Origin of the sequence: Arthrobacter sp. Marseille-P9274 (assembly GCF_946892675.1) — a bacterium.
In the GTDB taxonomy this organism is placed as follows: Bacteria; Actinomycetota; Actinomycetes; order Actinomycetales; family Micrococcaceae; genus Crystallibacter.
Window position 1 is genome coordinate 515872 of record NZ_CAMPOV010000003.1, and the last position, 57087, is coordinate 572958.

At 69.0% G+C, this 57087-nt stretch carries 47 protein-coding genes, 1 tRNA gene, 1 other RNA gene, 1 pseudogene and 2 riboswitches (2 of these 52 cut by a window edge); of the genes and pseudogenes, 25 read left to right on the plus strand and 25 right to left on the minus strand.

Translation table 11 applies throughout. The features are described from left to right. Positions 1 to 1619 carry the 5' portion of a multicopper oxidase domain-containing protein gene (locus OC550_RS19655; RefSeq protein WP_262107625.1) on the minus strand. It extends 46 nt beyond the left edge of the window, so 1619 of the gene's 1665 nt are visible here — the first part of the coding sequence; it begins with the start codon at positions 1617 to 1619; the stop codon falls past the left edge of the window. Beyond that, complete coding sequence (locus OC550_RS19660) at positions 1612 to 2175, minus strand: hypothetical protein (protein WP_262107626.1); 564 nt, start codon at positions 2173 to 2175, stop codon at positions 1612 to 1614. Before OC550_RS19660 ends, OC550_RS19655 begins: the two co-directional genes overlap by 8 nt. 211 nt (positions 2176 to 2386) lie before the next feature. Between OC550_RS19660 and OC550_RS19665 the strand changes: the two genes are divergently transcribed. From OC550_RS19665 to OC550_RS19675, 3 genes are all read left to right on the plus strand, one after another. Then, a complete protein-coding gene (locus OC550_RS19665) occupies positions 2387 to 3298 on the plus strand; it encodes a hypothetical protein (protein WP_262107627.1) in 912 nt (303 codons plus the stop codon). Positions 3299 to 3410: 112 nt separating this feature from the next. Beyond that, on the plus strand, positions 3411 to 4439 hold the full coding sequence (locus OC550_RS19670) for an isopenicillin N synthase family oxygenase (RefSeq protein WP_262107628.1): 1029 nt from the start codon (positions 3411 to 3413) through the stop codon (positions 4437 to 4439). Positions 4440 to 4578: 139 nt separating this feature from the next. Continuing rightward, complete coding sequence (locus OC550_RS19675; protein ID WP_262107629.1) at positions 4579 to 5478, plus strand: oxygenase MpaB family protein; 900 nt, start codon at positions 4579 to 4581, stop codon at positions 5476 to 5478. On the opposite strand, the gene OC550_RS19680 is transcribed toward OC550_RS19675, so the two are convergent. From OC550_RS19680 to OC550_RS19700, 5 genes are all read right to left on the minus strand, one after another. Next, positions 5475 to 6293: a CoA ester lyase gene (locus tag OC550_RS19680; RefSeq protein WP_262107630.1), complete on the minus strand. Its 819-nt coding sequence runs from the start codon at positions 6291 to 6293 to the stop codon at positions 5475 to 5477. The two genes, OC550_RS19675 and OC550_RS19680, sit on opposite strands and share 4 nt — an antisense overlap. Further along, positions 6290 to 8398, minus strand: a complete 2109-nt coding sequence (locus tag OC550_RS19685; RefSeq protein WP_262107779.1) for a biotin carboxylase N-terminal domain-containing protein — start codon at positions 8396 to 8398, stop codon at positions 6290 to 6292. The genes OC550_RS19680 and OC550_RS19685 overlap by 4 nt, the downstream gene beginning before the upstream one ends. Positions 8399 to 8414: 16 nt before the next feature. After that, positions 8415 to 10025 (minus strand): carboxyl transferase domain-containing protein, encoded by a 1611-nt coding sequence (locus tag OC550_RS19690; protein WP_262107631.1) that lies wholly within the window; start codon positions 10023 to 10025, stop codon positions 8415 to 8417. A 49-nt stretch (positions 10026 to 10074) separates the two neighbouring features. Continuing rightward, positions 10075 to 10734, minus strand: a complete 660-nt coding sequence (locus OC550_RS19695) for a TetR/AcrR family transcriptional regulator (RefSeq protein ID WP_262107632.1) — start codon at positions 10732 to 10734, stop codon at positions 10075 to 10077. A 203-nt stretch (positions 10735 to 10937) separates the two neighbouring features. After that, the gene (locus tag OC550_RS19700) at positions 10938 to 11465 is read right to left on the minus strand and encodes a DUF4188 domain-containing protein (protein WP_262107780.1); all 528 of its coding nucleotides are present in this window, start codon (positions 11463 to 11465) and stop codon (positions 10938 to 10940) included. Between the two features lie 151 nt (positions 11466 to 11616). Here OC550_RS19700 and OC550_RS19705 point away from each other — a divergent pair, with 151 nt between their 5' ends. Then, a complete protein-coding gene (locus tag OC550_RS19705) occupies positions 11617 to 12351 on the plus strand; it encodes a TetR-like C-terminal domain-containing protein (RefSeq protein WP_262107633.1) in 735 nt (244 codons plus the stop codon). A 350-nt stretch (positions 12352 to 12701) separates the two neighbouring features. Here the strand turns inward: OC550_RS19705 and OC550_RS19710 are convergent. Beyond that, positions 12702 to 12789: transfer RNA gene (locus OC550_RS19710), tRNA-Ser, on the minus strand. Positions 12790 to 12980: 191 nt separating this feature from the next. Between OC550_RS19710 and OC550_RS19715 the strand changes: the two genes are divergently transcribed. The 5 genes from OC550_RS19715 to OC550_RS19735 all read left to right on the plus strand — a co-directional run bounded on the left by OC550_RS19715 (position 12981) and on the right by OC550_RS19735 (position 19620). Continuing rightward, positions 12981 to 13358, plus strand: a complete 378-nt coding sequence (locus OC550_RS19715; RefSeq protein ID WP_306556947.1) for a hypothetical protein — start codon at positions 12981 to 12983, stop codon at positions 13356 to 13358. 39 nt (positions 13359 to 13397) lie between these two features. Continuing rightward, an RNA gene (ffs, locus tag OC550_RS19720) (signal recognition particle sRNA small type) lies at positions 13398 to 13493 on the plus strand. 63 nt (positions 13494 to 13556) lie between these two features. After that, a complete protein-coding gene (locus OC550_RS19725; RefSeq protein ID WP_262107634.1) occupies positions 13557 to 17510 on the plus strand; it encodes a DNA polymerase III subunit gamma and tau in 3954 nt (1317 codons plus the stop codon). A 24-nt stretch (positions 17511 to 17534) separates the two neighbouring features. Beyond that, on the plus strand, positions 17535 to 18131 hold the full coding sequence (gene recR, locus OC550_RS19730; protein ID WP_262107635.1) for a recombination mediator RecR: 597 nt from the start codon (positions 17535 to 17537) through the stop codon (positions 18129 to 18131). Positions 18132 to 18333: 202 nt separating this feature from the next. After that, positions 18334 to 19620, plus strand: a complete 1287-nt coding sequence (locus OC550_RS19735; RefSeq protein ID WP_262107636.1) for an aspartate kinase — start codon at positions 18334 to 18336, stop codon at positions 19618 to 19620. 370 nt (positions 19621 to 19990) lie between these two features. On the opposite strand, the gene OC550_RS19745 is transcribed toward OC550_RS19735, so the two are convergent. Further along, the gene (locus OC550_RS19745; protein ID WP_262107638.1) at positions 19991 to 20200 is read right to left on the minus strand and encodes a hypothetical protein; all 210 of its coding nucleotides are present in this window, start codon (positions 20198 to 20200) and stop codon (positions 19991 to 19993) included. 101 nt (positions 20201 to 20301) lie between these two features. On the opposite strand from OC550_RS19745, the pseudogene OC550_RS19750 reads away from it, so the two are divergent. Beyond that, positions 20302 to 20753: pseudogene (locus OC550_RS19750) on the plus strand (MarR family winged helix-turn-helix transcriptional regulator). A gap of 850 nt (positions 20754 to 21603) precedes the next feature. On the opposite strand, the gene OC550_RS19755 reads toward OC550_RS19750, so the two are convergent. Beyond that, positions 21604 to 24663 (minus strand): S8 family serine peptidase, encoded by a 3060-nt coding sequence (locus OC550_RS19755; RefSeq protein WP_262107639.1) that lies wholly within the window; start codon positions 24661 to 24663, stop codon positions 21604 to 21606. Positions 24664 to 24977: 314 nt separating this feature from the next. On the opposite strand from OC550_RS19755, the gene OC550_RS19760 reads away from it, so the two are divergent. Both OC550_RS19760 and OC550_RS19765 read left to right on the plus strand, forming a co-directional pair. Beyond that, the gene (locus OC550_RS19760) at positions 24978 to 25898 is read left to right on the plus strand and encodes a 3-methyladenine DNA glycosylase (RefSeq protein ID WP_262107640.1); all 921 of its coding nucleotides are present in this window, start codon (positions 24978 to 24980) and stop codon (positions 25896 to 25898) included. 4 nt (positions 25899 to 25902) lie between these two features. Next, the gene (locus OC550_RS19765; protein WP_262107641.1) at positions 25903 to 26445 is read left to right on the plus strand and encodes a subtilase-type protease inhibitor; all 543 of its coding nucleotides are present in this window, start codon (positions 25903 to 25905) and stop codon (positions 26443 to 26445) included. 49 nt (positions 26446 to 26494) lie between these two features. On the opposite strand, the gene OC550_RS19770 is transcribed toward OC550_RS19765, so the two are convergent. Further along, a complete protein-coding gene (locus OC550_RS19770; protein ID WP_262107642.1) occupies positions 26495 to 26665 on the minus strand; it encodes a hypothetical protein in 171 nt (56 codons plus the stop codon). 189 nt (positions 26666 to 26854) lie between these two features. On the opposite strand from OC550_RS19770, the gene purS reads away from it, so the two are divergent. The 4 genes from purS (at position 26855) to OC550_RS19790 (ending at position 30843) form a co-directional block, all read left to right on the plus strand. Next, positions 26855 to 27127: a phosphoribosylformylglycinamidine synthase subunit PurS gene (gene purS, locus OC550_RS19775; RefSeq protein WP_262107643.1), complete on the plus strand. Its 273-nt coding sequence runs from the start codon at positions 26855 to 26857 to the stop codon at positions 27125 to 27127. Beyond that, the gene (purQ, locus tag OC550_RS19780; protein WP_262107644.1) at positions 27127 to 27909 is read left to right on the plus strand and encodes a phosphoribosylformylglycinamidine synthase subunit PurQ; all 783 of its coding nucleotides are present in this window, start codon (positions 27127 to 27129) and stop codon (positions 27907 to 27909) included. The genes purS and purQ overlap by 1 nt, the downstream gene beginning before the upstream one ends. Continuing rightward, positions 27910 to 30339, plus strand: a complete 2430-nt coding sequence (gene purL, locus OC550_RS19785) for a phosphoribosylformylglycinamidine synthase subunit PurL (protein ID WP_262107645.1) — start codon at positions 27910 to 27912, stop codon at positions 30337 to 30339. It abuts the gene before it with no gap. A 207-nt stretch (positions 30340 to 30546) separates the two neighbouring features. Further along, positions 30547 to 30843: an antibiotic biosynthesis monooxygenase gene (locus tag OC550_RS19790; protein ID WP_262107646.1), complete on the plus strand. Its 297-nt coding sequence runs from the start codon at positions 30547 to 30549 to the stop codon at positions 30841 to 30843. Between the two features lie 70 nt (positions 30844 to 30913). Here OC550_RS19790 and OC550_RS19795 read toward each other — a convergent pair whose 3' ends face one another. Next, the gene (locus OC550_RS19795) at positions 30914 to 33697 is read right to left on the minus strand and encodes an alpha-amylase family glycosyl hydrolase (RefSeq protein WP_262107647.1); all 2784 of its coding nucleotides are present in this window, start codon (positions 33695 to 33697) and stop codon (positions 30914 to 30916) included. A 241-nt stretch (positions 33698 to 33938) separates the two neighbouring features. On the opposite strand from OC550_RS19795, the gene OC550_RS19800 reads away from it, so the two are divergent. Further along, positions 33939 to 35207 carry a serine hydrolase gene (locus OC550_RS19800; protein ID WP_262107648.1) on the plus strand — a complete coding sequence of 423 codons (1269 nt, stop codon included), beginning with the start codon at positions 33939 to 33941 and terminating at the stop codon, positions 35205 to 35207. Positions 35208 to 35249: 42 nt separating this feature from the next. Here OC550_RS19800 and OC550_RS19805 read toward each other — a convergent pair whose 3' ends face one another. The 4 genes from OC550_RS19805 to OC550_RS19820 all read right to left on the minus strand — a co-directional run bounded on the left by OC550_RS19805 (position 35250) and on the right by OC550_RS19820 (position 37221). Further along, a complete protein-coding gene (locus tag OC550_RS19805; protein WP_262107649.1) occupies positions 35250 to 35570 on the minus strand; it encodes a putative quinol monooxygenase in 321 nt (106 codons plus the stop codon). Between the two features lie 78 nt (positions 35571 to 35648). Then, positions 35649 to 36182, minus strand: a complete 534-nt coding sequence (locus OC550_RS19810) for a DUF1990 family protein (RefSeq protein WP_262107650.1) — start codon at positions 36180 to 36182, stop codon at positions 35649 to 35651. Next, a complete protein-coding gene (locus OC550_RS19815; protein WP_262107651.1) occupies positions 36179 to 36832 on the minus strand; it encodes a hypothetical protein in 654 nt (217 codons plus the stop codon). The genes OC550_RS19810 and OC550_RS19815 overlap by 4 nt, the downstream gene beginning before the upstream one ends. Beyond that, positions 36832 to 37221, minus strand: coding sequence for an MmcQ/YjbR family DNA-binding protein (locus OC550_RS19820; protein WP_262107652.1), 390 nt, complete (start codon positions 37219 to 37221; stop codon positions 36832 to 36834). The genes OC550_RS19815 and OC550_RS19820 overlap by 1 nt, the downstream gene beginning before the upstream one ends. A 165-nt stretch (positions 37222 to 37386) precedes the next feature. Between OC550_RS19820 and OC550_RS19825 the strand changes: the two genes are divergently transcribed. Next, on the plus strand, positions 37387 to 38226 hold the full coding sequence (locus tag OC550_RS19825; protein WP_262107653.1) for a DUF1206 domain-containing protein: 840 nt from the start codon (positions 37387 to 37389) through the stop codon (positions 38224 to 38226). Between the two features lie 49 nt (positions 38227 to 38275). Here the strand turns inward: OC550_RS19825 and OC550_RS19830 are convergent, their stop codons facing one another. Next, positions 38276 to 38908, minus strand: coding sequence for a GntR family transcriptional regulator (locus tag OC550_RS19830; RefSeq protein WP_262107654.1), 633 nt, complete (start codon positions 38906 to 38908; stop codon positions 38276 to 38278). Positions 38909 to 38996: 88 nt separating this feature from the next. On the opposite strand from OC550_RS19830, the gene OC550_RS19835 reads away from it, so the two are divergent. Both OC550_RS19835 and OC550_RS19840 read left to right on the plus strand, forming a co-directional pair. Then, positions 38997 to 40328, plus strand: coding sequence for an MFS transporter (locus tag OC550_RS19835; RefSeq protein WP_262107655.1), 1332 nt, complete (start codon positions 38997 to 38999; stop codon positions 40326 to 40328). Positions 40329 to 40358: 30 nt separating this feature from the next. Beyond that, positions 40359 to 41591, plus strand: coding sequence for an alpha-hydroxy acid oxidase (locus OC550_RS19840; RefSeq protein ID WP_262107656.1), 1233 nt, complete (start codon positions 40359 to 40361; stop codon positions 41589 to 41591). Positions 41592 to 41683: 92 nt separating this feature from the next. Here OC550_RS19840 and OC550_RS19845 read toward each other — a convergent pair whose 3' ends face one another. From OC550_RS19845 to OC550_RS19880, 8 genes are all read right to left on the minus strand, one after another. Then, positions 41684 to 43090, minus strand: a complete 1407-nt coding sequence (locus tag OC550_RS19845; protein ID WP_262107657.1) for an LLM class flavin-dependent oxidoreductase — start codon at positions 43088 to 43090, stop codon at positions 41684 to 41686. A gap of 82 nt (positions 43091 to 43172) precedes the next feature. Next, a riboswitch (SAM riboswitch) is annotated at positions 43173 to 43263 on the minus strand. An 88-nt stretch (positions 43264 to 43351) separates the two neighbouring features. Then, on the minus strand, positions 43352 to 44782 hold the full coding sequence (locus tag OC550_RS19850) for an NtaA/DmoA family FMN-dependent monooxygenase (protein ID WP_262107658.1): 1431 nt from the start codon (positions 44780 to 44782) through the stop codon (positions 43352 to 43354). Then, on the minus strand, positions 44782 to 46032 hold the full coding sequence (locus OC550_RS19855) for an acyl-CoA dehydrogenase family protein (RefSeq protein WP_262107659.1): 1251 nt from the start codon (positions 46030 to 46032) through the stop codon (positions 44782 to 44784). The genes OC550_RS19850 and OC550_RS19855 overlap by 1 nt, the downstream gene beginning before the upstream one ends. An 8-nt stretch (positions 46033 to 46040) precedes the next feature. After that, positions 46041 to 47702, minus strand: a complete 1662-nt coding sequence (locus OC550_RS19860) for an ABC transporter ATP-binding protein (RefSeq protein WP_262107660.1) — start codon at positions 47700 to 47702, stop codon at positions 46041 to 46043. A gap of 8 nt (positions 47703 to 47710) precedes the next feature. Continuing rightward, complete coding sequence (locus OC550_RS19865) at positions 47711 to 48586, minus strand: ABC transporter permease (protein ID WP_262107661.1); 876 nt, start codon at positions 48584 to 48586, stop codon at positions 47711 to 47713. Between the two features lie 17 nt (positions 48587 to 48603). After that, on the minus strand, positions 48604 to 49563 hold the full coding sequence (locus OC550_RS19870) for an ABC transporter permease (protein ID WP_262107662.1): 960 nt from the start codon (positions 49561 to 49563) through the stop codon (positions 48604 to 48606). Between the two features lie 6 nt (positions 49564 to 49569). Further along, complete coding sequence (locus tag OC550_RS19875) at positions 49570 to 51225, minus strand: ABC transporter substrate-binding protein (protein WP_262107663.1); 1656 nt, start codon at positions 51223 to 51225, stop codon at positions 49570 to 49572. Between the two features lie 382 nt (positions 51226 to 51607). After that, positions 51608 to 52024 (minus strand): CoA-binding protein, encoded by a 417-nt coding sequence (locus tag OC550_RS19880; RefSeq protein ID WP_262107664.1) that lies wholly within the window; start codon positions 52022 to 52024, stop codon positions 51608 to 51610. A 140-nt stretch (positions 52025 to 52164) separates the two neighbouring features. Continuing rightward, positions 52165 to 52276: riboswitch (SAM riboswitch) on the plus strand. A 12-nt stretch (positions 52277 to 52288) separates the two neighbouring features. Here OC550_RS19880 and OC550_RS19885 point away from each other — a divergent pair. The 5 genes from OC550_RS19885 to acs all read left to right on the plus strand — a co-directional run. Further along, entirely contained in the window at positions 52289 to 53500 is a 1212-nt protein-coding gene (locus OC550_RS19885) for a cobalamin-independent methionine synthase II family protein (protein ID WP_262107665.1), read from the plus strand. A 282-nt stretch (positions 53501 to 53782) separates the two neighbouring features. Beyond that, complete coding sequence (locus OC550_RS19890; protein ID WP_262107666.1) at positions 53783 to 54625, plus strand: ABC transporter ATP-binding protein; 843 nt, start codon at positions 53783 to 53785, stop codon at positions 54623 to 54625. 110 nt (positions 54626 to 54735) lie between these two features. Beyond that, a complete protein-coding gene (locus OC550_RS19895; RefSeq protein ID WP_262107667.1) occupies positions 54736 to 55785 on the plus strand; it encodes an aliphatic sulfonate ABC transporter substrate-binding protein in 1050 nt (349 codons plus the stop codon). Next, positions 55785 to 56708 (plus strand): ABC transporter permease, encoded by a 924-nt coding sequence (locus OC550_RS19900; protein WP_262107668.1) that lies wholly within the window; start codon positions 55785 to 55787, stop codon positions 56706 to 56708. The genes OC550_RS19895 and OC550_RS19900 overlap by 1 nt, the downstream gene beginning before the upstream one ends. Continuing rightward, positions 56699 to 57087: the 5' portion of an acetate--CoA ligase gene (gene acs / locus OC550_RS19905; protein ID WP_262107782.1), read on the plus strand. The gene runs 1603 nt beyond the window's last position; the window shows 389 of its 1992 coding nt (coding positions 1-389); its start codon is at positions 56699 to 56701; its stop codon lies beyond the right edge, outside the window. The genes OC550_RS19900 and acs overlap by 10 nt, the downstream gene beginning before the upstream one ends.

Genomic DNA, 57087 nt, shown 5'->3' on the forward strand with positions numbered 1-57087 from the left:
GTCAGGCCGCCCGGGTACATGCCGCCCGCGGCCGTCTGCGACGACTCGGAGTGGCAGTGCATGGGATAGCCCCAGTCGGAGTTGCGCTCATTCCACACCGGGTCGATCGCGTCCGGCGGCCGCTTGATCGGGATGATGGATTCCTTCACTTCCATGCCCTTGAGCCGGATGACGTCCTCCCAGTGCTGGAAGCACAGGTACCCGTTCTCGTCGACATGTCCCCTGCTGCGCTCCCAGTTCTCGTTGTCGCAGCGGACCGTCCAGAGGTGGTTGCCGTGGAAGTGCATCTGGTGGAAAACGATCCCGCAGTTGACCATGCGGACCAACTGGCCGCCGCGCAGGGAGCCGGGCTCCGAGCCTTCGCCGAACTGGCGGACGTCGAACTGGCGCGGATAGCCGGAGATCGTGGTCTCCTCGTCGGATGCCTTGTTCAGCTCCTCGTCCCGGGTCATGCCCATGGACTCGTAGCCGCTGCGGCCGTTGAGCGTGAAGTAGCGCGGCACGGCCCGCCGGGTGGCGGGGTCGACGGTGCCGCCCTTGGCTTCGATGTCGGCCCAGACCGGGTCTACCGCGTGCGCCAGCCAGACCCACTGGCGCTCGAACTCCGCCAGGCCCGGCCCAATGGACCAGCGTTCCTTCGAGTCCATCACGACCAGCGCGCCGTACAGCCCCAGCGTCCGTTCGACCGGCTGGTTCCCGGGATCGCTGTAGATGTAGATGCCCGGCTCCGGCGCGTCCAGCTCCAGGAGGGCGTGCTCCCCCGGCGCGATCTTCCCGGTGGTGACGTCCTCGCCGTCGTCCCCTGCCTTGTGGATGGCCAGTTCGTGTTCCTTGGCCAGCCGGTTGTGCACGCGCAGCCGGATGGTGGAACCGGTCTCCGCCACGATCACTCGCTCGGGCATGAAGCTGCCCCAGTACGCGCGGCGGATCAGGTACTGGCCCGGGTTGGACGTGTCCGCGCGCAGCGGCTCCGGGGTGCCGCGCGGCGGTTGCGGCGCCCCCACCGGGTAGACCCGGCTTGCCACCAGGTCCCCGTCCTTGAGGAAAACGCGAGGCTTGATGGCCAGGCTTGGATCGGCGTCGTTCTTGTCCGTGGGACGGTCGCCGAAGCCGCGGTGGTAGACGAGCGAATCGTCCACCATCTTGAGGTAGCCCTCGTTGATGTAGACGTCGAGCACGGGCTTGGAGCTGTGCTGCCCGGTGTCCGACTCGCTCTCGGCTTCGACCGCTTCTTCCGCGGCTTCCTCGGCCTCCTCGACCGCTTCTTCCGCGGCTTCCTCGGCCTCCTCGGCCGCTTCCTCCGCGTCGGCCGAGGTCTGGGCCTCGGCCTCGGTGTCCGTCCCGGCCTCCGCCTCCGCCTCCGGCGACGGGGTTGTCCCGGCTTTGTTGCCCGCCTCGGCCTCGGTCCCCGGCGCGGCCTCGTCCGCCTCCGCCTCCGTCTCCGGCGTCGGCGTTGGCGTCGCCGTCCCCGCATGGGCAGGCTGCTGGCCGCCGGCGAGCGCAAGCGCACCGAGGCCGGCTATCGTGCCGTACTTGACGAAGCTCCACCTGCTGACCGGCGCCTCCGGCGCTTCATTCTCCACGGTTCCCTCATCCAGGTCGTCGTAATGCTCAGCCATGGTCGGCCTCCAGCCAGCCCGGCCGCTGCAGCACTTCCGGCAGTTCCAGGGCCAGCGGGCCGCCGTCCGACCACGGGTCGGTGAACTCGGCAGAGATGTCCTGGACGTCGGACGGGACCAGGAAGCTGATCCAGAAGTGCGAGGTGGAGCCCGGCTCCAGCGCGCCCTTGCCGGTGCCCGGCCCCCGGTTGGTCACCGTGGGACCAACCGCGCCGACCTTCAGCCGCAGCTGCCCCGGCGAGAAGAGCACCTTGCGGTCCAGGCCGTTGTGGACCTCGAGCTCGACCATCATGTGGTCGCCCCAGGTCAGGTTGAACGGCTGTGCCGTTTTGCTGGCGACCGCATGGCCGCCGTGTCCGCCCTGCGCATTCGCTGCTGCATGGTCCGCTCCTGGTACCTGCGGGTTGCGGGCCTGCCGTTCGGCTGCGTTGATCCGGACGCTGCCGAAGGAAGTCCAGACTCCCTCGCCGCGGGAGATCCCGCCGTCGTTATCGGCGTGCTGTCCGGCCGCGATCAGGCTCCCGCCGCCCACAATGCCGGCAATGCCGGCGCCCATCAGTACCCCAAAAACCCGTCGCGTCAGTCCGGTTGGAACCTCTTCCGATTCAACCGCACCCGGCGCGACAGCTTGTTCCCCAACTACTGTCATCATCGTCGTATCCCCAATACGTGTGGATGGTGGTGCATGACAGCTTTGTCCGGGAACCTTGTAAAAACTCAGGGACTCCCTGATCTGCGGTGCACCGGCTGGTGGTGATAATGGAGCTATGACTCTCACCGCGGGGACCGAGCGCCGGCGTGTCCAACCTCCCATCGGCCTGCTGCTGGACGTCGACGGTCCGATCGCCAGCCCGGTGACCCGGACCGTACCGTCGGGCATCATCCACTCGCTGCTCACCATGGCTGCAAACGGCTGGCCGGTGGTCTTCAACACCGGCCGCTCCGACACCTTCATCCGCGAGGAGATCATGGAGCCGCTCCTGGCTGCCGGGATCCCGGGCGGCATCCGGTTCCATGCCGTCTGCGAGAAGGGCGCCGTGTGGTTCAGCTTCGGCGCGGACGGGCCGGGAACCCTGCACGTCGACCGTTCGCTCGCGGTCCCGCAGGACTACGCGGCCGAAGTCCGCAACCTGGTCCAGTCGCGCTACTCCAGCCACATGTTCTTCGACGAGACCAAACGGTCCATGGTCTCCGTAGAGCAGCTCATCGAGGTAGAGAACACGGACTACCTGCAGGAGCGGGAGGCCTTCGACGCGGACGCGCTAAAGCTGATGGCCCGCTTCGACCTGGGCGTCAGCCGGCTGGACCACCACGTGCCCAACAGCGACGACCGGGTGGACTACCGGCTGGACCCGACCATCATCGCCACGGACATCGAGTCCGTCCGGCTGGGCAAGGACCTCGGTGCCCAGCGCGCGCTGGAGATGCTCGCCGCCGAGGGCGTCATCCCGCACGCCTGGCGGACCATGGGAGACTCGCGCACCGATTACGCCATGGCGGACCAGCTTCACCACAGCGGGCACGCCGTCGTGCACGTGGATGTAAGGCCCGACGACGGGGTGCCGCTCAAGCCCTACCCGGTCCTGACTGCCGCGCACCTGGGGCTGCCCAAGGCCATCCACGAGGAGGCCGGAAACGCCTTCCTGCGGACCTGGGCGGCCATCGCCAGGGCCCTTTGACCGCCTGCGGACTGCGCTCCCCGGACCGCTCGCGCAAACCACTAACACGGGCGAAGACACAGGGCGTAATCGACGCGCGCATGTGACGCAGCCCCGGTGCTACTGTGCCTGCATGTCAAACAATCAGGGGACCATACCTGTTCTAGACCTCAGCACCGCGCGGCTTGAAGACGGCACTTTCAACCCCGTCTTCATCGACCAGCTGCGCGACGCCGCACACCGCGTCGGCTTCTTCCAGATCACCGGTTACGGCGCCGGCGAGCACCAGGTTGCCGAGCTCTTCGATGCCATCAAGCGGTTCTTCGACTTGCCCTTGGAGGAGCGGCTCAAGCTGGACAACCGCAACTCCCCGCACTTCCGCGGCTACACCCGGATGGGCACCGAGCGGACCCAGGGCCGCGCCGACGCGCGGGAGCAGCTGGACTACTCGCCGGAGAGCGAGCCGGTCGACGACTACCCCGCGGACCAGCCGTACTGGCTGCTGCGCGGGCCCAACCAGTGGCCCGACGAGGTCCAGCCTGACCTCCGCGAGAAGGCGATGGCCTGGGCGGACCTGATGTCCAAGGTCGGCCAGGAACTGCTCTCCGGCATCGGCGTCGGCCTCGGCCTGCCCGAGAACTACTTCGACGAGCCGTTCCAGGGCACCCCGCACTGGATGGGCAAGCTGGTGCACTACGTCGGCGGCGTCGTCGAGGCGGCCGGCGACCAGGGCGTCGGCATCCACGCCGACTACGGCTTCGTTACCCTGCTGCTGCAGGACATGGTCGGCGGCCTCGAGGTCCAGCCTCCCGGCACCACCGAGTGGCTCCCGGTCGAACCGATCGAGGGCGCCCTCGTGGTCAACCTCGGCGAGATGCTCGAGGTCGCGACCGAAGGCTACGTCACCGCGACCATCCACCGCGTCCAGGCCCCGCCGCCCGGCGTGGACCGCTACTCCGTGCCGTTCTTCTGGTCGCCCCGCCTCGACGCCGTGATCGACCCGGTCCCGCTCTCCCCTGAGCTGAAGGCCGAGTCCCGCGGCCTGTCCGACGATCCGGACAACCCCATGCTGGCCAGCTTCGGCGCCAACATGCTCAAGGGCCGCCTCCGCGCGCACCCGGACGTCACCGAGAAGTACTACCCGGAGCTCCTCGCGAAGTAGGAACTCTGCTGAGCAGGAACTCCGCTGGAGGGGAGGCCGCCCGGCCATGGGCGGCCTCCCCTCGCCCCTTTAAGCCCACATTCTGCGACCCCGCACGGGAGCCGATGACAGCGCGGGGCCGCCGACCGATAATGAACCCATGGGCCTCCTTGAAGCTCGCCGGCAGGACCTCCGGAAGACCGTCTCCGGCTCTCCCGGCGTGCCGCAGTGGGCGCGGGAACTCGCCGAGGGAACGGATCCCGGCTTCTTCGCGCCGGACTCGGCGGTGTGGGCAGTGCACGGCAACATCGCTACCCTCGCCGGCGGCGTCGGGGCCCTGCTGATCCAGTCGCTGCATCCCGGCGCCCTGGCCGGCGTCGACGATTACTCGATGTTCAAGACGCAGCCGTTCGTCAGGCTGGCGGCCACCGGCCGCTGGATCATGACCGTGACCTACGGCGACACGGAGACCGCGCGGACCGCCTGCGAGCGGGTCCTCAGGCTGCACGAGCGGGTCCGCGGCACCTACACCGACGCCCGCGGCGCCACGCAGCACTACTCGGCGAACGACCCGCAGCTGCTCAAGTGGGTGCATCTCGCCTTCATGGAGGCGTTCCTGGCCGCCCACGCGGCCTACAGCGGCCCGATTCCCGGCGGCGAGGACCGGTACATCGCCGAGTGGGCCATCGCCGGCGAGCTGATGCGGGTCCCGGATCCGCCGCGCACCCGCGCGGAGCTGGACGAGCAACTGGCGGCCTTCGCGCCGGACCTCCTGAACGACGCCAAGCTGGAGGCCTCCGTCGAGTTCATCCGGCACCCGCCGTTCCGCGGATTGCAGCGGCTCGGCTACCGGATCCTGTTCGCCGGCACGGTGGACACGCTTCCCGCGCGCTACCGCGAACTGCTCGGGCTGCGGAAGGCCTCGCTGGGTCCCGTCCCGCTGCCCGTCCGGTTCGCCACCCGGCTGGTCCTGCGCCTCGCCGCGCACGGGCTCGGCGGCCGGCCGACGAGCGAAGCCTTCGCCCGTCAGCGGCTCGACCGCCTCGCGTCTTCCGGCTAGGCCCGGGCCGCCCGCGCGAGCGTGGCGCGTGCGTGCCGGAGCAGCGGCTCGTCCACCATCTGCCCCTCGAACGTGAAGACCCCGCCGGCGGTTTCGGCCGCCTCCAGCACGCGCCGGGCCCGCTCCACCTGCTCCGCCGTCGGCGTGAAGGCCTGCCGGATGACGCCCATCTGGCCCGGGTGGATCGACGCCTTCGCGCCGAAGCCCGAGGCCTGCGCATCGATGGCCTCCGCCAGCAGGCCCTCGTGGTCGGCAATGTCGAGGTACACCGAATCGATGGCTACCTTCCCGAAGGCCCCGGCCGCCAGCAGGACCTGCGACCGGGCATGGAGCGCGACGTCCCGGTAGCCGCCGGAACCGCCGCGGGACGAGGAACCGCCCAGCGACGCGACCAGGTCCTCGGCGCCCCACATGAGGGCAACCACGTTCTGTGCCGCCGCGATCTGCGGCGCATTCAGGACGCCAAGCGCCGTTTCGCAGAGGGCGACGACGGCGTGGTCGGCCACCGCGGCCAGGTCGCCGGGCGTTTCGGTCTTCGCGAGCATGACGGTGCGATAGTCGGTGTCCCGGAGCGCGGCCAGGTCCGCAGCGAAGTCCGCGCTGCCGGCCGGATTCACCCGTACGATCGTGCGCGCCGGATCCACCGGGTGTTCAATCAGTATCCGCCGTGCGGCCGCGCGGTTGTCCGCCGCGACGGCGTCCTCCAGGTCAATAACGACGGCGTCCGCCCGTTCCAGCGCCTTGGCGTAGCGGTCCGATCGGTCGGCCGGGCAGAACAGGATGGCCGGGCCCATCGTGAAGTCCCCGGGGCTCATGCGCTGGGCTCAAACTCGGTCGGGACGGCTCCCTGCTGCCCGCCGTCGGTTTCGCCGTGATCGAGCTGGACCGTGGCGACCAGCTGGTTGGCCTTAACCAGGTCGCCGACCTTCAGGCTTCCCATTCGGACGACGCCGTCCCCCGGGGACAGCAGCGGGTGCTCCATCTTCATGGCTTCGACGGAGGCCAGCACCTGGCCCGCCGCGACCTGTTCCCCGTCGCTGACCTGCACCGCGATCACGGTCCCCGGCATGGGGGAACGAACTTCGGGGGAAAGGGCGCCGCTGCCTCGGTCAATGGCGGCCAGTTCGCGGGCCAGCATCTCGGCCCGGTGGAGCCGCCTGATTCCTGCAGTCCAGCCCTCGCGGCTCAGCCACACCGTGCCGTCGGCCGCCACGGCGGTGTAAAGGCGCTGCCACAGCCCGTCGACCGCCAGGCCGGCACCCGTCCGGGTCACCACCAGCTCCTGCCCGTCGATGACCACGACCGAGCCGCCGGGGACGCGGCGATAGGCCACGTCGTGGACCTGCTGCCCCGCCTCGAAGTGCTGCGGCGCGCTGGCCGCCTCCCCGAGGCGCCAACCGTCGAGGCGCCAGGCACCGCCGTCGTTCCCGCTCCCCCGCCCCCGGGCACCGCCGTCGTTCCCGCCTGCCGCATTGGCAACGTGCACCGCCACCGCCAGCTCGGCGCAGGACGGCGTGTGGAACTCCATCACCGGCATCTTCCGGCCGATGAGGTCCGTGTCCAGCCGGCCGGCCGCCACCTCGGGGTCGTTGATCAGCAGCCGCAGGTATTCGATGTTGGTCAGCACGCCCAGGATGACGGTGTCCGCGAGCGCCCGGTCCAGGAGGGCCAGGGACTGCGCGCGGTTCCGGCCCCAGGCGACGACCTTGGCCAGCATGGGATCGTAGAAGGCCGGCACCTCGAGGCCGTCCCGCAGCGAACTGTCGACGCGGACGTGCTCGCCGGACGGCTCGGCCACCCCCAGGACGGTGCCCGTGGACGGCACGAAGCCGCGGGCCGCGTCCTCGGCGTACACGCGGGCCTCGACGGCGTGCCCCTCCAGCCCCACGTCCTCCTGCGTGAAGTCGAGGGCCTGTCCGGCAGCGATGCGGACTTGCCATTCCACTAGGTCAACGCGCTGGCCCCGGATGCGCACGACTTCCTCGGTGACCGGATGCTCCACCTGCAGGCGGGTGTTCATCTCCATAAAGAAGAACTCCCCGGGGCTTTCGTCGCTGACCAGGAACTCCACGGTGCCGGCGCCCACGTAGTCCACGGAGCGTGCCGCCGCCACGGCAGCCGCGCCGATCGCGGAACGGATCCGGCCGCCGTCGTTATTGCCCTCCAGCAAAGGCGACGGCGCCTCTTCGATCACCTTCTGGTGCCGCCGCTGCAGCGAGCACTCGCGTTCGCCGAGGTGCACCGTGTTGCCGTGGCGGTCGGCCAGGACCTGCACCTCGATGTGGCGCGGCCGGCGGACCAGCCGCTCGAGGAAGAGGGTGTCGTCGCCGAAGGCGCTGCGGGCTGTGCGGCGGGCGCTGGCCAGGGCGCCGGGCAGCTCGGCGGCGGATTCGACGACGAACATCCCCTTGCCGCCGCCGCCCGCCGACGGTTTGATCAGGAGCGGGAAGCCCACGTTCGCCGCCGCGGCCGCCAGGTCCTCGTCGGTCATCCCGGGCCTGGCGATCCCCGGAACCACGGGAACCCCGTAGCCGGCCACGTGGTTCTTGGCCCGGATCTTGTCCCCCATCGCGTTGAGCGAAGCGACGTCCGGCCCGATGAACGTGATCCCGGCGTCGGCGAGCGCGCGGCCGAAGCCGGCATTCTCGGAGAGGAAGCCGTAGCCCGGGTGCACGGCCCGGGCGCCGCTGCGGCGGCAGGCCTCGAGGATCGCGTCGATGCTGAGGTAGCTCTCGGCGGCCGGGCCCGGCCCGATCCGCACCGCGGCATCGGCCTCGGCCACGTGGCGCGCGCCCGCGTCGGCGTCCGAGTACACGGCAATGGAGCGGATGCCGAGGGGCCTCAGGGTGCGGATGACGCGGACGGCGATTTCCCCGCGGTTGGCCACGAGCACCGTGTCGAAGAGTGGATTGTCCACGATTGGTCCGTTCTCTCGGCTACATGCGGAAGACGCCGAAGGACGTCTCCGGCAGGGGTTGGCGGGCGCAGACGTCCAGGGCCATGCCCAGCACGCGGCGGGTGTCGGCCGGGTCGATGACGCCGTCGTCCCAGAGCCGCGCCGTCGAGTAGTAGGGGTTGCCCTGCGCCTCGTACTGCTGCCTGATGGGGTCCTTGAAGGCCTCCTCGTCCTCCGCGCTCCAGTCCTGGCCGGCCCCCTCGAGCTGGTCCCGCTTCACGGTGGCCAGGACCGACGACGCCTGGTTGCCGCCCATCACGGAGATCCGGGCGGCGGGCCACATCCACAGGAAGCGCGGCGAATACGCGCGGCCGCACATGGAGTAGTTGCCGGCACCGAAGGACCCGCCGATCACCACCGTCAGCTTGGGCACGCGGGTCGTGGCGACGGCGGTGACCATCTTGGCGCCGTGCTTGGCGATGCCGTCGGCCTCGTAATCGCGGCCCACCATGAAGCCGGCGATGTTCTGCAGGAACAGCAGCGGAATGCCGCGCTGGTCGCAGAGCTCGATGAAGTGCGCCCCCTTGAGCGCCGACTCGGAGAAGAGCACGCCGTTGTTGGCGACGATGCCGACCTTGTGGCCGTGGATCCGCGCGAACCCGGTGACCAGGGTGCTGCCGTAGCCGGCCTTGAACTCGTGGAAGCGGCTGCCGTCGGTGATCCGGGCGATGACCTCGTGGACGTCGTAGGACGCGTTGACGTCGGTCGGCACGGCACCGTAGAGCTCGGCGGGATCCGCCACGGGTTCGGCAGGCTGGGCCTCGATGTTCCACGCCGGCGCCGGGGTAGGCGGCAGCGTCTCGATGATGTTGCGGACGATCGACAGCGCGTGCGCGTCATTCTCCGCCAGATGGTCGACGACGCCGGAGGTCTTGGCGTGCAGCTCGCCGCCGCCCAGCTCCTCCGCCGTGACGATCTCCCCGATCGCCGCCTTCACCAGCGGCGGTCCGCCCAGGAAGATCGTGCCCTGGTCGCGGACAATCACCGTCTCGTCGCTCATCGCCGGAACGTAGGCGCCGCCCGCCGTGCAGGATCCCAGGACGGCGGCGATCTGCGGAATCTTCCGCGCCGACAGGTTGGCCTGGTTGTAGAAGATCCGGCCGAAGTGGTCCCGGTCCGGAAAGACCTCGTCCTGCATCGGCAGGAACGCGCCGCCGGAGTCCACCAGGTAGACGCAGGGCAGGCCGTTCTCCAGCGCGATTTCCTGGGCCCGCAGGTGCTTCTTCACCGTCATCGGGAAGTACGTGCCGCCCTTGACCGTCGCGTCGTTGGAGATGACCAGCACGTGGCGCCCGTGGACCAGGCCGATCCCGGCGATGATCCCGGCGCCGGGGCTTTCGCCGCCGTACATGTCCTCGGCGGCGAGCGGCGCGATCTCGAGGAACGGAGAGCCCTCATCCAGCAGCATGTCGACCCGCTGGCGCGGCAGCAGCTTGCCGCGGTCCACGTGGCGTTGGCGCGATTTCTCCGGGCCGCCCAGGGCAGCCCGCGCCAGGCGCTCCCGCAGCTCATCGACGAGCGCCGACTGCCGCTTGGCATTCTGCAGGAAATCGGGGTCCGTCGTATCGACCCTGCTGGTCAGAGTGTCCATGCTGTCCTTTTCGTCGCGGGCGTGCGGGTCCAGTGGGGCCGGTGGCGGGTCAGGAAACGTTGGCACGCGGCTGCGGAGGATCCGGCTCACTGGCCAGCCGGCGGGGTGCAACCACGAAGTCGACGCCGTCGAGCAGGGCGCCGTCGACCGCCAGGATGCGGCAGGCCATGCTCACGAAATACTGCTGCACCTCCTCGAGCCGCAGCCGCCCGTCCGCGCGGAACCAGTGGGCGACACCCGTCCCCATCTCCATCAGCGCCAGGCGGGTCATCGTCAGGTCCTCGGTGTTGAAGGCGCCGACGCGCGCGCCGCGTTCAAGCACCTGCGCGAAGAGCGACTCGTACTCGTCGCGGAGCGCCTGCATGGCGGGGCGGTTGGTCTCGGACAGCGCCCGCATCTCGTACTCGGCAACCCGCGCGGTGAGCTGGTTGGTCGCCGTCAGCCCCACGTGCGAGGAGATCAGCCCGGCCAGCTGAATGGCCGGCTCTGCGCTGCCGCGCAGGGCCTCGGAGCCGGAACGGATCATCTCGTCGAGGCAGTCGCGCATGATGCTGACCAGCAGGTCTTCCTTGCTGCCCACATAGTGGTAGAGCGTCGCCGAGTTGATGCCGGCCGCCGCCCCCAGGTCGCGGATCCCGGTGGCCGCGAAACCGCGGGTGGCGAAGAGCGAAACCGCCGCCTGCTGGACCTTGCCAAGGTTCACGGTCACCACGCTTTCCCGCTGCCGCAGTCATGGGTGCCAATCGATCGATTGGGTCACACGCACCATTGCAGCCCAGAGTGGGCGGAGCTGTCAATCAGTTGATTGGGAATTTCCACCAACGACGGCGGATGCCCGCCGCAGTGCCCGGGAGGACTCAGCGGGCAGCTGCTCACTCCCCTTCCTGAGCAGCCGCTCCTCCCACCAGGGACTCAGCGCGGAGTTACGCCTCCCTCGACGGACGTCCGGCTGCTGCCCCGACCCGGCTGCGCCCCGAGCCGCTGCCGGGCCGTGTTGCTGCCGCGGCCGATCGGCACGCGCCGGGTCGCCGCCGCCAACCCGAAGGCTGGCATGTCGCTGTAGACCGACTCCTGGTCGGCCGCGGCTACCTGGTAGGTCTCGTGCCAGACGCCGACGTCGCCCGAACCCGCCGACTCCTTCATGAACCGGCGCCACGGCTCGAGGTGCGGGGCATCGCGATCCGCCGCAAACCGCTGGAGGTGCTCCGGGCTCTTCCAATAACTCAGCATCACGGTGGTCCGCCCGAACCACGAATGGAACCCGAGCATCCCCGCTTCGGGATTCTCCGCCAGATACCGCAGCATCCTCGGCATCGCCGACGCCGTCCTCATGACCGCCGGAACCTTCCACCATCGATTGGCCCGCATCCCGATCAGGAAAACCGTCACCGCTTCTTCCGGAGCCGCAGTGAACCTCCCCGGCTCCACCTTCCGGCCCACTTCCCTTGCCTCGCTCATCGCCGTTCCCCTCCCGCTGCCTTGCCCCGCGCACCTGCTTGCCCCAATGCACCTGCCTGACCATCGCCGCGCTTCCGTTCTTCAGCCGTTCCATAACAGCGTTACAAAACAATGTTATGGAATAATGGGACCCATGGCAAGACCCCCTGTTTACGATGCAGACCTCCGCCAGCGGCTGCTCGAGGCCACCGCCGAACTCGTCGCGGCCGACGGCCCGGCGAGGGTGGCGCTGCGCGACGTCGCCGCCGCGGCCGGGACCTCGACCACGGCCGTGTATTCGCTCTTCGGCGGCAAGCCCCAGCTGCTGACCGCCGTGCTCGACGATGCCTTCCGCTCCTTCGGCGAATCCCAGCGCGCGGCGGCACCCCGCGGCCTGCGCGGACTCGGGCTCGCCTACCGGCAGTGGGCCCTGGAGCACCGCTCGTTCTACGCCCTGATGTTCAGCAGCCCGCTCGGCTCCCCGGTGCCCTGCGAAGCGACCCCGGAGGTCGCAGCATCCTCCATCGAGCCGCTCTACGAAGCGGTCGAAGCCACCCTCGCCGCCGCAGGCTCTAACGAACCCGTCCCCCTCGTGGCCGCCGCCATCTGGGGCCAGGTCCACGGACTCGTCAGCCTCGAACTCGCCGGCGCCGGCCTCCCCGGCATGGACTGGGAAGCCGCCTATGAAACCGCCCTCAACGCCATCCAGCGCAGCTACGCCCCTGACCTCGTCCGGCAGGAGCCCTGTCCGGCCTCCCGCTCGCCAGCATGTGCCCGCATGCCCCTCTCCCTCATCCCCAGCCCACGTCCCAAATCCGCAACCCGCGTCCCTCTCCCCGCCCCCTTATCCGCAGCCCGCGCCCTCTCCCGCCCAATCTCCCAGCTTTGAATCTCCCGCCGCCCGCATCCCTCTCGCGCCCCGATTTCCCAGCTTTGAAATCTCCCGCCGCCCGCATCCTCTCTCGCGCCCCGATTTCCCAGCTTTGAATCTCCCGCCAGCATCCTGCAGGTCAGCGCGTTGCTTGAAGCCTAAAGCTGGGAAGAAGCGTCCAATGCCGGGAGGTTCGGCCGGCGCAGGCAAGAGATCCGCTCATACAAGGAGAGCCGGACCCGGGGCAAAGAAACCGGGCCGAAATGCGGCTGCCGAGAAGGCATTGGCGCCTGGGCCGAGAACGGGCGGCACGGAAACAGGCGCGGAAAAACGAAAGGAGCCCCGCCGGGTCGGCGGGGCTCCTTCACTGGCGGAGGATGGGGGATTTGAACCCCCGAGGGCGTTAACCCAACACGCGTTCCAGGCGTGCGCCATAGGCCGCTAGGCGAATCCTCCAGGTGATTGCTCATGAAGAGCAGATACTAGGATACCCGACCGGGCCGAAAGTAACGAATCGGGCCTCGCGGACGGCGGCGGCGCGGCCTTCCGGCAACTCACCAGGACTTCACGGCATCGCGGTCCAGCATTTACTGAACCGTGGGGGCAGTCCCTCGAAACTGTCGGCGCCGCGTGGCAGACTGGCCGCCATGGAGCCCATGGACTGCCTGGTCATCTACGTCCCGACCGACGCCGCACCCGCGGTCCGCCTGGCCATCGGGGATGCCGGCGCCGGCCGGCTCGGCAACTACTCGCACTGCTCATTCAGCATGGAGGGAACCGGCCGCTTCACCCCGCTGGCCGGAGCCAACCCGGCCATCGGCGCCGTCGGCACCGCGGAGGAGGTAGCCGAGACCCGGATCGAGGCGATCTACCCGCGCTCCCTGCGCGCCGCCGTCGTTAGTGCCGCGGTGGAGGCCCACCCCTACGAGACCCCCGCATTCATGACCTTCCCGATCGACGTCAGCCTGCCGCCCCGGCCGCGTGAAGAGACGCCGCAAGTTCCGCGGGAGGAGGCCGCGGACTGACCCGATTTCGGCCGCCCGTTTATCTCGGGTAAACTGTTTGTCGGCCCCTCATGTGGTGTCATCCTGTGAACTCCCCCAGGACCGGAAGGTAGCAAGGGTAAGCGGGCTCTGGCAGGTGCATGAGGGGTCTTTTCCGTCTGTCCACATGCCGCCGGCCGGAAGTGAAATGCCCCTACTGCAACCGATAGGGTTCTTACTGTGAGTACAGCCCTCTACCGCCGCTACCGCCCCGATTCCTTCGCGGACGTCATTGGGCAGGAACACGTCACCAATCCGCTCATGGCGGCGCTGCAGAAAAACCGGGTCAACCACGCCTACCTCTTCTCCGGCCCGCGCGGCTGCGGAAAGACCACCTCGGCGAGGATCCTGGCCCGCTGCCTGAACTGCGCCAAAGGCCCGACGCCGGAGCCTTGCGGTGCGTGCGACTCGTGCCGGGAACTGGGGCGCGGCGGCCCGGGCAGCCTGGACGTCATCGAGATCGACGCGGCCTCCCACGGCGGCGTGGACGACGCGCGCGACCTGCGCGAGCGCGCCACCTTCGCCCCGGTGCGCGACCGCTACAAGATCTTCATCATCGACGAGGCCCACATGGTCACGTCGGCCGGCTTCAACGCGCTGCTGAAGATCGTCGAAGAGCCGCCGGAGCACATCAAGTTCATCTTCGCGACCACCGAGCCGGACAAGGTCATCGGGACCATCCGCTCGCGCACCCACCATTACCCGTTCCGGCTGGTGCCGCCGGAACCGCTGATGAAGTACCTGGAGCTGCTCTGCAACCAGGAAAACGTGCCCGTGGCTCCCGGCGTGCTCTCGCTCGTGATCCGCGCCGGCGGCGGTTCCGTCCGCGACTCGCTCTCCGTGCTGGACCAGCTGATGGCCGGCGCCGGACCGGCCGGGCTGGACTACGAGCTGGCCGTCTCCCTGCTCGGCTACACCCACGCCTCGCTGCTGGATGACGTGGTGGACGCCTTCGCCGCCTCGGACGCCTCCACGGTGTTCAGCGCGGTGGACCGGGTTGTCCAGACCGGGCATGACCCGCGCCGCTTCGTCGAGGACCTGCTGGAACGCTTCCGCGACCTGATCATCGTCAAGGCCATGCCGGAGAGCGCGCACACGATCCTGCGCGGCGTCCCAGAGGACCAGATCGCCCGGATGCAGACGCAGGCCCACCAGCTCGGCGCCTCCGAACTCTCCCGCGCGGCGGACATCGCCAACGAGGCGCTGACCGAAATGACCGGCGCGACGTCCCCGCGGCTGCACCTCGAGCTGCTCTGCGCCCGGATCCTGCTGCCCGCGGCGGACCAGGCCCAGCGCGGCGTGGCAGCCCGCGTCGACCGGATCGAACGCCGGCTCTCCTACGCCGGGGACGTGCCGGAAGCTCCCGTTTCGGCGGACGCCGGTGCCACCAACGACGGCGGAGCCTCGCCTTCCGCGTCCGGCGCGGCAGGATGGGGCGGCGCTGCGTCCGGGGGCTCCGGTGCCGCGCAGGTCCGTGAGATGCTGCGCGCCGCCCGTTCCGGCGGACAGGCCGCCGAACCCCAGCAGTCCCCCCGGCCAGCGGTGCCCGCCGCGGCGCAGCCCGCCGCCCAGTCGGCTCCGGCGGCCGTTCAACCGGCACCGGCTCATGCCGCCTCCGCCCCGGAGCAGCCAGCTGCCGCTTCTGCCTCGCGCCAAGCCGCACCGGCCGCTGCTGCCCCGCAATCAGCCGCATCAGCTGCTGCATCGGAGCGGACGGCACCCGCCGCCTCCGCCGTTATGGAACCGGCCGCCCGGCAGGCTCCCGCAGCGCCCCCTTCCGAGCAACCCGCGGCCCAGACCGCCCCGGCCGAGCAGGGATGGAATGCGGCACCCGCGCGGCAGGACCGGTCCGTCGCGGAACCTCAGCGCCAGCAAGCCTCCCCTCAGCAACCCGCCGCGCCCGAAGCCTCCGCCGATTCGTCCCGCGACTGGGGCGGAGCCTGGGGCGTTGTCCCGGAGCCCGAACCCGAGCCCGCACGGACCGCCCCCGCTTCCGCCCAGCGGCCGGGAGATAGGCCTGACAACGCGGGGTCTGCCAGCCCCGCCGCGGGCCAGCAGCAGCCGCCTGCCGCCCAGCCCGGCCCTGCGGGCCAGGCACCGCAGAACCACCAGCGGCCGATCGCGCCGCAGGACACTGGCCAGCCTGCAGGTCCTGCCGCCGGTCAGCAGCAGCCGCGTCCCGGTAACGGCGACCGCCCCGCCGGACCAGCACAGCAGCGGCCTGCATCACCTCAGAACGCTGTGGCGCAAGCCGGCCCGAACCAGCAGCCGACGCCGCCGCAGCACCCAGCCCAGCCGACCGGCCCCGCCGCGGGCCAGCAGCCGCCCCAGGACACCGGCCAGCAGGCCGGTCCCGCCGCGGGCCAGCAGCCGTCCCAGGACACCGGCCAGCAGGCCGGTCCCCCGCGCTTCGGTGCCGCCGGGTCGGTCGAGATGTTCCGCCGTGCCTGGCCGGAAATCATGGACGTCCTGAAGTCGGAGAAGAAGTTCCTCTGGATGACGGTCGAGCCCAATGCGTCGCTGGCCGGCTTCGACGGCCGGACCCTGACGGTCGCCTTCTCGAATACCGGCGCCATGACGGCATTCTCGAGCAAACAAGAGAACGCGGGCATGCTGAGGCAGTGCATCTTCAAAGTGCTCGGGACCGACGTCCAGCTTGATATCACAGCCGGTGGATCCGGGGCGGCGGGTGAATCCGGCCCAAAAGGCGCTAGCCGGCCCCAGCCGGCAGCCGGTCCGCAACACCAGCCTGCCACTGCACCATTCGCCGCCTCCAACCCGGTAAACACGGCTTCCGACGAGTCTCGGGCAAGCGCCCCGGCTCCGGTCGACAACGCACCAGCCGCGGCCACCCGGGCCCCGGCTCCGGTCCATGAGCAGACTCCGGCCGACGGCCCGGCGTCCGGTCCCGCCGCGGCTGTCGGCAATGGTCCCTCCGGCTCGGGTTCATCCAGCGGCTCGACTGCGCCGAGCGGCATGTCTGCCGCCAGCGCCCAGTCGCCTGCCTACTCGGCGGCAAGCGCGCCCTCTGCGGCGAGCGCCAACTCCCCCGGCATGCCAGGGCCCGCAGCGCAGTCGTCGGCCCCCTCCGCGGCGTCGCCGGTCTCGAGCCAGTCGGCACACACGGCGCCCTCGGCCCATTCCGCTGCGACGGCCGCATCGGGCCAGTCCGCCCACACGGCACCCTCGGCGCAGAGCGCAGCGTCGGCCGCATCGGGCCAGTCCGCCCACACGGCACCCTCGGCGCAGAGCGCAGCGTCGGCGAACTGGTCACCGAGCTCGGCTCCGTCTGCGGCGAGTGCGGACTCCGCAGTCAGCATGCAGCACGCCGGGGCGGCTGCATCCGCCCCGCCCCAGGCGCAGGCTCGTCCCGTGAACCTGCCGCCGCCCGTGCCGGGTGAACAGCCCGTCTTCGCGCACCTCGCCAACCGGCCGCCCCAGGCCGCCCAGCAGCCGGTCCGGCCGGCCCAGCCGATGCAAACGGCGCAGCCGGCGCAGCCGAGCCGCCCGGCCGCGGGTGAGCAGGAAGGCCGCGCCTGGGAACCGTCCCGGTCGGCCGCGCCACCGGAGAACGAAGGCCAGGTGTGGGAGCCGCCGAAGGCATCCCCGGAGGCTGCGTCGGTTCCATCGTCGCCCTACGACGACATCCCCTTCTCCGACGACGAGCCGCCGTCGGATGAGTGGGACGGGCCGCCCCCGGAGGATCCGGGCTTCGGCCGGCGGATGCCTCAGGCAGCCCCGGCCCGGAAAGCATCGTCAGCGGCCCCGGCCCAGCCGACCGTAAGCGGACCGGCCCCGGCCGCGGCCCCGCCGTCGTCGACCAACCGCCCCGCTGCTGCGCCCGCTTCCCCTGTGACCCCCGCACCCGTTGCTGCCCCGATGCAGCCCGAGCCGGGCAAGCCGATGAGCCGCTACCAGATGCTGCTGCAGCAGGCCCGGGCGACCGAGGCGCGGAACCGTCCGACCGAACCGGCCCAAAACGGTCAGCCCGGTGGCATAAGCTTGAGCTACGTCGAGGACATTCCCAGCGAGGACGATGTAGCCATCGAAGACTCCGGGCTGGTGGGCCGCGCCGCGATTGAGCGGATTCTGGGCGGCCGGCTGGTGGAAGAACGGAGCCTCGACGGTTCCTAAAGCAGGTCAGGAGATTGAGGATCAGTGTACGAAGGCGCCGTCCAAGAGCTAATTGACGAGCTCGGCCGGCTCCCCGGCATCGGGCCGAAGTCGGCGCAGCGGATCGCATTCCACATCCTGGAGGCCGATCCGGAAGACATGAAGCGGCTCTCGGAGTCGATCACGAACGTCAAGGAGCGGGTCAAGTTCTGCTCGATCTGCGGCAACGTGTCCGAGCAGGAAACCTGCAACATCTGCCGCGATCCGCGACGCGATCCGACCGCGATCTGCGTAGTGGAGGAGTCGAAGGACGTCATCGCGATCGAACGCACGCGGTCCTTCAAGGGCCGCTACCACGTGCTCGGCGGCGCGATTAATCCGATCGGCGGCGTTGGCCCCGAGCAGCTGCGCATCCGCGAACTGCTCAACCGCCTCTCCGACGGCCAGATCCAGGAAATCATCATCGCCACCGACCCCAACCTCGAGGGCGAGGCCACGGCGACCTATCTGGCCCGGATGCTCAAGACCATCGGCGTCACGGTGAGCCGGCTCGCTTCCGGGCTCCCGGTCGGCGGCGACCTGGAGTACGCGGACGAAGTGACGCTGGGCCGCGCCTTCGAAGGCCGCCGCAACCTGACCTAAGGCCGCCCGCCACACCCGCCACCCGCCGTCGTACGCTCCCCGGGGAAAGGTCATACTGCCCGGCGCATTCTCCCGCGCTCGGGCCGCGGCGTTAGACTTGCCATGCCGCCGCTGTCTGCAGCCGACGTATCCGGCGGCCGATTTCCATTGCCTACCGACCGGGCTGCCGGCAGGCCACAACCAGGAGTTGTTTAGAGAACGCATGAGTCTGATAGTTCAGAAGTTCGGAGGTTCCTCCGTTTCCGATGCCGACGGCATTAAGCGCGTCGCCAAGCGCGTGGTCGACACGCAGGCGGCAGGAAACGATGTAGTTGTGGTGGTTTCCGCCATGGGCGACACCACTGACGAGCTGCTGGACTTGGCCGGACAGATTACGTCCGATCCCAGCGCGCGCGAGATGGACATGCTGCTCAGCGCCGGCGAACGCATCTCCATGTCGCTGCTGGCCATGGCCATCCAGGAACTCGGGGCCACCGCGCAGTCCTTCACCGGCAGCCAGGCCGGCATGATCACCGACGCCATCCACGGCAAGGCCCGCATTATCGACGTCTCGCCGCACCGGGTGAAGACCACCCTGGAGAAGGGCGACGTCGCCATCGTGGCCGGCTTCCAGGGCATGAGCCAGGAAAGCCAGGACATCACGACGCTCGGCCGCGGCGGCTCGGACACCACTGCGGTGGCCCTGGCAGCGGCGCTGGACGCCGACGTCTGCGAGATCTACACGGACGTCGACGGCATCTACACCGCCGACCCGCGCGTGGTCGGCAGCGCCCGGAAGATCGACAAGATCTCCAGCGAGGAAATGCTGGAAATGGCCGCCTCCGGCTCCAAGATCCTGCACCTGCGCTGCGTCGAGTACGCCCGCCGCTTCGGTGTGCCGCTCCACGTCCGCTCCTCGTTCAGCACCCACGAAGGCACCTGGGTCCTGCCCAGCCCCGACGACAAAATCAAGATCCAAGAGGGAGAACCCATGGAACAGCCCATCATCTCCGGCGTGGCCCATGATCGTTCCGAGGCGAAAGTCACGATCATCGGCGTCCCGGACATCCCGGGCAAGGCGGCCGAGCTCTTCGGCATCGTCGCCGGCGCGCACGCCAACATCGACATGATCGTGCAGAACGTCTCCACCCAGGGCTCGGGCAAGACGGACATCTCCTTCACCCTGCCGATCGTGGAAGGCAAGGACGCCCTCGAGGCGCTGCACGCGGCCCAGTCCACCGTCGGCTTCGAGAGCATCGACTACAACGACCAGATCGGCAAGCTGTCGCTGATCGGGGCGGGGATGCGCTCCAACCCGGGCGTCTCCTACAAGTTCTTCGAGGCGCTGCATAAGGCCGGCGTCAACGTGGACATGATCTCCACCTCGGAAATCCGCATCTCCATCGTCACCCATGCGGACCTGCTGGACACGGCCGTGCGCGCAGTCCACTCGGCGTTCGACCTGGACAGCGAGGACGAGGCAACGGTCTACGGCGGCACCGGGCGCTAGGACCTGGTCCGGCCCAGCAGGCCACAAAATAACGACGGCGATGCCCGACTCACGCGGGGATCGCCGTCGTTGTTTTCCTGATAGTTAAGGGCAGACCGGTCAGGTCGGCTCGTGGCGTTTGCGGAACGCGTAGGCATGGCCTTCAGCATCACGTTCCACTTCGATTTCCGCCAACTGCTCCTCGGAGGACAACTCGGCATCATCGTGCCGGTGCACTACGGGAGTGTCACTGTCAATCCTGTCCGCAGGTCCCCAGACCTTGGCCGCTCGGGCCGTAATCCTCATGAAACCGCGGATGAAACTCGAATTCCCAGCCATCTGAATCACCTTCTTAACGGGGTAAGAATCCGGTGATCCCCAGTGTAGTCCGCTACTGCTGCTTGGGCACGATGTAGGTGCTGCCGTCCGCCCGGCGGATCGTCTGCCACTGCTCGGCCTCGGCCTCGCGCACCTTGAGCAGCTCCTTGTTCTCCTCCGTCATCGGATGGTCCACGCCGCTCTTCTGCGCGGGGCCGAAGATCACGCGCAGCTTGCCCGTGATGTTCATGAACCGCTGCGCCCCCGACTTTTTCTGGCCCATAGAGGGACCCCTTCCTGCGCGTGCCGACGATTGGACTGGATGCATGAACCACTCTACGCTAACAATTAGTGCACTAACTATTCGGAAGGGCGTGATGCGCTGTGACGGTTGACTCGGACCGCACGGAGGACCTGCTGCTGGAGCACCAGCTCTGCTTTGCGCTCTCCGTGGCCTCGCGCAGCGTCGTCGCAGCGTACAAGCCCGTGCTGGAGGGGCTGGGGCTGACCCACCCGCAGTACCTGGTCATGCTGGCGCTCTGGGAGCAGAGTCCGCGCACCGTGAAGGAGCTCGGCGAGGCGCTCGCCCAGGAGCCGGCGACGCTCTCCCCCATGCTCAAGCGGCTGGAAAGCGCCGGGCTGGTCACCCGCGAGCGCGTCGCCGGCAACGAGCGCGCACTGGCTATCGAGCTGACCGACGCCGGGGCGGGGCTGCGCGAGCGGGCGCTGGCCGTTCCGGGAACCATGCTGGAGCGGCTGGAGCTGGACCGCGAAATGCTGCGGGGCTCAACGCCTCCATGCGGCGGCTCATCGACGCCGCCCAGCGCGCCGCCTGACGGTCTGGCCACCTGCGCTCAGCAGCCCGCCCGCCCTCGTTTCGGCCGCGACCTCTCCCCGCCCGATCCGCCCATCCGACGCCCACACCCACCGCCCGGCCCGCCTGTCCGACGCCACCTCCCGCCGCCGTCTGGCCCCTCCATCCGACGCCGCCTCCCGCCGCCCGGGCCAAGCCGTACAGCTTTAGCCTTCAAGCAAGACAAACGCCCAAGTCAGCCGGCTGCTTGAAGGCTAAAGCTGTTCAGCAGGTCTAATCGTGTCCATTGCCGGTGCGCTCGATCAGGAAGCGGCCTGTGGCGGGAGCAGGGGCTCGCTGCGGTTGGAGCAGGAGGTCGGGTCGCAGCGGCTGGCACGTCGGCGAGAAGCACCAGGCCAACCGGCGAACTCCCCAGCCATTAACTCCACCTCGGGCATCGCCACAGGTCAGGGCCTTGCTTGAAGGTTAAAGCAGGGAATAAGCGCTGAACCGAGGGTAATTCGGGAAGCCGCGGTGGTCACCCGGGCTCGAGGCGGCGGCAACCTCAGGAAGCCGCGGCGGCTAGGCGCACGGGGTAGGCGGCTGCACGCCCTGGAAGCCGCGGCGGCTAGCGCCCGGGGCTCGAGGTGACGGCCGGCTCAGGAAGCCGTGATGGCTAGGCGCCCTGGGCTCGAGGCGGCGGAAACCTTGGCGGCCAGGCCCCCGGGGCACGAGCTGCGGAGCTCGGGAGAACGGGTCAGGAAGCGAAGCCGCGAGGGGCCGCGGTCGGCCACCGGAGGTCGGAGGGCGCGTCCGTCCGACCTCCGGGCATGAAAGGAGCCCCGCCGCGGGGACGGGGCTCCTTCCGGGCCGGACGAACCGGCGGGTGGCCGCTACGGGACGTTGATGGTCAGGGCGGTGGAGGCGCTGTCACCGAACTTGACCAGGCCGACCCAGCTGCCGGAGCCGAGCCCGCTCCACTTGGCCGTGACCTTGCCGGACTGGCCGTTGGGCAGCTCCAGCGGGTCGGGCGTGACGGTCAGGTTTCCGGCGTCACCGGTGAGGGCTGCGGTGTTGAGCGTGCCGGTGGCGGTGGCCGCGCCGTCCGAGGTGCCCCACAGATGTCCGATGACCTCGTAGTCGCCGGCCGCGGGCGCCGTGAGGGTCAGGCTCTCACTCGTGTTGGCGGTGGCGACGGCGATCTGCTGGCCGTCGGGCGTCTTCACGTACAGGTCCCAGTCCGCCGTCTCAGCCGCAGCGTTGATCGCGAACTGTGCCGTGGTGGCGCCCTCCGGAACCGTGAGCTTGCTGATGACGGAGCTGGCCGCGGTGATCTGGTTGGGATCCGGGGTCTTCTCCTCAGTCAGCACGTTGGCCTTGGCGAGACCTTCCACGGTGATGTCGATCGGGTTGTCCGTCCCCGAGGTCACGTCGAGGGTCTGCTCGCCGGAAGCGGCGGCGGAATCCACGGTGACGGCGGGCGGGGCGAGGGCGGCCACCGGGGTGAGGGCCACGGGCGCGGTGACGGTGTGGTCCTCGCTGGACCAGGTCAGCTCGCCCATCGCCGCCTTGCCGTAGGCGGCGCTGTCATTGGTGAAGGTGACGGTGAAGTCCAGCGACTGGCCCGCCTCGGTGAAGTCGAGCTGCGAGGGCTCGACGACGGCGTCCACACCCGGGACGTCGATCGCCGCGGAGTAGCTGCCAGGTTCGAGCGCGGTCAGCGTGCGGGTTACCGTGACCGGGCCGGTCAGGGTGCCCAGCGCGATGGACGGAACGTTGACGTCCTTGGCGGCGATGGGATCCACGTCCGGCCAGACGTCTCCGCCGGAGGCCGTCTCCAGGAAGCCCGCCCAGTCCAGCACGCCGGCGTCATAGACCAGGCCCGGGTCGGCCATCGCCGCGGCGTCGACCTCGCCGGCGCCGGTGGCGAACTTGTCATCGTTGGCCTCGCCGTCTGCGGTCTGCACGTCGGCGGCCGTGGTCATCATGGCGGACTTCACCGCGGCCGGCGACCACTTGGGGTTCTCTCCCAGCACCAGCGCGGCCAGGCCGGCGACCTGCGGCGCGGCCATCGACGTGCCGGACATGAAGCCGAAGTTTTCGCCGCCTACAAGCGGGGAGACGCCGGCCAGCACGCCGACGCCGGGCGCCGCGATGTCCGGCTTCAGCAGGTCGCCGCCGACCGCCGTGGACGGGCCCCGCGAGGAGAAGTCCGCAATCTGGGGCAGCGGGGGCTCGGGCTGGCCGGTGGTGTCGTGGTCGACCAGCGCCGCGGTCAGGCCGGAGCCCGCCGCAACCTTGGCGAGGAAACCGTCGTCGTTGATGTGGACGGTGGGCACCGCATGCAGGTCCAGGTCCAGGGAACCGATGGGCACGTTCACCAGGACCATGCCGACGCCGCCGGCGTCCTTCACCGTCACGGACTTCTCCGCGCGGGGGTTGACGCCGCGTTCGCAGACCACGATCTTGCCCGTGGCTTTGGCCGCGTCGAGCGAGCCCGGCAGGCAGAGCCGTGCGTTCTCGGTCTCGTCTGTCTCCTTCTTCCCGTCATCCTTGACCGCGGCGTTGCGCGAGAGGATCAGGGCCGTCTGCGGGACCTCGGAGCTCATGATGGAGGCGCCGCGGTACTTGGAGCCATCGGAGAGTTCGACCGTGCCCTGCAGCTCGTTCGAGAACGTGCTCGCCGCGACGGTGGTCAGCCAGGGCGCGCTGTGGTTGACGGTGGTGTCCGCCGGGCCGGAGTTACCGGCCGAGGCCGACACGAAGATGCCGGTTGCGGCCGCGTTGAAGAACGCCAGGGCCACCGGGTCCAGCACCGAGTTGTTGTTGCCGGAGATCGAGTAGTTCAGCACATCGACGCCGTCCTTGACCGCCTGTTCGATGGCCGCGACCGAGGCCGAGGCAAAGCAGCCGCCGGTGGAGGGGTTGGTGTCCTCCCAGCAGATCTTGTAGACCGAGACCTTCGCTTCGGGTGCGACGCCGGAGCCCTCGCCGAAGTCGCGGCCGTCCACGGTCGTCTTCACGCCGTCGTTGCCGGCCGCGGTGGTCGCGGTATGGGTGCCGTGGCTGGCGATGTCCAGCGGCGAGATCGATTCCTTCGGGTCACGCTCGGCCGGCGGTACGAGCCTCAGGAAGTCCTCGGCGTAGTACCGGGCGCTCAGGACCTTGCTGTTGCATTCGCTGCCCTTCCAGTCCCGGCTATTGTCCTGGGCCTTCTGGCATTCGCCGATGAACGTCTCGCCGTCCGCCTTGAGCATCGCGATCTTGCCGTCGGTGGTCAGGTAGGGCTGGCCCACTTGCGGGCTCTCGCCCTGCTTCAGCTTCCTGGCCTTGTCCCCGGCCAGGAACGCGTTGGCCGGGTAGTAGCCGGTGTCGATCACGCCGACCACCACACCCTTGCCGGCATTGGCCGCGCCGCCGTACCGCTGCTCCCAGGCGCCGTCCTCGCCGGGCAGGCCGAGGAACTCGGTGCTGGAATAGTCCGGGCTGAGCTGCTCGTTCTCGGAAACGGAAAGCACCTGCGGGTTCTTGGCCAGCATCGCTGCCTGCTCGGCGGTGAGGTCGGCCGTGAAGCCGTTGACCGCCGTCGTGAAGCTCTCGCCGACGGCGGTGCCGGCCGCGGCCGCGACCTCCTGCTGCTTCCGGTTCAGGTGGGCGGCGTATTTGCGGGCCTGCGGGCTGTCCGCGTCCACCTTCTTGCCCTTGGCCGGCTTGGTCGCCGCGATGCCGGCCACCCCGCCGTCGTAGGTCGCCAAAGGTTGGCCCTTGAGCATCACGATGTACTGGCCGTCTTTGTAGGCTTGGGCGCTCGGCTGCCCCGAAGGACCGGCGGCGGGCCCGACGGCGGCCGCGGGGCCGGCCAGGCTGGACAATACGAGGGGTAATCCCAGTGCGAGTGCCGTGGCGGCGCGGACGGAGCGTCGCCGCACAAAGCCTCTGCTTTGCTTGGTCATGAGATTGGAACGCCTTTCATCCCTGTGGGACGGACCAACTTGGTCCGGCCCCCAGACCCGCCGGCTGCTCGCTGCCCGACGCGGAAACGTATCAACTCCGGGCGGCTGGCGTTCCGGCCACTGGGCCGGCCCCTCCCCCCAACTGCGTAGCCGAAGCCACTACCGGCGGGATCTGTGAGCTCAAAATAGCGGACGAAATAGTCTCAAAGAACCCTTTCAGGAATTCTCATAAAAGTCCCACCCAATAACCAGTCAAAGTCTATCCCCGAGCCTGAGGAAGTGATATAGCCGCCCGTCCCTGCGACAATGGAATCATGCAGTCGCAGTTGACCCGGCTGGAAGTGCTGGGCCCCGAGCACTGGCAGGCTCGCGAGGCAGCGCATCAGCTCCGCGCCTCCCGGTTCACCGGGCCGTACCTGGAGCGCCGCTCGGCGGGGCGCAAGCACCCGGTCGAGGACTTCCTCTTCACCTACTACACCCAGAAACCGGGCCAGCTGCTGCGCTGGCACCCGGGCGCCGGCGTCGTACTCACCGGCGACGCCGCGGCCGAACGCGCCGCCTGGAAGTACTACCGCACACTGACGGACGCGGAGCGCGCGGAACAGGACATTAACGACGGCGGTGCGGTCACCTTCGACGCCGAGCGGTTCCTTCGCGAGCGCGCCGAGACGGTGTCCTTCACCCGGACCATCCTGGCCGCGACCGCGGGGCGCCCGGCCCGGTTCGCCTGCTTCGGCCTGCACGAATGGGCCATGGTCTACAAGTCACGGCTCAACGGCGTCCGGCACGAGTACCTGGAACTGCGGCTCGGCGCGGAGGGCACGGACGGAGTGGTCGAGGCGAGCCGGATCAACTGCTCGCACTTCGACGCCTTCCGCTTCTACACTCCGCAGGCGGCACCGCTGAATACCCTGCGGCTGAGCCGGGAGAACCAGCGGGACATGGAACAGCCCGGCTGCCTGCACGCCAACATGGACCTCTACAAATGGGCCTACAAGCTTACTCCTGCACTGCCCGGCGAACTCGTCATGGACTGTTTCGAACTGTCCTGGCGGATCCGCGAGATGGACATGCAGGCCTCGCCGTATGATCTCGCCGCCTGGGGGTATGAGCCGATCCGCATCGAAACCGCCGAGGGCCGCGCGCAGTACGCGGCGGCCCAGCGCGGCTTCGCGGATGAATCGCAACGCCTGCGCGACCGCTTGCTGGCCGCGCTGGAGACGATCGAAGGGTGAGAACATGGACCGCAAACGAGTTGGTTCGAGAACAGCACTGGCCCTGCTGAGCATGCCCGCGGCGCTCGCGCTGCTCCTGAGCGGCTGCGCGCCCGGCGGCGAGGAGCCAGGGGAAACCAGCCCGCCGGCCTCCGCCACCAGCCCCGGTGCCAGCCCTACCGAACCCGGCAGCGCGCCGCCGTCGAGCCCTGCGGAAGGAGCCCCCGTGGACGCCAAGCTGAAGATCTCGGTCTCGACCTCCGGCGCGGACTACAAGGAGGAAAAGACGCTCGTGTGCGTCGACTCCAAACCGATGGAAAGCTCCACGGTCCAGGACCCGGACGCGGCCTGCGCGGCGCTGGTGCGGCATGCCGAGAACGTCTTCTTCACCCAGCCCGACCCCAACCGCGCCTGCACGCAGGAGTACGGCGGCCCGCAGCAGGCCCACGTCACCGGCACCATCGACGGGCGCGAGGTCAACAAGACGTTCACGCTGACCGACGGCTGCCAGATCTCCGAATGGAACGCCATGAAGGACCTGCTCGGCGGGGCTGGCGGGAAGGTTTAGGGCTGGCGTCGGGCGCGGCGGGCCCGCCGCTGTCAGGGCGAGGGGCCGCTTAGGGGCGGGGGTTGCGCACGGCCTCGCTGACCCGGCGGGCCAGGTCTTCCTGCGCGGCGCGCGCCGCCTGGCGGTCGCCGCGGTACTTGCGGATGACGAGCCGGCCAAGGCCGAAGAACACGGCGGCGGCCATGATCGGCAGGAGCATGGATTGTGGTTTCTCTGCCATAGACCGATGCTACTGACAGTTGGCGCCGTTGGCGTAGAATTCGCGGTTTGCTTCAGCCGGTAGAATGGAGGGTGCAAGCTCGCGGAGCGCTGGATCAGCGTGAGACGGCACTTTTCCTGCACAGATCGTGCAGCGGTTTCCGCGCGCCTCGCTTCGTTGAAGAGCCCGTTCCCAACACAGGAGTGACCGTTGCCACGGATCGTTGTTGATGTCATGCCCAAACCCGAAATCCTTGATCCGCAGGGCAAGGCCATTGCCGGCGCGCTGCGGCGGCTGGGCCAGACCGGTTTCGGCGAGGTCCGCCAGGGCAAGCGGTTTGAACTGACCGTGGAGGGCGAGGTCACCGAGGAGATCCTCGAGCAGGCCCGTCACGCCGCCGCCACCCTGCTGTCCAACCCGGTGATCGAGGACGTCACCCGGGTGGAGGTCATTGTCGACGCGACCATCGGAGCCGGCGAATAATGTCTGAAACTCCCCTGATCGGCGACTTCTCGCCGGCCCCCGACCGCGGCCTCTCCGGCGCGCGCGTGGGCGTCATCACCTTCCCCGGCACGCTGGATGACCGGGACGCCTCCCGCGCCGTCCGGCTGGCCGGCGGCACAGCCGTGAGCCTGTGGCACGGCGACCACGACCTGCAGGGCGTGGACGCCGTCATCATCCCGGGCGGCTTCTCCTACGGCGACTACCTGCGCGCCGGCGCCATCTCCCGCTTCGCCCCGCTGATGGACCAGGTGGTGGACGCCGCCGAGGCGAAGCACTATCCGATGCCGGTGCTGGGCATCTGCAACGGCTTCCAGGTCCTCACCGAGGCGCACCTGCTGCCGGGCTCGATGATCAAGAACAACCACCTGCACTTCATCTGCCGGGACCAGCGGCTGCGGGTCGAGAACGCCGACACGGCCTGGACCAGCGAGTACGCCGCGGGCGACGAGATCGTGGTGCCGCTGAAGAACCAGGACGGCCAGTACGTGGCGGACGAGAAGACGCTGGACGAGCTCGAGGGCGAAGGCCGCGTGGCCTTCCGCTACGTCGGCGCCAATCCCAACGGGTCCCGCCGCGACATTGCCGGCATCACGAACGCGGCGGGCAACGTCGTCGGACTTATGCCCCACCCGGAACATGCGACCGAGGCCGGATTCGGCCCCGATTTCTCCGCGGCCGGCCCGGTTGACCTGCGCGGCGGCACGGACGGGCTTGGCGTGTTCATCTCCGTACTGAAGAAGATTGTGGCAGGTGCCAAGTAAATGACTGAGACCAACCGCACCTCCGGCGCTCGCGTCGAGACCCATCTGGCCACGCCCGAGGAGCTGCGCAACGAGCATGTGCAGAGCTTCGGCGGTGCCGCGGATGCCGTGGAGCATGCCGAGGGACGCAGGTTCAACATCGACACCGTGGAGCACGCCGCGCAGACGCCGGACACGGACCTGCCCTGGGCCGAGCTGGGCCTGAAGGAAGACGAGTACCGGCGCGTGGTCGAGATCCTCGGCCGCCGCCCGACCGCGGCCGAGCTGGCCATGTACTCGGTGATGTGGAGCGAGCACTGCTCCTACAAGTCCTCCAAGGTGCACCTGCGCCAGTTCGGCGACAAGGTCACCGAGAGGATGAAGGAACACCTGCTCGTCGGGATCGGCGAGAACGCCGGCGTCGTCGACATCGGCGACGGCTGGGCCGTGACCTTCAAGGTGGAGTCCCACAACCACCCGTCCTTCGTCGAGCCGTACCAGGGCGCCGCGACCGGCGTCGGCGGCATCGTCCGCGACATCATCTCCATGGGCGCCCGCCCGGTCGCAGTGATGGACCCGCTGCGCTTCGGCGCGATCGACCACCCGGACACCGCCCGACTGGTGCACGGGATCGTGTCCGGCATCGGCGGCTACGGCAACTCCCTCGGCCTGCCGAACATCGGCGGCGAGGTCGTCTTCGACTCCGTCTACCAGGGCAACCCGCTGGTCAACGCGCTGGCCGTGGGCGTCATGCGGCACGAGGACATCCGCCTGGCCAACGCATCCGGCGTCGGCAACAAGGTGGTGCTCTTCGGCGCGCGCACCGGCGGCGACGGCATCGGCGGCGCCTCCGTGCTGGCCTCGGAGTCGTTCGACGACGCTGGATCGTCCGGCAAGCCGGCTAAGCGGCCCGCCGTCCAGGTCGGCGACCCGTTCGCGGAGAAGGTGCTCATCGAGTGCTGCCTCGAGCTGTTCAAGGCCTCCGTGGTGGAGGGCATCCAGGACCTCGGCGCTGCCGGCATCTCCTGCGCCACCTCCGAGCTGGCCTCCAACGGCGACGGCGGCATGCACATCGAGCTCACCAGCGTGCTGCTGCGCGACCCGTCCCTGACCCCGGGCGAGATCCTGATGTCGGAGTCGCAGGAGCGCATGATGGCCGTCGTGACCCCTGAGAACGTCGAGGCGTTCGAGGCGATCATGGCCAAGTGGGACGTCGAGTACTCCTGGCTGGGCGAGGTCACCGACACCGGCCGGCTCATCATCGAATGGGATGGCGAAAAGATTGTCGACGTCGATCCCCGCACTGTGGCGCACGAGGGCCCGGTCTACGAGCGGCCGTTCCACCAGCCGGAATGGCTGGACAAGGTGCAGGGCGACGCGTTCACCGGCTCCGCCGCGGACGCCGGCCGGCCGTCCTCTCCGGAGGAGCTCAAGGCCGCCGTACTGGAACTGATGTCCTCGCCGAACATGTGCTCCAAGGACTGGGTAACCAACCAGTACGACCGCTACGTGCAGGGCAACACCGCCATGGCCATGCCCGACGACGCCGGCGTGGTCCGCGTGGACGAGGAAACCGGCCTGGGCATCGCCATCTCCACGGACGCCAACGGCCGCTACGCCTACCTGGACCCGTACGAGGGTGCCCGGCTGGCGCTGGCCGAGTCCTACCGCAACGTTGCGACCACCGGCGCCGTGCCGATGGCCGTCACGGACTGCCTGAACTTCGGCTCGCCCGAGGACCCCGAGGTCATGTGGCAGTTCGCCGAGGCCGTGCGCGGCCTGTCCGACGCCTGCATGGAGCTCGGCGTGCCCGTCACCGGCGGCAACGTCTCGCTCTACAACCAGACCGGCGGCGTGGCCATCCACCCGACCCCGGTGGTCGGCGTGCTGGGCCGGTTCGACGACGTTTCCCGCCGCACCCCGTCGGGCTGGCGCGAAGACGGCCAGGCCATCTACCTGATGGGCGTGACCAAGGACGAACTGGACGGCTCCGAGTGGGCCAACCTGCGCGGCCACCTCGGCGGGCAGCCGCCGCAGCTGGACCTGGCGGCCGAAAAGCTGCTGGGCGAACTGCTGGTCAACGCCTCCCGCGACGGCATGATCGACGCCGCGCACGACCTCTCCGAGGGCGGCCTCGCCGCGGCCCTGGCCGACATGGCGCTGCGCTTCGGCGTGGGCGCCCGGATCGGCCTCGGCGAGCTCTGCGAGCGCGACGGCGTGGACCTGTTCACCGCACTCTTCAGCGAAAGCCAGGCACGCGCCGTCGTGAGCGTGGCCCGCAGCGAAGAGGTCCGGTTCAAGGACATGTGCTCCGCCCGCGGCTTCGCGCACATGCGGATCGGCGTGGTGGACACGGAGATCGGCGCCCTGGATTTCCAGAGCCAGTTCTCCCTCCCGCTCGCCGAGCTGAAGGAAGCCCACGAGGCGACGCTGCCGAAGCACTTCGCGTAGCCTGCCCGGGCGGCCCGGCCTACGCCGGGCCGCCCGCCCCTCCCGCTCCGTCCGCTGAGCAGCTGAGGCCCTTTTCCCGCGAGGAAAGGGCCTCAGCCGTTTCCTCGCTGGGTTGTTCGGCTCGATGAGGTTGCCTCCGGCCCTTCCCGGCGCGGGACCGCAGGCAGATAATCGAGTATCTTCACGATTGTGACGGGAGGCTCTGCAATGGCGGTGTACTCGATGGGAATCTGGCTCGTGAAACCGGGCCGCGAGGACGACTTCATGCGCGCATGGGAGGACCTGGCCAGGCGGACCAAGGAGGCGTTCCCCGGCGCCCGCGGCCTGCTGATGCGCGACAAGGACGTCCCCAACCGCTTCATCAGCACGGGACCGTGGGAGTCCCTCGAGCAGATGAAGGAGTGGCGGGAATCGCGGGCCTTCAGCGAGGGGCTGGCGGGGATCCGTAACACGATCGAGCACTTCGAGCCCCACACGCTGGAGCAGGTGGCCGGCCAGGACTGAAGCCGGCCCGCCCGCCGTAGGCTCGCCGAAGCCAGCCGCGCCTCGCCGTCCGCCCGCCGCGGGGAAGGGCCTACCCGGCGGTGATGACGTGGGTCCGGTGGTCGTAGCTGAAGGTGACCTGACCGCCGTCGTGCTCCAGCGCGATGTTGGAGCCTTCCCGCGCACCGCCGGCACCGTAGTTCAGGTCCCAGCCGCCGTTCAGCGCGGCCTTGAACTCGTAGCTGCCGGCCGGCAGGTCCGCCGTCAGGCGCCAGATCCCGTCCTGCTCCAGGGTGAGCATCGCCTGCTCGCAGGCCGGCTGCCAGTCCTCGCTGCAGCCAAGCTCGGAGTTGAAGCTCCCGGCGGCGGTCACCGACTCCGGCTGCTCGATCCGGTCGCCGGTGGCCACGGTGCGTACCTCGCTGACCGAACCGTCCAGCCGCGCCCGGTACTGGAGCTGCGTTCCGTTCGGCAGGCCCAGCCCCGCCACGTCATCGAACGCGGTGTAGGCCGGTGACGAATCGTCCGTCCCGATCACGGTCCATTCTCCCTCGGCGATCCGTCGTTCCAGCGTGACCTCATGACCCGGCTTTTCCGGCGCCGCCACCGCGCTGACTTCCACCTGGCCGGAGACCTGGCTGCCCTCAGCCGGCAGCACCATAGAAAGCTTCGGCTGCGGCACCTCCGCCGAGACCACGTTGCCCGGCCGGGTGTGCCCGCCGTTGTCCAGCACCACGGCGCGGTACTCCACTGGCGTCCCGGGCTCGAGCGCGGCCACATCATGGAACACGCGGTACGGCGCGTTGTCATCGGTACCTGCCGGCTGCCAGTCGCCGCCGTCGATCCGCGCCTCGAAGCTGACCTGGTAGAAGGACTGCCCGGCCACCTCGGCGGTGACTTCCATCCGCCCGTTGTCCTCCGCGGCGGGCTGCGGGGCGGAGAGCACGACGGCGGGGGCCTCCTTCGAGCGCGGAATCCGGCCCGCGGACTGGTACACCACGGTCGAAAGCGGCGGGACGGTCACGGTCAGTGTCCCGTCCTTGTCCGTCTTGAGCGCGCCCTCGCCGCCGTAGAGCTGGGCGAACCGGCGCTTGGGGATGTAGGTGGGAACCTGCGCCGTCTGTTCCGTCTCGGCGCTGTTCACCACAACCACGTATTCGCGCTGGTCCTCCGGGTCGATCCGAGAGAAGGCATAGATACCGACGCCCTCGGCGGCATAGCGGTGCTGCTGCGCCCCGTCGCGCAGGGCGGGGTGCTCCCGGGTGAGCGCCGCAAGGCCGCCGATCGCGCGGTAGAGCGGATGGCCGGCGTCGTAATTGTCCGCCGCATGCGTGGACGCGGTACCGATCAGGTCGTCGTCCAGGTACTCCGGCACCCGGCTGGCGAACAGGCTCTGCCGCGCGTCCTGGTCCCCGCCCGGACCGGTGAAGCCCTGCTCGTCGCCGTAGTACACCACCGGGTTCCCGCGCGAGAAATACATCAGCTCGTGCGCCAGCCGGTCGCGGCTGAGCAGTTCCGCGTCGCTGGCGCCCGGGTTGTCCGCCGCGATGAAGCTGCCGATCCGGCCCATGTCGTGGTTCCCCAGGAACGTGGGCAGCTGGTAGGCGTTGGAATCCGCGTCCGTGTACCAGTCGTCGCCGGCGAAGAACTCCCCCAGCCCGGCCGCGCCCGCGCCGCGCGAGGCGAAGTCCCGGGCCGCCTGCTGGAACGGAAAGTCCAGCACCGCCTGCATGCTGTCGCGGGTGGTGAACTGGGAGGTGAAGCTCTTCGTGGTGTCGAAGACCTCGCCGAACATAAAGAACTCGTCCTTGCCCTGCGCCCGCGCGTACTCGAGCACGTCCGGCCCGAATTCCTGCCAGAATGCGTCGTCCACGTGCTTCATCGTGTCGATGCGGAACCCGTCCACGCCGAAGTCCCGGATCCAGGCCTGGTAGATCTCCTTCATCCCGTCCGCCACGCGCGGATGCTCGGTAAACAGGTCGTCCAGACCGAAGAAGTCGCCGTAGTAAGAGTCCTCGCCCGTGAAGGTGGTGTTGCCCCGGTTGTGGTACAGCGTCGGGTCGTTCAGCCACCCGGGAACCTTGAGGTCCTCCTCCCCCGGCTCCAGCACCGGGGTGTAGGGGAAGGACGTGGCCGGATCCAGCGCCGGGAAGTCCGCGCCGCCGGCATAGTCCCGGTCGTCGAACATCTCGCCGCCGGCCGTCCGGTAGGGCTCGCGGTCCTTGGAGACGTAGCCCGTCCGCGCGCCCTCCTCGTACCCGATCACGTCCGCGGTGTGGTTGGTGATGATGTCGAAATAGACCTTCATCCCGCGCTCATGTGCCGCGTCGATCAGCTGCTTCAGCTCCGCGTTGGTGCCCAGGTGCGGGTCGATCTGCGTGAAATCCGTGATCCAGTAGCCGTGGTACCCGGCCGAGGGCCCGTCCTCCAGCTGCACGGCCTTGTTCTTGAAGCTCGGCGTCAGCCAGATGGAGGTGGTGCCCAGCCCCTGGATGTAGTCGAGCCGGTCCAGCAGTCCGGCCAGGTCGCCGCCGTTGTAGAAGCCCTTCCGCGCCGGATCGAAGCCGGAGACCAGCGGATCGGAACCCAGCCCGCCGTCGTCGTTCCCGGAATTGCCGTTGGCAAAGCGGTCCGCCATCACAAAGTAGAAGTTCTCGTCGCTGACCGGGGCCCGCAGCGACTGCCGGGCCTGCGCCTGCTCCGGACCCGGGCGGGCCGCCTGCCCCGTCTCCCTCGGCTCCGCTGCGGCCGGGAGGGCGGGCACGGCCAGCAGCAGGGAAAGTACGACGGCGGCGGCGCGACGCAGTGCGGTGCGCCGGTTCCCGCTGGGCGCGGCCGAGGTGCGGGACGGAGCTATGGGGCGGGCGGCGGACATGGCGGCTCCTAGTCGGCTAATCCTTCAACCGCCCCAGCGTGTCCCGCGTCACACTGAGAGTCAAGGCTTGGCGCCCGGATCCGGCCGCCGGACACCCAACTGCCGCTCCACCACCCGTGGACCCTCAGCGCCCCCACCCGTTCGGGGGATTTTCCCGGGCCTGCAGACGGAGTAGATTGTGCGCTATCTGCCGGCGCGAGCGTGCCGGCCATCCCGGGGGTGGCACGAACCGGAGCTCATCATGAAGGCAACACGCAATCCCGCCCGGCACTCGTCGAGAAAGTCAGTCGCCGCCGTCGGCCTGGCGACCGTGCTGCTGCTCGGCGCGGTCGGCTGCACCGCCTCGGGCCCGGCGCAGCCGCCGCGGCCGACCGAGGAGGCCGCGGCAGTGGCCGGCGGCGCTCCTGCCCGGATCACGGTCGATGAGGGACGGCTCCGGCAGACATTCGAGAGCCTCGCGGAGGACCTGCTGACTCCCGGTGCCGTGATGCTGCTGCGCACCCCGGAGCAGCAGCTTGAGTTCACCTACGGCAACCGCAGCCTGGACGACTCCGATCCGGTCGACGTGCAGGACCACATCAGGATCGGTTCCATCACCAAGACCTGGACGGGAACGGTCATCCTGCAGCTGGTCGAAGAAGGGCGGCTGAAGCTGGAGGACCCGGTCTCTAAGTTCCGGGACGACGTCCCCAACGGCGGGAAGATCACCGTCGAGCAGCTGCTCAACATGCGCAGCGGCCTCTACAACTACTCGGAATCCTATGAGCTCAACCTCGCGCTCGACGAGACGCCCGAGCGGGTCTGGACGCCCGAGGAGCTGGTCGCCATCGCGCTGCCCCTGCCCGCGTATTTCCCGCCGGGCGAGGGCTACCACTACTCGAACACCAACACCGCGCTGCTCGGGCTGATCGCCGAAGACCTGGAGGACAAGCCCCTCGAGGAGATCGTCCAGGAGCGCATCCTCGGTCCGCTGGGCATGGACGACTCCGCGTTCCCGCCCTCGGAAACCACCACACTGGCGGCGCCGCATCCGCAGGGCTACATGTTCATGGACAACGTCCTCACCATCGCGTCCACCAAGCTTCCGGCGGACTTGATCGCGGCGGCCGAGGCCGGCGAGCTGGAGCCGAACGACGTCACCGACGCGAGCAGCTCGTGGTGCTGGGCCGCCGGGCAGGGCACCTCGAGCGCCGGCGACCTTGCCGTGTGGGGCGAGGCCTTGGCGGAGGGCGGCGTGCTGGGCACGGAGATGCAGAAGATCCGGATGGACAGCCTGCGGCCGGTCGATCCGGACAATCCCGATTCGCCGCAGTACGGCCTCGCCATTGCGAAGTTCGGCGAGCTGTACGGCCACACCGGCGAGCTGCCGGGCTTCAACAGCTTCATGGGCTATGACCCGGGCAACGACCTGACGCTGGTGGTGTGGACCAACCTGGCCCCCGCCGCGGACGGCCGCGATCCGGCGACGTCCATCGCCCGGGCCCTGATCGGCGAGCTGTACGGCGGCTGACGCGCGTGCCCGCCTCCAACCCGCCTCGTCAGGCGCGGAGGGTCAGGCGACGGTCATTTCGCCCATCTGGTCCCATCCCTCGCCGTCGATCTGGCGGCTGATGATGCGCGGGGTTTCCTGCAGGTACTGCGGCTGCTCGGCCATGGCCTTCGCGAAGTGGCCGCTCCTGACGTGGGCCTCGGCCGCGTCGTCCTTGAAGGCCTCGACGAGGACGTATTCGTTCGGATCGTCGACGCTGCGGGACCAGTCGAACCAGAGGTTGCCGGGCTCGGCGCGCGTTGCTTCGGTGAATTCACGGCTCAGCTCGGGCCACTGGTCCGCGTGCTCGGGCTTGACCTTGAACTTGACGACGATGAAAATCACTTCGGCTGCCTTCCTGTTGCTGGTGACCGGCCGGACCACATGGCCCGGCCGAGTGGTGGGTGCTCCCGGTTCATCCTTTCATGTGCCCGCGGCCAGCTTTCGTGCCGCGGCGAGATAGCGCCGCGTCACGAATTTCTGGACGGCGACCGTGACGGGGGCGCCGGCCCGGTAGAACCAGTTGGAGGGCCGGCTGTACGCGAACAGCTCAAGATGGACCCGGCCGTCGGGTGTGAGCACGGCCAGGAAGCTTTCCTCTCCGGAGGCCGGATGGCCGGGCAGCGTGCCGTAGCCGAAGCCCGCGCGGTCCGGTTCCTCCACGGCCCAAACCACCCGGCAGGGTGCGGCGAGCCGGAGCGGTCCGACGCCGAAGCGCGAGACCACGTCCACTCCCTCGGCCGCCCGCGGCGTCGACCGGTCCACGCGGAGCCCCGCGACCCTGTGGAGGTCCCAGGCCAGGATCCCGTCCGCCAGCCTGGCGAAGGCCTCCCTGCCCGAGCCGACGGCCACCCGATGCCGGGCAACGCGGTAGCCTTCCGGCGCCCGGCCCAGCCGGGTCAGCCCTTGGTCGGGGTAAGTCAGCCCCGCGGCGCTGTAGGATTTCCGCCCGTTCATCGGGTCCTTCCGCCGTCCGGCGCGTTCCGGCCCTCCGCCGTCGTCGCGGTGCCCGTCTGGTCCCGGCTAACTGCAGTCTTCCCGCCGCCTGCCGTGCCCGCGGTGCCCGACTCACCCGCCAGCCGGAACTGCTCCGCGGCGGCCTCGTCCTCCCCCTGGTCCTCCATGGCCCGGGCCAGCAGCAGGTGGAACCCGGGCGCCCAGCGCCGCACCAGCGGATCCCTGCTCCGATCCACCACGGCCAGCCCGGTTTCGGCCCACTCCGCCGCGGCGTAGGGATCCGTGGCCGCGGCCATCTGCATCGCATCCGCTGCCAGGTAGTCGAGGCCGGACTCGGCCGCCAGATGCGCGGCGTCCTCGAAGAGCGGCATCGCGTCCGCGGCCTGACCGGCCGCGAGCAGGACCCGGCCCCGTTCCAGGAGGATACGGACCAGCACCACCGGCTCCCCGCCGTCGTCGATCAGCTCCAGCAGGTGCAGGGCTTCTTCATGCCGGCCCTGCATACCGAGCGCCCGCGCCACCTGGGTGGACAGCTCGTTCCGGTCCGCGCGCAAAGCAAAGCGGTTGGTGTCCGCCGCCCGGATCCGCTGCTCGGATCCCACCGGGTCCGTAAAGTCCCACAGCTCGTCCAGCGTCTCCTGCGCGATCATCAGCCCTCCCTGCTGAGCCCTGCCCAGCCCAGGGCCTCCTGGTCCCGCCGCGGCAGCCCGGCGACCACCAGGTCATACGAGTCCTCGATCATGTCCCGGATCATCCCGTCCTCCAGGCCGCCGGTGCAGAGCACGCCGTTCCAGTGCGTCTTGTTCATGTGGTAGGCGCCCGTGATCTCCGGATGGGCGGCGCGCAGCTGCAGCGCCAGCTCCGGCTCGCACTTGAGGCTAATGCTCAGCGGCTCGGCCCCGAGGTCCGCCAGCGCGAACATCTTCGCGGGCCCCGGCCGCCCGCGCACCTTGAAGACCGAGGCCTCCGGGCCGAAGGGGAAATCCTCGAACGCGCCCGGCAGGCCCAGGCAAATCGCTCGCAGCCCGGCTCCATCCACCCGGCCAGCCTACCGCCGCCCGCAGGCCGCGGAAAGGCGGCCCCGCAGGTTGTGGAAACGTGCCGCCCCGGCCATCCTGTCACCGACGTGGAGCATACTTAGAGGACGACGGCGGCAGCGGGGCGGGTGCCGGCATGTCCTCGGACAGTGCTATAGGAGGTACACGTGAGCGGCGGAGTGGACAGGGCGAAGCAGCAGGCCCGCAGGGCCAGGGACACGGCGGAGGAAGCCTCCGAATCGAAGACCTTGGAGACTGTGGCGCGGTTCGGCTGGGCGGCCAACGGGTTGCTGCATCTACTGATCGGCGTGCTCGCGCTGCGGCTGGCGCTCGGGGCCTCGGGCGAGGCGGACCAGGGCGGCGCAGTCAGCGAGCTTTCCTCCAAACCGGGTGGAGCGCTGCTGATCTGGGCCGGGATGATCGCCTGCGCCGCGCTGGCGCTGTGGCAGTTCTCCGACGCGGCTTTCGGCTACCGGCACCTGGAAGACAGGAAGAAGTGGGGCAAGCGGGCCAAGGCCGCTGGCTTGGGCATCGTTTTCGCGGCGATCAGCAGCGTCTTCGGCGTCTTCGCGTTCGGGGGCAGCAGCGACAGCAGCGAGTCCTCCCAAGACGCCAGTTCCAGGCTGCTGCAGTTCCCCGGCGGCGCTATCCTGCTGTTCCTGATCGGTGCCGGCATTGCCGCCGCGGGAGTCTTCTACGTCTACAAGGGCGTCGTGCAGAAGTTCTTCGACGACCTCAAGACCCTCCCGCCCGGGGGACAGCGGATCGCAGTCAGCTGGCTGGGGAGCATCGGCTACATCGGCAAGGGTGCCGCCCTCGTCGTGCTCGGGATCCTGTTCGCCGTCGCCGCGTTCCACCAGGATCCGGAGGAGGCCAAGGGGCTGGACGGAGCGCTCAAGGCCCTGAAGGAGCAGCCCTTGGGAGACGCGGCACTGATCCTGATTGCCATCGGCCTGATGTGCTACGGCCTCTACCTGGGGGCGCGTGCCCGCTACGGCAAGATGTAGACGCCCGGTGCGGGCGTTCGGTCCCCCGCGGGTTTAGTTCCGAGCCGCCCTAGTCATTGAACTGGGACGTCAGCGCCCGGCGGATGGACTTCAGGTGGTCCAGCATGGCCTTCCGGGCGCCCTCAGGGTCTCCGGCGGCGACGGCGGCATAAATCGCCTCGTGCTCCCAGACCTCCTCCTCGCTGCGCAGGTGGCTCTGGGCCCCGGGAACCACGTTGTAGGCGCGGCCCATCTCGGTCATGCACCGGAGCAAGGCCTCCAGCATCCGCGAGTTGCCGGCCTCGGCGGCCAGCGACTCGTGGAATGCCCTGCCGCTGGCGATCGAGGCCTCGGGGTCCGATTGGAGCAGCTCCCGCTGCCGGACCAGCGCCTGCTTCATGGCATCGAGCCCGTGGCCGCCGCGGGCGGCCCTGGCAGCGAGATGCGGTTCAAGCACCGTGCGCATCTCAACGAGTTCAAGCACATCCGGCAGCCCCATAGTGCGGATGAGATAGCCCTTCTTAGGCAGCACCGTGACGTAGCTCTGGGCCACGAGCCGCTGCAGCGCCTCGCGCACGGGCGTCTTGGAAACCCCGAACTCCTTGGCGAGCTCGGGCTCGACGACCACGGAGCCGGGTTCCAGCACCCCCTGCAGGATCCGCTCCCGCAAGAGCTGCTCCAAACGATCGGCCAGCGACCCCATTCATGCCCTCCTTCAGCGGCTGCTCCTTCATAGAAATATACTTCAGAAATACTTCTGTGGTATCACTGAGCCTGTGGAACGACCTTCAATGGAGCAGCAGCAGGAAATAGCGCCGCCGTCCGCGCCCGCCGGACTCCCGCAGGGAGCAAGCAGGGCGCTGACTGCCGCCGTCGTCGGCACCATCATCGAGTGGTACGACTACGCGCTCTACGGCGCCGCGGCGGGCCTGGTGATCGGGCCGCTGTTCTTCTCCGATGCGGTTCCCGAGGCCGCCGCGATGGCAGCGTTCGCCACCTTCGCCGTCGGCTTCATCGCGCGGCCCCTCGGCGGCGTCGTCATCGGACACATCGGCGACCGGCACGGGCGCAAGCCTGCTATGGTCCTCACCATCCTGCTGATGGGCGCCGCCACCGTCGGCATCGGGCTGCTGCCCACCGCCGCCGCCATCGGGGCGGCCGCACCGCTGCTCCTGGTCCTGTTCCGCCTGCTCCAGGGCCTCGGCGCGGGCGCAGAACTGGCGGGCGCCATGACCCTGGTGGCCGAGTTCGCGCCGCCGAAGCAGCGCGGCAAATACACGTCCTTCGTCCTCGCCACGCCTCCGGCCGGCATCGCCCTCGCAACGCTGGCCTTCTTCCTGGCATCGATGGCCGGCGACCAGGCCCTCCTTGACGGGGCCTGGCGCGTGCCGTTCCTCGTGTCGGCCGTCCTCTTCTTCGTCGCCCTGTACATCCGCTCCAGCCTCGAGGAGACCCCCGAGTACCTGCAGGCCCTCGCCAATCGGGGCAAGCAGGAGAAAAAGGTGCCCCTCGGCGAGCTGTGGCGCCATAACCGCCGCCAGGTGTTCCTCGGCTTCCTGTCCATCACCGGGCACAACGCCGTCAACTACGTCATGGCCGTCTTCGCGATCACCTTCATGACCTCGGAAGCGGTCGGCATGCCGCGGCCCACGGCGCTCCTGGTCGTGACCATCGCCTCGCTCTTCTGCATCATCGGCTCCCCGATCGCCGGCTGGGCCGCAGACCGGTACGGGGCGGGACGGGTGCTCGCGTTCGGCGGGATCGTCGGAGCCCTGTTCGCCTGGCCGCTCTTCGAGATGATGGCCACCGGCAACCCCCTGATCGCCGGGCTGGGGCTGGCCATCGGCTACGTGTTCAGCGTCAGCGCCAGCTCCGGGGCCCAGGGCGCGTTCCTGACCAACCTCTTCCCGCCCAAGCAGCGGTTCTCCGGCGTGGCGCTGGCCAGGGAGACCAACGGCGCCATCATCGCCGGCCTCTCGCCGCTGATCGCCGCGGCGCTGATCCAGGCCGCGGACGGCGGCACCTGGCTGGCCGCGGCGTACGTGGCGGCCTGCTGCGTGTGCAGCATCGTCGCCGTCGTCCTGGCCCGCGGTACCGGTAACAATGCCTCGGCCGCCCGCTGATCCGACACCGAACAGAAAGTAGGCGAATCCATGAAGCACCGGCTTCCGCAATGGAGTGAGCTGCGCCCGCTCATGCAGTTCGAACGGCCGGCCCTCGGGCGCGGGCCCCGGCTGGCGAAGGCCGCGGACCTGTGGGACCTGCGCCGCATCGCCCAGCGGCGCACGCCGCGGCCGGCCTTCGACTACGTCGACGGCGCCGCCCAGGACGAACTGACCTACCGGCGTTCCCGCGCAGCCTTCGACTCCGTCGAGCTGCTGCCGCGCATCCTGCACGGGACGGCCGAGGCCGACCTGACGGCCAGGATCGCCGGCGGCACGTCCGCGCTGCCGTTCGGCATCGCACCCACCGGCTTCACCCGCTTCATGCATGCCGAGGGCGAGGATGCCGGCGTGAGGGCCGCCGCCAAGTACGGCGTGCCGTTCTCGCTCTCCACCATGGGCACCCGTTCGATCGAGGAGGTGGCCGCCGCCGCGCCGGAGGGCCGCCGCTGGTTCCAGCTGTACCTGTGGAAGGACCGCGCCAAGAGCCTGGACCTGCTGCAGCGCGCCCAGGCCAACGGCTTCGACACCCTGCTGGTCACCGTGGACACGCCGGTCGCCGGCCGCCGCCACCGCGACACCCGCAACGGCATGGTCATCCCGCCGAAGCTGACATTGAAGACCGTGCTGGACGCCTCCTACCGGCCCGAGTGGTGGTTCAACTTCCTGACCACGGACTCGCTGAAGTTCGCGTCGCTGTCCGATACCAGCGCCGACCTGCCGACGCTGATCAATTCGATGTTCGACCCGACGCTCTCCTTCGAGGATCTCGAGTGGATCCGCTCCATCTGGCCCGGCCAGCTGCTGGTCAAGGGCGTCCTGACCCGCGAAGATGCCCGGAAGTCGCTGGCGGCCGGCGCCGACGGACTGATCGTCTCGAACCACGGCGGCCGCCAGCTGGACCGGGCCCCGGTGTCCTTCGAAGCCCTGCCCGAGGTCCGCGAGGAAGCCGGCGGCGACGTAGACATCATCCTCGACAGCGGCATCATGAGCGGCACCGACGTGGTAGCTGCCCTCTGCGCGGGCGCCGACTTCGTCCTGGTCGGCCGCGCCTATCTGTATGGACTGATGGCCGGCGGGCAGGAGGGCGTCGAGCGCGTGCTCCAGCTCCTCGCCGACGAGGTCCGCACCACCATGCTGCTCATGGGCGCCGCCACCATCAAGGACCTGACGCCGGACATGCTGCGCCTGCGCAGGTCACCGGCGGGAGCCGGCCTCAGCTAAGGCGCACAGTAAAGCCCGACGGCGATGCACCACCTTCGCGAAGGTGGTGCATCGCCGTCGTTGTCCTTACATTCCGGTCCGGAAGCGCCCCGCTAGACCGCGGCCACGGAGCTGCCGATGCGGTAGCGGCTGCCCCGGTGCTGCTCCGGCAGACGGTCGCCCTGGCCGAAGAGCTTGTTGCGCAGCGTGCCCGGAGCGTACTCCGTGGGATAGGCACCGAGCTTCTGCAGTTCGGGGACCACGTATTCGACGATGTCCTCGAAGGTGCCCGGCGTGATGGCGTAGGCCAGGTTGAAGCCGTCGACGTCGGTCTCGTCGACCCAGGAGACCAGGTCCTGGGCGACCTGCGCGCCGGATCCGACCGTGATCGGCCCGAAGCCGCCGACGCCGACCCACTCGGCCAGCTGGCGGATGGTCCACGGCTTGCCGGTGTCCCCCGAGGCCTTCTGGAAGGTCTCCACGGAGGACTGGATGGCGTTGGACTTGACGTTCGCGCCGATCACGTCGTCCGGCGAATAGGTGGACAGGTCCACGCCCATCCAGCCGGAGATCAGGGCCAGCGCGCCGTTGATGTCCGCGTAGGACTTGTACTCCTCGAACTTGGCCTGCGCAGTCTCGTTGTCCGGGCCGGTGACGATGGTCTGCATCGCGTAGATGCGGACGTCGTAGCGGCCGCGGCCGGCGGCCTCGGCGGCGTCGCGGATCTTCTTGACGGACGCGGCGAGCATTTCCTTAGTCGGGCAGGTCACGAAGACGGCCTCGGCGTTCTCGGCGGCGAACTGGGTGCCGCGCTTGGAGGCGCCGGCCTGGAAGATCACCGGGGTGCGCTGCGGGCTCGGCTCCGTGATGGCGATGCCGGGCACCTTGAAGTACTTGCCCTCGTGGCCGATCTCGTGGACCTTGGACGGGTCCGTGAAGATGCCGCGTTCCCGGTCCTTGACGACGGCGTCGTCCTCCCAGGATCCTTCCAGCAGCTTGTAGATGACCTCGAGGTACTCGTCCGCGTGGTTGTACCGCTCGTCATGCTCCATCTGGTCTTCCTGGCCCATGTTCCGCGCGGCGGAGGGCAGGTAGCCGGTGACGACGTTCCAGCCGACGCGGCCGTTGGTCAGGTGGTCCAGCGTGGCCAGGCGGCGGGAGAACGGGTAGGGGTGCTCGTAGGCCGTGCCCGCGGTGACGCCGAAGCCCAGGTTCTCCGTGACCGCGGCCATCGCCGAGACCAGCAGGAACGGGTCGTTGACCGGGACCTGCGTGCCCGCGCGCAGCGTGGTCTCGTTGGAGCCGCCGAACACGTCGTAGGTGCCCAGGACATCGGCGATGAAGAGGCCGTCGAAGAGGCCCTTCTCCAGCACCTTGGCCAGGTGGGTCCAATAGCCGATGGTGTTGTAGTCGGCGGACTTGTCCTCCGGGTGCCGCCACAGGCCGGGCGACTGGTGGCCGACGCAGTTCATGTCGAAGGCGTTGAAGCGGATGTGGCGCTGCGGGCTGTGCAATGTCATTTCAGGCTCCTTCCCGAAGAGAAGAGCCCGCGTTGGTCCGAGCGGGCGTCAGCGGCCCGCTGGACCAACGAGAGATCAGGCTTCTCCATCGGTCCCGGCGGTAGCACCTTCCTCTAGCGAGGGGGTTGCTGCGGCGTCAACAAGCCGGGTCTCTCGGCCGCTCTGGATGGTTACTGGTCTATTCCAACCCAGACTGCCCCGCTTAGCCAACCGGCCTGTCACACCGGGTAACCCGCCCGACCGCGCATGGTGGCCTTACGGTTACGGTGATTGACTGCCGTCGTGCGCGGGAACCCGTTCCGTGGCAGCAGCCGAGTGAGCTTCGAATGCCCCGCGGAAACGGGCTGCCGGATGTGTGGATTCCAGGCGGGGTCCGCGGCCGAAAACCTTCTCCCGCAGCGTTCCCGGACGGTACTCGGCCTGCGCCAGCCCACGCTTGCGCAGCTCGGGCAGCACGCCATCAATGAAGTCCGCGTAGGAACCGGGCAGGATCTGGTTCATGACGTTGACGCCGTCGATGCCCGCGTCCTGCCAGCGTTCCAACTCGTCCACAATCTGCTCCGGTGTGCCGGCGATCTGCTGCGCCTTAGCGCGGTAACGGGCCAGGTCACCGACGGTCGGCTTGCCGCCCGGCACCGATGCAATCGCGGCCTCAAGCACCCCGCGGGCACCTTCCGTGGAGAGCTCTCCGAGCGGCGTGTCCAGCGGTAGGCCGCCGAGGTCCACCCCGATTCCACCGCCGATGTGGGCGATGATCGCGTGCAGGTCCAGGTACTCGTCGTACTCGGCTTCCTTGCGCTTCACCTCGGCCTCGGTGCTGCCGACGACGAAAGACAGTCCGGCGAAGATCTTCACGTCCCCCGGCGCCCGGCCGGACTCCGCTTCGAGGGCACGGATGGAGGCGGCCTGTTTGCGCACGTACTCGGTGTGCGGGGCGAACAAGAACGTGGCCTCTGCGTGGGCCGCGGCAAAGCTCCTGCCGCGCGCAGAGCTGCCGGCCTGGAACAGGAACGGGGTCCGCTGAGGACTGGGCGTGGCCAGATGCGGCCCTTCGATCGAGTAGCGGGCACCTCGGTGGTGGATCTTGCTGACCTTGGCGGGGTCTGCGTAGATGCCGCGCTCTTTGTCGGCGAGCACCGCGTCATCCGCCCAGGAGCCTTCCCAGAGCTTGTAGGCTGCTTCGACGTATTCGTCGGCCCAGTCGTAGCGGTCATCGTGGGCAGTCAGCCCATCCGCGCCGAAATTGCGGTGCGAATTCTCCAGCACGCTCGTGACGATGTTCCATGCCACCCTGCCGTCCGTGAGGTGGTCCAGGGTGGAGAGCTGGCGGGCCAGCTGGAACGGGTCGGACTGGATGACTGAGCTGGTCATGGCAAGGCCGATGTCCCGGGTCGAGGCCGCCAGCGCCGAGCAGAGCACCAGCGGGTCGTGGGCCGGGATCTGCATGCCCTTGCGCACCATGGAGGCCCATCCGCCCTCATGGTCTCCGTAGAGTCCGACGACGTCGGCGAAGAACATGGCGTCAAACTTGGCGTCCTCCAGCTGGCGGGCCAAGTCGGTCCAGAGCGACAGCTCGTGGAAACGGTGCTGCTGCGCCTCCGGATGGCGCCACTGTCCTCCCAGGATGTGGCTGGACGTGTTCATCAAGAAGGCGCTGAGCAGCAGCCTTGGGCGTTCTGCGGAATTGGTCATCAGGCTGCCCCGCCGTCGCGCCGGTCGCCCGCGGGTGCATCGCCGATGCTGTTCAGGCCGGTGGGGATGGTGCCGTTGACGTGGTAGTCACCGACGGAGCGTGCCTTGAACGCCACCGGGTTGTGGGTGGCCACAGTGCGGGCGTTACGCCAATGCCGGTCCAGCGACTTGCCGCGGCTGGTCGCGGAGGCGCCGGTGACGTCGAAGAGCTCCCCGGTGGCAGCGAGCACCAGGCCCGGCACCGTCACGTGCGCCTTCTGCACGGCGAGCTCGGCGCGAAGGTAGGCCGCCTCAGTATCCAGGCCGAGCTGCGGGTCGACCGCCGCGTCGAGGTCCCGCGCCGCGGAACTGACCACGGCTTCGGCCGCGTAGACCTTGGCCGCGAGGAGTCCCACATGCTCCTGGATCAAGGGATCTTCCCGGAAGAGCTGGCCTTGGCCGGTGTTGAAGGTACGGGTGCGGTTCCGAACCAACTCAGAGGCGTCACGCAGGGCCGCCCGGCCGATGCCGACCAGCACGGCCAGCAGGCAGAGCTGGAAGAACGCCGATTCCAGCGTGCTGGAGACCTTGCGGGCGATGATGTCCTCGGCGGCCACCTCGACGTCGTCGAACACGGCCGTGCCGGTGCCGGTCAGCGGCTGGCCGAAGCCGTCCCAGTCATCGAGGACCTGCACGCCTGCGGCATCAGTCCTAACCAGCGCGTACTGGCGGCCCTCGACGCCCTCGGTGCTGGCCATGACCACCACCCAGTCGGCGAAGATGGAGCCGGTGGTGTAGTACTTCTCCCCCTTGAGCAGCCAGCGGCCGTCCTCCTCGCGGAGCTTCGTTGCAGTGGTGCCCAAGGCGTTGCCGCCGCGCTCGGTTGCCGCGTTGCCGAAGATCTCCCCGGCGGCCACCCGGGGGAACCAGCGTTCCTGGAACGCGCGAGGCTGCAGGGCGATGGTCTCCACGAAGGAAAAGTGCGAGCGCAGCAGGTGGCTGACATTGGAGTCGGCCTCGGAAAGCTCGATGAGCAGCCGAAACAGGTGCTCGTGGCTGACCGGGTCGCCGCCGAATTCGGCCGGCAGCCGCAGGATCGTGAAGCCGGCCTCCTTCAGCCAGGTGACCTGTTCGAAGGGCAGGATGCGCTGCTGTTCGCGCTCGAGGGTTCCGGCGGCGATGCGGTCAAAGACGGGTCGGAAGCGCTCGGCCAGGGCGGCGTAGCGGGCCTCCCCTGTTGCGGTGCTCGGTTCTGTGGCGGTGATGCTCATCAAGGTCCTTAATTCGTTGAGGCGGCGAGGGTCCGCAGCCGGTGGCCGGGGTTCGAGTCGAGCAGCAGGCGGGTGTACTCGTGCTGCGGGTCGCCGAAGATGCGGGCTGTTGGTCCGGTTTCCACGAGACGGCCGCGGCGCATGACTCCGACTTCGTGCGAGATCCGTTCCACGACGTGCAGGTCATGCGAGATGAAGAGGTAGGTCAGCCCGAGTTCACGCTGCAGCTCCTCGAGCAGGGCCAGGATCTGCGCCTGGGTCAGCACGTCCAGGGCGGACAAGGCTTCGTCGAGCACCAGCGTCCTGGCTCCGGCGGCCAGGGCACGGGCGATCGCGACGCGCTGGCGCTGCCCGCCGGAGAGCTCCATCGGCCGGGCGGAGGCCGCCCGCACAGGGAGGTTGACCTGTTCCAGCAGTTCGGCGACCCGCGCCCGCTGGTCCGTCCTGCTGCCGAGGTCGAAGTTCACCATGGGCTCGCTGATGATGTCGCGGATGCGCAGCCTCGGATCCAGGGCAGAGTCGGGATTCTGGTAGACCAACTGCAGCGTCCGCCACAGCTCGCGCTTGCCACGCCCGTCCAGACCGGTCATGTCCCGACCATGCACCAGGACCGAACCTTCTGTCGGATCGAGCAACCGCATGAGCATGCGGGCGGTGGTCGACTTCCCGGAGCCGGACTCACCCACCAGCGAGAACGTAGTGCCCGGACGAACGCCGAAGGAGACAGCGTCCACAGCCCGATGGGCGCCGCCGCGTTCGAAGACTTTGACCAGCCCTCGCGCCTCCAAAGCGAAGGGACCGCCAACGGATTCTGTGGCAGCGGCTGCCGGGGATGCGGCCCGTCCCGGGGCAGCCTCCTCGAGCAGCCTGACGGTGTACTCGTCCTCCGGCCGGTTCAGGATCCGCTCCACGCCCCGGTCTTCACGGACGGTCCCGGCCCGCATCACGACGATACGGTCCGCGTGGTCGGTGGCCACGGCCAGATCGTGGGTGACGAAGATGACCGCGGTGCCATATTCCTTGGCCAGGCGGTCGAAGACTTCAAGCACGGTGCGCTGGACTGTGACGTCCAACGCGGAGGTGGGCTCGTCGGCGATCAGCACCTGGGGTTGCAGGCTGAAGGCGATGGCGATAAGCACGCGCTGCTTGAGTCCGCCGGAAAGTTCATGCGGGTACTGCCGCAGCCTTTCCTCCGGCCGGTCGATGCCGACCAAGGTGAGCAGGCGGATCACCTCGGCGCGGAGTTCGCTGCGGCTGCGGCGCCGCCCGTCGCGGTGCAACCGGAACACCTCGGCCACCTGCGAGCCTATGGTCCTGACCGGGTCCAGGGAAGTGCCTGGATCCTGCGGGACCAGGCCGATGCGCCGCCCGCGGATCCGCCGGAACTCCTTCTCGGACAGGGACGCCAAGTCGGTGCCGTCGAAGTCGATGCTCCCTCTGATCCGGGCCGTCGCCGGCAGCAGGCCGAGGACAGAGCGGGCCAGAGTGGTCTTGCCGGAGCCGGATTCACCGACCAGCGCAACGATTTCCCCTGCCCGCAGGGCAAGGTCCACTCCGTCGACGGCGGCGGTCCCCGACTGGTATTCGACCTTCAGCCCGCTGATGGCCAGCAAGGGGGCGGTCTGCGGCTGGGCCGGCGGCGCGGCGGGGTCGGCATTGATTACGCTCACGGGTCCTCCTAGAACCTGAAGATCTTCAGCAGTTGGCGGCCGAACCCGGCCAGCAGCACGACAGCGGCAACGATGACCAGGCCGGGCAGGCTGGTCATCCACCATGCACTGCCCAGGTACTGGCGGCCTTCGGAAATCAGCAGACCCCACTCAGGTGTCGGCGGCGGGGCCCCGAAGCCGAGAAAGCCGAGCCCGGAGATCGCCAGGATGGCGGCGCCCAGGTCCACGGCCAGCAGCGACAGGACCGGCCCGGTGGCGTTGGGCAGGATGTGACGCAGGACCACGGACCGGTAGGTGCCGCCGCTGAGGAAGGCGGCCTCGACGAAGTCCAGGTTGCGCACCCGCAGCACTTCGGAGCGGACTACCCGGGCGAAAGAGGCGATGGAGGCAATCCCCACGCCGACCCCCAGCGAGACCGGGCCCGGTTCGAATGCCGTGACGATGATCAGCGAAATCAGGAAGCCCGGGACGGCCAGCAAGACGTCGACAAGGCGCATGGTCGCCGCGTCGGCGGCACGCCCGGCGGTCGCGGCGACGAGGCCGATGACCGTTCCGGCGACCAGTCCGATCAGCACGGCGAGTCCGGCTGTGAGCAGGGTCTGCGAAGTCCCGTGGACGACCCGGGCGTAGATATCCCGCCCGAGGTGGTCCGTGCCGAACCAATGCTGTGCGCTGGGCGCCAGGAACTTCTCCGCGCCCACTCCGGCGATCGGGTCGGCCGTAGTGAACAGGCCGGGAAACAGTGCCCAGCCGAGCACCAGGATCAGCGGCAGGGCGGTCAGCCACAGCCCGGTCCGGGCCGAGGGACGACGGCGGGCGGGCGCCGGCGCAGTCGTGATCTGTGCGGAGGATGCCCCAGCAGGGTTTTCAAGGTGCAGAGTCATGACGGGCTCGCTTCGGGTCAGACGGCCAGGGCCCGCGGAGAGCCCTGGCCGTTGGACTTGAGGATGCGCGGATCAAGCAGCGGGTAGAGCAGGTCCACAACGAGGTTGACGGCGACAAACACGGTGGCCGTCAACAGCACCAGTCCCTGCACCAGCGGCACATCCTGGGTAGTAACCGCCTGCAGCACCACGGCGCCGAGGCCGGAGCGCGCGAACACCGTCTCGGTGATGACGGAGCCGGCCAGCAGGGTGCCGACAGTGATGCCAGTGATGGTCATCGCCGGCCCGCCCGCATTCTTCAGCGAGTGGCGGAAGAAGATCCAGGAAGCCGAGGCCCCCTTGGCCCGCAGCACGTCGATAAACGGCTGGTTGTAGACGGTATCGATGCTCTTGAGCAGCACCTGGGCGATCGGGGCCGAGACATGTACCCCGAGCACGAACACCGGCACAGCCAGGGACAGGAAGGACCCGTCCGGGAACAGGGACATTACGCCCCAGCGGATGGACAGCAGCTCCAGCAGCACGAGCCCGAGCCAGAACACGGGCACGGCGGCGAAGAGCGGCGGCAGGTTCAGCACGATCTTCCGCAGCAGTGCCGAACGGGTCAGAGTGGCAACTGTCACGACCGCCAAGGCAAGCACCACGGCGGTGGCGAAGGCGGACACGGCCAGCGCGATGGTGGAACCGACGACCCCGCCAATGCGCAGGGCCACCGGCTCCCCCGATGCCAGGGAGTAGCCGACGTCGCCGGTCAGCAGGCCGCCCAGCTGGGCGAAGTATTGCACCAGCAGCGGCTGGTCATAGCCGTACTGGCGCTTCATGTTGTCGATGGTGGCCTGTTCCACGGCAGAGTCCGTGCTCAGGAAGATCGTCACCGGGTCGCTGGGCAGCAGTTGCACGGCGAGGAAGATGACGGTGTAGGCCAGCCAGATGACAAGCAGCGCCTGCCCGATCCGTTGCGCGACGTAGCGTCCCATGGCTCGTTATCCCGCGGTCTTCCAAGCGCCCTGGAAGACGGGCGCGGTACCGGAGGTGAACTCGACCTGCGTGCCGGAGTGGGCGCCGTACACCTGGACTTCGTCCCAGAGAACCAGGGCCAGGGCCTTGTCCAGGACCAGGGCGCGCTGTTCCTCGGCGACGAGTTCCCCATGCTCAGCCTCGTCGGCGGCGGCGCGCTCGGCGGCGAACAGCTCGTTGAGGTCCTTGTCCGCGTTCAGCGTCTGGGTATTGGTCTCGGGGCCGAAGACCGGGCCGAGGCCGCCGTAGGCGAACTGGCGGGTACCGAAGAACTCCACCTTGGGATCCTGCAGCGCGGTGGCCAGGAAGGTGTTGTCGGCAGCCCGGTTGACGAGCTTGACGCCGATCTCGCGCCACTGCTGTTCGATCAACTCGAAGGCCGGCTTGATCACGACGGAGTTGTTCGAGGACGTGACCGTGACCTCCAGCTTCTTGCCGTCCTTTTCGCGGATCCCGTCGGAACCGGCAACCCACCCGGCCTCATCCAGAAGCGACTTGGCCTTCTCGGGGTCATAGGCCAGATCCGCCGAGAGGTCCACGAACCCCGGGGCCCGGTGGTTGAGGATGGAGCCGGCGATCTCGTAGCTGTCCGACAGGACCGTGTCCTTCAGCGCCTGCCGGTCGATGCCGACCTGCAGCGCCTGCCGGACCTTCTCATCGGCCAGCTTGCCGCTGCCGATGCGCACGGCCGCCATGTTCGCGGTCAGGTCAATGCCTCTGGCAGGCAGCACCTGGTTGCCGCCGGCCGTCACGGCAGCCTCATCCGCAGGTTGCAGGCCGCGGACCAGGTCCACCTGCCCGCTCTGCACTGCGCCCGCGCGGTGCGCAACCTCGGGCAGGTACTTCACCACGACCTTGTCCAGATAGGCAGCACCCTGGTTCTTTGCGGTCTCCGGCGCCCAGGCATAGTCGGCGCGCTTGGCCAGCACGATCTCCTCGTCAGGCTTCTCCGACTCGAAGACGAACGGGCCGGAGCCGGAAATCTTGGCGATGTCCGATTGGCCGGCGTTGTCCAGTTCCAAGGTCTTGGGCGAGACCAGTCCCGCGGCTACGGATGAGGTCGCGCGCAGGAAGTTCGCGTCCGCGCTCTTCAGCTCCACCTTCACGGTGTCTTCATCCACGACTTCCGTGGACTCGTAGGCGGAAAAGTCCACGTTCGGCTGGATCTGGGCCTTCTCCAGCCCCTTGCCTAGTACGTCAAGGTTGGCCTTGACGGCCTCGGCGTCCAGCGGAGTGCCGTCGCTGAAAGTCACGTCCGGGCGGATGTCGAAGGTGAACTCCGTGTTGTCCGCGTTGCCGCTGAACTTGGAGGCGATCCAAGGCACGAGCTTGCCCGATTCGGCGTCGAAATACGTCAGCCTGTCGAGCACGCTGTTGAGCACGTTGGCTTTCTCGTAGAAGCGCGCCGACTGCGTCTGGAAGTTATTGATGGGGGTGACTTCGGCGAAGACCAAGGTCCCGCCCTGGACCGGCTCGCTGCTGTTGGCGGCAGGCTCCGCGCCGCCGCCGGAGTTGCCGCCGCATGCAGTCAGCAACAGGGCAGAGGCGGTCAGTAGGGCGGCAGCCCGGGCCCGGCGGAAGCGGCGGGGCGAGCGCGGCTCGTTCTTGTCTTTGGTGGCCATGAAGGCTCCTCTCGGTCAGTACCGAGGAACGCCATTGCCCAAGGACCTGACCGCGCGGCAGCGAGGCAGGGACCAACGGGAAGATGCGGCTAACTCCATCGGTCCTGGCAGGAGCACCCTACGGAGCATGTCCTACCGCGCGGTGCGCGGCCCTCGAACATGTCCCTTGTTATCGACGCGGATCCAGGGTGATCCGGCGTGACCAGGGTTGCTGCAGCGTCATAGAGCCAGGTCTCTCAGCTGCTCGGGATGGTTACGCAACCAGTGTGAGGGGCCACGGGTCACACTGAAAATAGCCTGCGTCACAACTCGTCATGAAGGGAAATCTTCTTGCGTGCCGCCCGCGTGCCTGCGGATGGCAGCGAACCGCAGCCGCAAGCCGCTAGAGCCCGAGGGCCGGGGCTTCGATTATGGGACAGGTGTCCATGACGACGTCGAGGCCGGCGGCTTTGGCGCGTTCCGCGGCGGCCTCGTCGATGACGCCGAGCTGCAGCCAGACGGCCTTGGCGCCGGCTTCGATGGCTTGGTCCACGACGGGACCGACCTTCTGGGAGTTGACGAAGCAGTTGACCACGTCGATGCCGCCGGGGATGTCGGCGAGCTTCCGGTACCCCTGCCGCCCGTGCACGTCTTCGCCCTTGAGGTTGACGGGGATGATGTCCATGCCGCGCTGGTCCAGCATGTACCGGGAGACGCCCAGTGCCACCCGGCGCGGGTTGTTGGAAAGGCCGACGACGGCCCACCGGGCGGGCGTGGTGAGCAGCCGCTTGATGACTTCCGGATCGTTGACGTGGCCCATACGGTCAGCCTATCGCCGGGCCGGGCCGCCGGACAGGGCCCGCGCCAACCCCGCGGCCGCCGCGCGCGCGGCGGGAAGCCGCCCTGCCGCCGTCGTTCATGGATTTGCCAGGACGGGCCGCCATGCCGTTGAGTAAGGGCATCCCATCCCGAGCGGCCGAGAGACCTGGATCGATGAAGCCGCAGCAACCGACCCGATGAGCGCCTCACAGGCCCTGCCACGGAACGGTGCTACTGCCAGGACCGATGGAAAGGCAGCTCAGCTATGTCCCTGAACACCGACCACATCCGCGTCACCCATGCCGGTTCCCTGCCCAGAACGCCGGAACTGATCGCGGCCAACGAGGCGAAGGAAGCCGGCGGCATCACCGAGGAATTCCGCCGCCTGCTCGCCGACTCGGTGGCCGACGTCGTCGAACGCCAGAAGAACCTCGGGATCGATATCCCTAACGACGGCGAGTACGGGCACACGATGTCCTCGTCCGTCGATTACGGGGCCTGGTGGAACTACTCGTTCGCCCGGCTCGGCGGCCTCGAGGCCACCGACGTGGACCGCTGGGCGGACACCCAGGTCCACCGCTCGTCGCCCGGCAACATCGTGCTGACCACGTTCACGGACCGGCGCGACCGGGTGAAGTTCAACGACGCCTACACCGACCCGTCCGCCGGGATCCTGGCGCACCGGAAGTCCGTCAAGCAGCCAAAGATCGCGGGGCCGCTAACGTACACCGGACAGGATCTCGTGGCCTCGGACGTGGAGAACCTGAAGAAGGGGCTGGCCGCGGCAGGGCTTGAAGAGGGGTTCGTGGCGGCGCTCTCCCCCGGCTCGTGCGCGCGGATCGCGAACGACTATTACAAGACGGACGAGGAGCTGGTCTACGCCTGCGCCGACGCGATGCGCGAGGAGTACAAGGCGATCATCGACGCCGGCCTGACCGTCCAGCTCGACGACCCCTCGCTCGCCGAGAGCTGGGACCAGATCAACCCGGAGCCGGCACTGGAGGACTACCTGAAGTTCATCCAGTGCCGGGTCGAGGCCACCAACTGGGCGCTGCGGGACCTGCCGGCGGAGCAGATCCGGCTGCACGTGTGCTGGGGCTCCTGGCACGGCCCGCACACCACGGACATCCCGTTCGCGGACATCATCGGCTCCGTCCTGCAGATCAACGCCGGCGCCTACTCCTTCGAGGCGGCCAACGTCCGGCACGAGCATGAGTGGCGGGTCTGGGAAGACACCAAGCTGCCCGAGGGCAAGTCGATCATTCCGGGCGTGGTCTCGCATGCGACGAACGTGGTGGAGCATCCGGAGCTGGTGGCGGACCGGATCGAGCGCTTCGCCAGGCTGGTGGGGCGCGAGTCCGTCATCGCGTCGACCGACTGCGGGCTGGGCGGGCGGGTGCACCCGCAGATCGCCGTCGCCAAGCTCGAAGCGCTCGGTGAAGGCGCGCGGATCGCCACCCGCCGGCTCTGGGGCTGAACCGGCAGCGCCTCATCCGGCGGGCCAGCCGGCGGCCGGCCGAGCGGCCTTTGTTACGGCGGATGAGGTGCGGGTTTGCCGGAAGCCGCCCGGTGGCGGTTCAATAGGCCTTGACCATCCCGAGCGGCTGAGAGACCTGGCTCTACGACGCCGCAGCAACCCTGGTCGCCGGAGTTCTGCCGTGAACGCCGACGATATCGAGGTTCACCGCCGCGGGCCGGTGCATCTGCACCGAAGGCGTGATCCGTAGGGTGCTACTGCCAGGATCGATGGAGTGATCCCATGACTGCTTTGGCATCTTCTGCCCGCCCCTCGGCCGCCGCATCCTCGCAGGCACGCCGCCCCGACCTGTCCTCCGCCCTGCCGGTCTCCTTCCGCAGGCTGCGCCGCACCTTCGGCACCGGTGGATCGGCGCACACCGTCCTGCGCGACATCGATTTCGAGGTGGAGCGCGGCGAGGTCCTGGCCATCCTCGGCCCGAGCGGCTGCGGCAAGTCCACCCTGCTGCGCGCCACCGCGGGTCTGGACGCCCCGAGTGCCGGCACCGTCAACATAGGTACGACGCCGGTCCGAGGCATCGATCCGCGCTGCGCCTTTGCGTTCCAGGAGCCGAGGCTGCTCCCCTGGCACACACTGCAGGCCAACGTGGCCATCGGCCTGCCGAAGTCCGCGAGCGCCAAGGACGGCAGGGCCAAGGTCGGGCGGCTGCTGGAGCTGGTGGGCCTGGACAAGTTCGCCAAGCACCGGCCGCGGGAGGTCTCCGGCGGCATGGCCCAGCGCGCCTCGCTGGCCCGGGCGCTGGCCCGCAACCCCGGCGTGCTGCTGCTGGATGAGCCGTTCGGCGCGCTGGACGCCCTGACGCGGATCAAGATGCAGGACCTGCTGCTCGATATCCACGCCGCCGAACCGACCACGGTCCTGCTGGTGACGCATGATGTCGACGAGGCGCTCCAGCTGGCAGACCGGATCGTCGTCCTCGGCAAGGAAACCGGACGCGAAGGCGACGGCGCCACGATCGTGCGCACCGTCGTCGTACCCGGCGAACGCCCGCGCGACCGCGGCTCCGCCGAGCTGGCGCGAATGCGCAGCTCCCTGCTGGAAAGCCTAGGCGTCGAGGGCCATTAGCCCCCGCCCGGGCCCTCACCGGCGGACCCAGAGCACAACCGAACCTCTTGAAACTCTTGCTGAACCTGCAGCGCCCTCTCCTGCGCTGCGCCTGATCCGAAGGACCTGACATGCCGATCTCCCGCCGATTCACCCGCCGTTCCCTGCTCGGTGCGGCCGCCGTTGCCGCCTCCGCCTCCCTAGCCCTGACCGGCTGCGTCGCAGGCGAGGACTCCGAGGCCAGCGCCGGGGGCTCGGCCGCCGCCAGCGACGGCGTGCTGAACATCGACTTCGCCACCTACAACCCGCTGAGCCTGGTCATCAAGGAAAAGGGCTGGCTGGAGTCCAGCCTCGCCGACCAGGGCGTCGAGGTGAACTGGGTGCAGTCGGCCGGCTCCAACAAGGCCAACGAGGCGCTGCGCTCCGGCGCCATCGACGTCGGCTCCACCGCCGGCTCCGCGGCGCTGCTGGCCCGCGCCAACGGCTCGCCGATCCAGGCCATCAGCCTGTACTCGCAGCCGGAATGGGCCGCCCTGGTCACGCTGCCGGACTCGGGCATCGACTCGGTGGAGGACCTGAAGGGCAAGTCCGTGGCCGCGACCAAGGGCACCGACCCCTACTTCTTCCTGCTGCAGTCGCTGGAGGAGGCCGGGCTGTCGCAGGACGACGTGACCGTGCAGAACCTGCAGCACGCGGACGGCCTCACCGCCCTGAACAACGGCTCCGTTGACGCCTGGTCCGGGCTGGATCCGATCATGGCCGGCGCGGAGCAGGATGGGGCCGAGCTGTTCTACCGGAACCTGGACTTCAACACCTACGGCTTCCTGAACGCGACCGAGAGCTTCCTCAAGGAGGATCCGGAGGTCGCGCAGACCGTCGTGAACGCCTACGAGAAGGCCCGCGCGTGGGCGGCCGAGAACCCCGAGGAGACCGCACAGATCCTCGCCGACGTGGCCGGGCTGGACCTTGAGGTTGCGACGACGGTGATCACCGAGCGCAGCAACCTGGACGTGGATCCGGTGCCGGGCGAGACGCAGCGGGCGGTACTGGAGAAGATCGGTCCGGCCTTCGTGGAGACCGGCGACGTGGCCAACCAGAAGCAGATCGACGACGCGCTCGGTTCCCTCCTCAATGACTCGCTGGTGAAGGCGGCCGATCCGGCCGCGATCAAGGAATCCTGATGACGCATCTCGGGAATCCGGCTTCCACCGGCAACAGTGTTACCGCCACCAGCAAGGAAGGCCTCGAGGCTGCTGGTATCGCGGTAACCACCGCAGGCGCCGCCCAGCCTCCCGCCCCTGATCAGGGCGGCCGCACCCCGGCAAACGGATGGTCCCCGGCCGGGGTGCTGGAAAAGGGCTGGGCGCGCCTGCTGCTTGGACTGCTCCTGCCCGCGGCGCTGATCGGCGCCTGGCAGTGGAGCACGTCGGCAGGACTTTTCAGTGTAGTGCAGCTGCCGCCGCCGGCCATGGTGTTCGAGGCGGCCGTGGACCTGATCCAGCGCGGCGAACTGGGCAAGCACGTGGCGATCTCGACGCAGCGCGTGCTCATCGGTTTCGGCCTCGGGGCCGGGCTTGGCCTGGCGTTCGGCGCCCTGGTGGGCCTGTCCCGCGTGGCGGACGTGCTGCTGGCGCCGACCATCGGCGCCCTGCGGGCCGTGCCGTCGCTGGCCTGGGTCCCGCTGCTGATCCTCTGGATGAAGATCGGCGAGGACTCGAAGGTCACGCTGATCATGATCGGCGCGTTCTTCCCCGTCTTCACCACCGTGTCGCTGGCCCTGCGCCATGTGGACCGCAACCTGGTGGAGGCCGGCAGGGCCTTCGGACTCAAGGGACTGAAGCTGCTGACCACGGTCCAGCTCCCCGCCGTCGTTCCTTCCGTCTTTTCCGGACTTCGGCTGGCGCTGGCGCAGGCCTGGCTGTTCCTGGTGGCCGCGGAACTCATCGCGTCGTCGATGGGGCTGGGCTTCCTGCTGACGGATTCACAGAACAACGGCCGGACGGACCGGCTGCTGCTGGCAATCGTGCTGCTGGCAGTCATCGGCAAGATTACTGACGCCCTCCTGGGCGTCGCGGAGAAATGGGCAGTAAAACGATGGGCATAAGCATCACTGAAGAAACCTCGGTCATCGCCTGGCCGGAGCCGCAGACCGAAGAAGAGCGGATCGCGTTCTGGGAGGACGCCGCGCGGCGCCTGGAATGGGCCGAGCCGTGGCACACCGCCCACTCGGCCACCCCGGTGGATGTCGAGGCGCGCCGGGGTCCGGAGCTGCGCTGGTTCGAGGGCGGCAAGCTCAACGCCGCGGTCAACTGCGCGGACCGGCACGTGGCGGCCGGCCGGGGCGACAAGGTGGCGCTGCACTTCGAGGGCGAGCCGGGCGACCGCCGCACGGTGACCTACCGCGAGCTGCAGGAGCTGGTCTCCCAGGCCGCGAACGCGCTGCAGGGCCTGGGCATCGGCAAGGGCGACCGCGTGGTCGTCTA

Bases quoted from the DNA above. Each gene is read 5' to 3' on its own strand.
- OC550_RS19660 (WP_262107626.1), bottom strand. From the start codon at position 2,175: ATGGGCGCCGGCATTGCCGGCATTGTGGGCGGCGGGAGCCTGATCGCG.
- OC550_RS19665 (WP_262107627.1), top strand. From the start codon at position 2,387: ATGACTCTCACCGCGGGGACCGAGCGCCGGCGTGTCCAACCTCCCATC.
- OC550_RS19670 (WP_262107628.1), top strand. From the start codon at position 3,411: ATGTCAAACAATCAGGGGACCATACCTGTTCTAGACCTCAGCACCGCG.
- OC550_RS19675 (WP_262107629.1), top strand. From the start codon at position 4,579: ATGGGCCTCCTTGAAGCTCGCCGGCAGGACCTCCGGAAGACCGTCTCC.
- OC550_RS19680 (WP_262107630.1), bottom strand. From the start codon at position 6,293: ATGAGCCCCGGGGACTTCACGATGGGCCCGGCCATCCTGTTCTGCCCG.
- OC550_RS19690 (WP_262107631.1), bottom strand. From the start codon at position 10,025: ATGGACACTCTGACCAGCAGGGTCGATACGACGGACCCCGATTTCCTG.
- OC550_RS19705 (WP_262107633.1), top strand. From the start codon at position 11,617: ATGGCAAGACCCCCTGTTTACGATGCAGACCTCCGCCAGCGGCTGCTC.
- OC550_RS19715 (WP_306556947.1), top strand. From the start codon at position 12,981: ATGGAGCCCATGGACTGCCTGGTCATCTACGTCCCGACCGACGCCGCA.
- OC550_RS19735 (WP_262107636.1), top strand. From the start codon at position 18,334: ATGAGTCTGATAGTTCAGAAGTTCGGAGGTTCCTCCGTTTCCGATGCC.
- OC550_RS19745 (WP_262107638.1), bottom strand. From the start codon at position 20,200: ATGGGCCAGAAAAAGTCGGGGGCGCAGCGGTTCATGAACATCACGGGC.
- OC550_RS19755 (WP_262107639.1), bottom strand. From the start codon at position 24,663: ATGACCAAGCAAAGCAGAGGCTTTGTGCGGCGACGCTCCGTCCGCGCC.
- OC550_RS19760 (WP_262107640.1), top strand. From the start codon at position 24,978: ATGCAGTCGCAGTTGACCCGGCTGGAAGTGCTGGGCCCCGAGCACTGG.
- OC550_RS19765 (WP_262107641.1), top strand. From the start codon at position 25,903: ATGGACCGCAAACGAGTTGGTTCGAGAACAGCACTGGCCCTGCTGAGC.
- OC550_RS19770 (WP_262107642.1), bottom strand. From the start codon at position 26,665: ATGGCAGAGAAACCACAATCCATGCTCCTGCCGATCATGGCCGCCGCC.
- purQ (WP_262107644.1), top strand. From the start codon at position 27,127: ATGTCTGAAACTCCCCTGATCGGCGACTTCTCGCCGGCCCCCGACCGC.
- purL (WP_262107645.1), top strand. From the start codon at position 27,910: ATGACTGAGACCAACCGCACCTCCGGCGCTCGCGTCGAGACCCATCTG.
- OC550_RS19790 (WP_262107646.1), top strand. From the start codon at position 30,547: ATGGCGGTGTACTCGATGGGAATCTGGCTCGTGAAACCGGGCCGCGAG.
- OC550_RS19795 (WP_262107647.1), bottom strand. From the start codon at position 33,697: ATGTCCGCCGCCCGCCCCATAGCTCCGTCCCGCACCTCGGCCGCGCCC.
- OC550_RS19800 (WP_262107648.1), top strand. From the start codon at position 33,939: ATGAAGGCAACACGCAATCCCGCCCGGCACTCGTCGAGAAAGTCAGTC.
- OC550_RS19810 (WP_262107650.1), bottom strand. From the start codon at position 36,182: ATGAACGGGCGGAAATCCTACAGCGCCGCGGGGCTGACTTACCCCGAC.
- OC550_RS19815 (WP_262107651.1), bottom strand. From the start codon at position 36,832: ATGATCGCGCAGGAGACGCTGGACGAGCTGTGGGACTTTACGGACCCG.
- OC550_RS19830 (WP_262107654.1), bottom strand. From the start codon at position 38,908: ATGGGGTCGCTGGCCGATCGTTTGGAGCAGCTCTTGCGGGAGCGGATC.
- OC550_RS19835 (WP_262107655.1), top strand. From the start codon at position 38,997: ATGGAGCAGCAGCAGGAAATAGCGCCGCCGTCCGCGCCCGCCGGACTC.
- OC550_RS19840 (WP_262107656.1), top strand. From the start codon at position 40,359: ATGAAGCACCGGCTTCCGCAATGGAGTGAGCTGCGCCCGCTCATGCAG.
- OC550_RS19845 (WP_262107657.1), bottom strand. From the start codon at position 43,090: ATGACATTGCACAGCCCGCAGCGCCACATCCGCTTCAACGCCTTCGAC.
- OC550_RS19850 (WP_262107658.1), bottom strand. From the start codon at position 44,782: ATGACCAATTCCGCAGAACGCCCAAGGCTGCTGCTCAGCGCCTTCTTG.
- OC550_RS19855 (WP_262107659.1), bottom strand. From the start codon at position 46,032: ATGAGCATCACCGCCACAGAACCGAGCACCGCAACAGGGGAGGCCCGC.
- OC550_RS19865 (WP_262107661.1), bottom strand. From the start codon at position 48,586: ATGACTCTGCACCTTGAAAACCCTGCTGGGGCATCCTCCGCACAGATC.
- OC550_RS19870 (WP_262107662.1), bottom strand. From the start codon at position 49,563: ATGGGACGCTACGTCGCGCAACGGATCGGGCAGGCGCTGCTTGTCATC.
- OC550_RS19875 (WP_262107663.1), bottom strand. From the start codon at position 51,225: ATGGCCACCAAAGACAAGAACGAGCCGCGCTCGCCCCGCCGCTTCCGC.
- OC550_RS19880 (WP_262107664.1), bottom strand. From the start codon at position 52,024: ATGGGCCACGTCAACGATCCGGAAGTCATCAAGCGGCTGCTCACCACG.
- OC550_RS19885 (WP_262107665.1), top strand. From the start codon at position 52,289: ATGTCCCTGAACACCGACCACATCCGCGTCACCCATGCCGGTTCCCTG.
- OC550_RS19890 (WP_262107666.1), top strand. From the start codon at position 53,783: ATGACTGCTTTGGCATCTTCTGCCCGCCCCTCGGCCGCCGCATCCTCG.
- OC550_RS19895 (WP_262107667.1), top strand. From the start codon at position 54,736: ATGCCGATCTCCCGCCGATTCACCCGCCGTTCCCTGCTCGGTGCGGCC.
- OC550_RS19900 (WP_262107668.1), top strand. From the start codon at position 55,785: ATGACGCATCTCGGGAATCCGGCTTCCACCGGCAACAGTGTTACCGCC.